The 57671-nt window shown below is 42.8% G+C and carries 57 protein-coding genes (2 of these 57 cut by a window edge); 30 read left to right on the top strand and 27 right to left on the bottom strand.

Translation table 11 applies throughout. The features are described 5' to 3' along the window. On the bottom strand, window positions 1-330 hold the 5' portion of the coding sequence (gene erpA, locus N7974_RS07440) for an iron-sulfur cluster insertion protein ErpA (protein ID WP_262965001.1). It extends 3 nt beyond the left edge of the window; the window shows 330 of its 333 coding nt (coding positions 1-330); its start codon is at window positions 328-330; its stop codon lies beyond the left edge, outside the window. A gap of 66 nt (window positions 331-396) precedes the next feature. Further along, window positions 397-1446, bottom strand: coding sequence for an N-acetyl-gamma-glutamyl-phosphate reductase (argC, locus tag N7974_RS07435; protein WP_262965000.1), 1050 nt, complete (start codon window positions 1444-1446; stop codon window positions 397-399). A gap of 80 nt (window positions 1447-1526) precedes the next feature. On the opposite strand from argC, the gene N7974_RS07430 reads away from it, so the two are divergent. Beyond that, a complete protein-coding gene (locus tag N7974_RS07430; protein ID WP_262964999.1) occupies window positions 1527-2510 on the top strand; it encodes an NAD(P)H-quinone oxidoreductase in 984 nt (327 codons plus the stop codon). A 4-nt stretch (window positions 2511-2514) separates the two neighbouring features. Further along, window positions 2515-3375: a sulfurtransferase gene (locus N7974_RS07425; protein WP_262964998.1), complete on the top strand. Its 861-nt coding sequence runs from the start codon at window positions 2515-2517 to the stop codon at window positions 3373-3375. Between the two features lie 217 nt (window positions 3376-3592). On the opposite strand, the gene N7974_RS07420 is transcribed toward N7974_RS07425, so the two are convergent. Both N7974_RS07420 and N7974_RS07415 read right to left on the bottom strand, forming a co-directional pair. Then, complete coding sequence (locus N7974_RS07420) at window positions 3593-3985, bottom strand: hypothetical protein (protein ID WP_243216891.1); 393 nt, start codon at window positions 3983-3985, stop codon at window positions 3593-3595. Between the two features lie 328 nt (window positions 3986-4313). After that, window positions 4314-4613 (bottom strand): glycine zipper 2TM domain-containing protein, encoded by a 300-nt coding sequence (locus tag N7974_RS07415; RefSeq protein WP_262964997.1) that lies wholly within the window; start codon window positions 4611-4613, stop codon window positions 4314-4316. A gap of 245 nt (window positions 4614-4858) precedes the next feature. On the opposite strand from N7974_RS07415, the gene rapA reads away from it, so the two are divergent. The 3 genes from rapA to N7974_RS07400 are packed head-to-tail and all read left to right on the top strand — an operon-like array spanning window position 4859 to window position 9005. Next, window positions 4859-7717 carry an RNA polymerase-associated protein RapA gene (gene rapA, locus N7974_RS07410; RefSeq protein ID WP_262964996.1) on the top strand — a complete coding sequence of 953 codons (2859 nt, stop codon included), beginning with the start codon at window positions 4859-4861 and terminating at the stop codon, window positions 7715-7717. A gap of 8 nt (window positions 7718-7725) precedes the next feature. Then, entirely contained in the window at window positions 7726-8553 is an 828-nt protein-coding gene (locus N7974_RS07405; protein ID WP_262964995.1) for a CvfB family protein, read from the top strand. After that, the gene (locus N7974_RS07400; protein WP_262964994.1) at window positions 8553-9005 is read left to right on the top strand and encodes a nucleoside deaminase; all 453 of its coding nucleotides are present in this window, start codon (window positions 8553-8555) and stop codon (window positions 9003-9005) included. Before N7974_RS07405 ends, N7974_RS07400 begins: the two co-directional genes overlap by 1 nt. Window positions 9006-9191: 186 nt before the next feature. Here the strand turns inward: N7974_RS07400 and dksA are convergent, their stop codons facing one another. Further along, window positions 9192-9626, bottom strand: a complete 435-nt coding sequence (dksA, locus tag N7974_RS07395) for an RNA polymerase-binding protein DksA (RefSeq protein ID WP_262964993.1) — start codon at window positions 9624-9626, stop codon at window positions 9192-9194. 111 nt (window positions 9627-9737) lie between these two features. Between dksA and N7974_RS07390 the strand changes: the two genes are divergently transcribed. The 3 genes from N7974_RS07390 to N7974_RS07380 all read left to right on the top strand — a co-directional run bounded on the left by N7974_RS07390 (window position 9738) and on the right by N7974_RS07380 (window position 11556). Next, window positions 9738-10904, top strand: coding sequence for an aminotransferase class I/II-fold pyridoxal phosphate-dependent enzyme (locus N7974_RS07390; RefSeq protein ID WP_262964992.1), 1167 nt, complete (start codon window positions 9738-9740; stop codon window positions 10902-10904). A gap of 2 nt (window positions 10905-10906) precedes the next feature. After that, window positions 10907-11230: a rhodanese-like domain-containing protein gene (locus tag N7974_RS07385; protein WP_262964991.1), complete on the top strand. Its 324-nt coding sequence runs from the start codon at window positions 10907-10909 to the stop codon at window positions 11228-11230. A gap of 89 nt (window positions 11231-11319) precedes the next feature. Continuing rightward, a complete protein-coding gene (locus N7974_RS07380; RefSeq protein WP_262964990.1) occupies window positions 11320-11556 on the top strand; it encodes a TIGR02647 family protein in 237 nt (78 codons plus the stop codon). Between the two features lie 68 nt (window positions 11557-11624). Here N7974_RS07380 and rpoH read toward each other — a convergent pair whose 3' ends face one another. The 6 genes from rpoH to N7974_RS07350 all read right to left on the bottom strand — a co-directional run bounded on the left by rpoH (window position 11625) and on the right by N7974_RS07350 (window position 17676). Then, window positions 11625-12482 (bottom strand): RNA polymerase sigma factor RpoH, encoded by an 858-nt coding sequence (gene rpoH / locus N7974_RS07375; RefSeq protein ID WP_262964989.1) that lies wholly within the window; start codon window positions 12480-12482, stop codon window positions 11625-11627. Window positions 12483-12561: 79 nt separating this feature from the next. Then, window positions 12562-13581, bottom strand: a complete 1020-nt coding sequence (gene ftsX, locus N7974_RS07370) for a permease-like cell division protein FtsX (RefSeq protein ID WP_262964988.1) — start codon at window positions 13579-13581, stop codon at window positions 12562-12564. Between the two features lie 3 nt (window positions 13582-13584). Beyond that, window positions 13585-14241 carry a cell division ATP-binding protein FtsE gene (ftsE, locus tag N7974_RS07365; RefSeq protein ID WP_262964987.1) on the bottom strand — a complete coding sequence of 219 codons (657 nt, stop codon included), beginning with the start codon at window positions 14239-14241 and terminating at the stop codon, window positions 13585-13587. 6 nt (window positions 14242-14247) lie between these two features. Next, window positions 14248-16194 (bottom strand): signal recognition particle-docking protein FtsY, encoded by a 1947-nt coding sequence (gene ftsY / locus N7974_RS07360; protein ID WP_262964986.1) that lies wholly within the window; start codon window positions 16192-16194, stop codon window positions 14248-14250. An 11-nt stretch (window positions 16195-16205) separates the two neighbouring features. Beyond that, window positions 16206-16943: a hypothetical protein gene (locus tag N7974_RS07355; RefSeq protein ID WP_262965005.1), complete on the bottom strand. Its 738-nt coding sequence runs from the start codon at window positions 16941-16943 to the stop codon at window positions 16206-16208. Next, window positions 16936-17676: an SURF1 family protein gene (locus tag N7974_RS07350; RefSeq protein WP_262964985.1), complete on the bottom strand. Its 741-nt coding sequence runs from the start codon at window positions 17674-17676 to the stop codon at window positions 16936-16938. The genes N7974_RS07355 and N7974_RS07350 overlap by 8 nt, the downstream gene beginning before the upstream one ends. Before the next feature lie 82 nt (window positions 17677-17758). Between N7974_RS07350 and N7974_RS07345 the strand changes: the two genes are divergently transcribed. Next, on the top strand, window positions 17759-18016 hold the full coding sequence (locus N7974_RS07345; RefSeq protein WP_262964984.1) for a twin transmembrane helix small protein: 258 nt from the start codon (window positions 17759-17761) through the stop codon (window positions 18014-18016). 75 nt (window positions 18017-18091) lie between these two features. Here N7974_RS07345 and N7974_RS07340 read toward each other — a convergent pair whose 3' ends face one another. The 5 genes from N7974_RS07340 to N7974_RS07320 form a co-directional block, all read right to left on the bottom strand. Beyond that, on the bottom strand, window positions 18092-18973 hold the full coding sequence (locus N7974_RS07340) for a cytochrome c oxidase subunit 3 (protein ID WP_262964983.1): 882 nt from the start codon (window positions 18971-18973) through the stop codon (window positions 18092-18094). Between the two features lie 12 nt (window positions 18974-18985). Continuing rightward, on the bottom strand, window positions 18986-19537 hold the full coding sequence (locus N7974_RS07335; protein ID WP_262964982.1) for a cytochrome c oxidase assembly protein: 552 nt from the start codon (window positions 19535-19537) through the stop codon (window positions 18986-18988). A gap of 147 nt (window positions 19538-19684) precedes the next feature. Beyond that, the gene (locus tag N7974_RS07330; protein WP_262964981.1) at window positions 19685-21325 is read right to left on the bottom strand and encodes a cytochrome c oxidase subunit I; all 1641 of its coding nucleotides are present in this window, start codon (window positions 21323-21325) and stop codon (window positions 19685-19687) included. 55 nt (window positions 21326-21380) lie between these two features. Next, the gene (coxB, locus tag N7974_RS07325) at window positions 21381-22505 is read right to left on the bottom strand and encodes a cytochrome c oxidase subunit II (RefSeq protein WP_262964980.1); all 1125 of its coding nucleotides are present in this window, start codon (window positions 22503-22505) and stop codon (window positions 21381-21383) included. A 467-nt stretch (window positions 22506-22972) separates the two neighbouring features. Further along, window positions 22973-24877 carry a hypothetical protein gene (locus tag N7974_RS07320; RefSeq protein WP_262964979.1) on the bottom strand — a complete coding sequence of 635 codons (1905 nt, stop codon included), beginning with the start codon at window positions 24875-24877 and terminating at the stop codon, window positions 22973-22975. A 303-nt stretch (window positions 24878-25180) separates the two neighbouring features. Here N7974_RS07320 and hslV point away from each other — a divergent pair, with 303 nt between their 5' ends. The 15 genes from hslV (at window position 25181) to N7974_RS07245 (ending at window position 38554) form a co-directional block, all read left to right on the top strand. Beyond that, window positions 25181-25732 carry an ATP-dependent protease subunit HslV gene (gene hslV, locus N7974_RS07315; protein WP_317451591.1) on the top strand — a complete coding sequence of 184 codons (552 nt, stop codon included), beginning with the start codon at window positions 25181-25183 and terminating at the stop codon, window positions 25730-25732. A 4-nt stretch (window positions 25733-25736) separates the two neighbouring features. Next, window positions 25737-27062, top strand: coding sequence for an ATP-dependent protease ATPase subunit HslU (gene hslU, locus N7974_RS07310; RefSeq protein WP_262964978.1), 1326 nt, complete (start codon window positions 25737-25739; stop codon window positions 27060-27062). A gap of 80 nt (window positions 27063-27142) precedes the next feature. Continuing rightward, window positions 27143-27532, top strand: a complete 390-nt coding sequence (locus tag N7974_RS07305) for a DUF971 domain-containing protein (protein ID WP_262964977.1) — start codon at window positions 27143-27145, stop codon at window positions 27530-27532. 8 nt (window positions 27533-27540) lie between these two features. After that, window positions 27541-28290, top strand: coding sequence for a bifunctional demethylmenaquinone methyltransferase/2-methoxy-6-polyprenyl-1,4-benzoquinol methylase UbiE (ubiE, locus tag N7974_RS07300; protein WP_262964976.1), 750 nt, complete (start codon window positions 27541-27543; stop codon window positions 28288-28290). Window position 28291: 1 nt separating this feature from the next. Further along, window positions 28292-28924, top strand: coding sequence for a ubiquinone biosynthesis accessory factor UbiJ (locus N7974_RS07295; protein WP_262964975.1), 633 nt, complete (start codon window positions 28292-28294; stop codon window positions 28922-28924). 71 nt (window positions 28925-28995) lie between these two features. Further along, window positions 28996-29247, top strand: a complete 252-nt coding sequence (locus N7974_RS07290; protein ID WP_243218606.1) for a CCDC90 family protein — start codon at window positions 28996-28998, stop codon at window positions 29245-29247. Between the two features lie 12 nt (window positions 29248-29259). Next, window positions 29260-30810, top strand: coding sequence for a ubiquinone biosynthesis regulatory protein kinase UbiB (gene ubiB, locus N7974_RS07285; RefSeq protein WP_262964974.1), 1551 nt, complete (start codon window positions 29260-29262; stop codon window positions 30808-30810). Window positions 30811-31250: 440 nt separating this feature from the next. Next, on the top strand, window positions 31251-31451 hold the full coding sequence (locus tag N7974_RS07280; protein WP_243218608.1) for a cold-shock protein: 201 nt from the start codon (window positions 31251-31253) through the stop codon (window positions 31449-31451). 358 nt (window positions 31452-31809) lie between these two features. Beyond that, window positions 31810-32286: a formate dehydrogenase subunit gamma gene (locus tag N7974_RS07275; RefSeq protein WP_262964973.1), complete on the top strand. Its 477-nt coding sequence runs from the start codon at window positions 31810-31812 to the stop codon at window positions 32284-32286. After that, window positions 32283-33836, top strand: coding sequence for a formate dehydrogenase beta subunit (locus tag N7974_RS07270; protein ID WP_262964972.1), 1554 nt, complete (start codon window positions 32283-32285; stop codon window positions 33834-33836). Before N7974_RS07275 ends, N7974_RS07270 begins: the two co-directional genes overlap by 4 nt. Before the next feature lie 21 nt (window positions 33837-33857). Beyond that, a complete protein-coding gene (gene fdhF, locus N7974_RS07265) occupies window positions 33858-36710 on the top strand; it encodes a formate dehydrogenase subunit alpha (protein ID WP_262964971.1) in 2853 nt (950 codons plus the stop codon). 78 nt (window positions 36711-36788) lie between these two features. Next, window positions 36789-37037, top strand: coding sequence for a hypothetical protein (locus N7974_RS07260; protein WP_262964970.1), 249 nt, complete (start codon window positions 36789-36791; stop codon window positions 37035-37037). 3 nt (window positions 37038-37040) lie between these two features. After that, window positions 37041-37877, top strand: a complete 837-nt coding sequence (gene fdhD, locus N7974_RS07255; protein WP_262964969.1) for a formate dehydrogenase accessory sulfurtransferase FdhD — start codon at window positions 37041-37043, stop codon at window positions 37875-37877. A gap of 6 nt (window positions 37878-37883) precedes the next feature. Then, a complete protein-coding gene (locus N7974_RS07250; protein ID WP_262964968.1) occupies window positions 37884-38099 on the top strand; it encodes a formate dehydrogenase subunit delta in 216 nt (71 codons plus the stop codon). A 236-nt stretch (window positions 38100-38335) separates the two neighbouring features. Beyond that, a complete protein-coding gene (locus N7974_RS07245; protein ID WP_262964967.1) occupies window positions 38336-38554 on the top strand; it encodes a hypothetical protein in 219 nt (72 codons plus the stop codon). A gap of 143 nt (window positions 38555-38697) precedes the next feature. Here the strand turns inward: N7974_RS07245 and N7974_RS07240 are convergent, their stop codons facing one another. Together N7974_RS07240 and N7974_RS07235 are read right to left on the bottom strand one after the other, a co-directional pair. Next, window positions 38698-39096, bottom strand: a complete 399-nt coding sequence (locus N7974_RS07240) for a rhodanese-like domain-containing protein (RefSeq protein WP_262964966.1) — start codon at window positions 39094-39096, stop codon at window positions 38698-38700. 31 nt (window positions 39097-39127) lie between these two features. Further along, window positions 39128-41620: a mechanosensitive ion channel domain-containing protein gene (locus N7974_RS07235; protein WP_262964965.1), complete on the bottom strand. Its 2493-nt coding sequence runs from the start codon at window positions 41618-41620 to the stop codon at window positions 39128-39130. Between the two features lie 553 nt (window positions 41621-42173). Between N7974_RS07235 and N7974_RS07230 the strand changes: the two genes are divergently transcribed. The 5 genes from N7974_RS07230 (at window position 42174) to N7974_RS07210 (ending at window position 48192) form a co-directional block, all read left to right on the top strand. Further along, window positions 42174-44405, top strand: coding sequence for a fused MFS/spermidine synthase (locus N7974_RS07230; protein ID WP_262964964.1), 2232 nt, complete (start codon window positions 42174-42176; stop codon window positions 44403-44405). 365 nt (window positions 44406-44770) lie between these two features. Further along, complete coding sequence (locus tag N7974_RS07225; protein ID WP_243218619.1) at window positions 44771-44977, top strand: cold-shock protein; 207 nt, start codon at window positions 44771-44773, stop codon at window positions 44975-44977. A 108-nt stretch (window positions 44978-45085) separates the two neighbouring features. Then, entirely contained in the window at window positions 45086-45352 is a 267-nt protein-coding gene (locus N7974_RS07220) for an RNA recognition motif domain-containing protein (RefSeq protein ID WP_243218620.1), read from the top strand. 693 nt (window positions 45353-46045) lie between these two features. After that, window positions 46046-47461, top strand: a complete 1416-nt coding sequence (locus N7974_RS07215) for an undecaprenyl-phosphate glucose phosphotransferase (protein ID WP_262964963.1) — start codon at window positions 46046-46048, stop codon at window positions 47459-47461. Between the two features lie 326 nt (window positions 47462-47787). Beyond that, the gene (locus N7974_RS07210) at window positions 47788-48192 is read left to right on the top strand and encodes a VanZ family protein (RefSeq protein WP_262964962.1); all 405 of its coding nucleotides are present in this window, start codon (window positions 47788-47790) and stop codon (window positions 48190-48192) included. A gap of 188 nt (window positions 48193-48380) precedes the next feature. On the opposite strand, the gene N7974_RS07205 is transcribed toward N7974_RS07210, so the two are convergent. Continuing rightward, window positions 48381-48581, bottom strand: coding sequence for a hypothetical protein (locus N7974_RS07205; protein WP_262964961.1), 201 nt, complete (start codon window positions 48579-48581; stop codon window positions 48381-48383). 890 nt (window positions 48582-49471) lie between these two features. On the opposite strand from N7974_RS07205, the gene N7974_RS07200 reads away from it, so the two are divergent. After that, window positions 49472-51610, top strand: coding sequence for a glycoside hydrolase family 55 protein (locus N7974_RS07200; RefSeq protein WP_262964960.1), 2139 nt, complete (start codon window positions 49472-49474; stop codon window positions 51608-51610). Window positions 51611-51819: 209 nt separating this feature from the next. Here N7974_RS07200 and N7974_RS07195 read toward each other — a convergent pair whose 3' ends face one another. The 8 genes from N7974_RS07195 to N7974_RS07160 form a co-directional block, all read right to left on the bottom strand. Next, on the bottom strand, window positions 51820-53052 hold the full coding sequence (locus N7974_RS07195) for a glycosyltransferase WbuB (protein WP_262964959.1): 1233 nt from the start codon (window positions 53050-53052) through the stop codon (window positions 51820-51822). Window positions 53053-53247: 195 nt separating this feature from the next. Continuing rightward, complete coding sequence (locus N7974_RS07190) at window positions 53248-53781, bottom strand: REP-associated tyrosine transposase (RefSeq protein WP_262964958.1); 534 nt, start codon at window positions 53779-53781, stop codon at window positions 53248-53250. A gap of 215 nt (window positions 53782-53996) precedes the next feature. Next, window positions 53997-54176 carry a hypothetical protein gene (locus tag N7974_RS07185; RefSeq protein WP_262964957.1) on the bottom strand — a complete coding sequence of 60 codons (180 nt, stop codon included), beginning with the start codon at window positions 54174-54176 and terminating at the stop codon, window positions 53997-53999. A 168-nt stretch (window positions 54177-54344) separates the two neighbouring features. Then, on the bottom strand, window positions 54345-54524 hold the full coding sequence (locus tag N7974_RS07180; protein WP_262964957.1) for a hypothetical protein: 180 nt from the start codon (window positions 54522-54524) through the stop codon (window positions 54345-54347). A 157-nt stretch (window positions 54525-54681) separates the two neighbouring features. Further along, window positions 54682-54861 (bottom strand): hypothetical protein, encoded by a 180-nt coding sequence (locus N7974_RS07175; RefSeq protein WP_262964957.1) that lies wholly within the window; start codon window positions 54859-54861, stop codon window positions 54682-54684. A gap of 170 nt (window positions 54862-55031) precedes the next feature. Then, entirely contained in the window at window positions 55032-55211 is a 180-nt protein-coding gene (locus N7974_RS07170) for a hypothetical protein (protein ID WP_262964957.1), read from the bottom strand. 159 nt (window positions 55212-55370) lie between these two features. Then, entirely contained in the window at window positions 55371-56537 is a 1167-nt protein-coding gene (locus tag N7974_RS07165) for a nucleotide sugar dehydrogenase (RefSeq protein WP_262964956.1), read from the bottom strand. A 291-nt stretch (window positions 56538-56828) separates the two neighbouring features. After that, a protein-coding gene (locus N7974_RS07160; protein WP_262964955.1) for a hypothetical protein crosses the window boundary here: on the bottom strand, window positions 56829-57671 show its 3' portion. The gene runs 18 nt beyond the window's last position; the window shows 843 of its 861 coding nt (coding positions 19-861); its start codon lies beyond the right edge, outside the window; it ends in the stop codon at window positions 56829-56831.

The raw sequence follows: 57671 nt of genomic DNA, 5'->3' as shown, positions 1-57671 counted from the left end.
AGCGGAAAAAGAAGAACCACAACCACAGGTAGTTGTTGCATTTGGATTACGAATAACAAATTGCGCGCCTGATATGTCTTCTTTATAGTCAACTTCAGCGCCCGCCAAATACTGAATACTCATTGAATCAATCAGCACAGTGACACCACCGTTTTCAACGCTGGTATCATCTTCATTGACCTCTTCATCAAAGGTGAAGCCATATTGAAAACCTGAACACCCACCGCCCGAAACATAAACCCGCAACTTCAGGTTATCATTACCTTCTTCGGCAATTAATTCGCTCACTTTAGAAGCAGCGCTATCAGTAAAAATAATTGGATTAGCCATAAAATAAAACACTCTCTACGTTAAACATAATTTAATTATGACTATACCCAGCGTTATAGTCAAGATTTATGGATACAGGGCAATTATCTTCAAACCAGCATCTTCTTTCAACCCAAAAATCAGGTTCATATTTTGAACGGCTTGCCCCGCCGCCCCCTTAACCAGGTTATCAATCACTGACAAAATCACAATGACTTGCTTGCCTTGGGGTTGATGAATTGAGATCTGACAGTTATTACTACCGCGAACATTGCGTGTATCCGGATGCGACCCCGGCGCTAATACATCAACAAACGCTTCATGACGATAGCGCTGCTCATACAAAGCTTGAATATCAGCCAAGGTAATATCGCCTTCTGCAGGAGTCACAAATTGTCCATATAACGTCGCATGAATTCCGCGTATCATCGGCAGCAAATGCGGCACAAAAGTCAAGCCTACCGGTTCTTTAGCGGCAAACGTAAGACCCTGTATAATTTCCGGCAAATGCCGATGCCCACTAACCGCATAGGCTTTAAAACTTTCGCCTGTTTCACTCATTAAAGTAGCCAACTCGGCTTTACGCCCGGCACCACTAGCACCGGATTTAACATCGGCAATTAAATGCTTGATATCTATCAAGCCGTTTTCAATCAAGGGTAAAAATCCCAGTTGTACCGCCGTAGGATAACAACCCGGACAAGCAATTAATTGTGCTTGTTTAATCGCCTCACGATTCACTTCAGGCAAACCATAAACAGCTTGGCTTATCAAATCAGGACAGGCGTGCTCCATGCCATACCAATGACTCCATTCTTGTGCATCTTTCAACCTAAAGTCCGCCGAAAGATCAATCACCTTAATACCTCGCACCAACAACTGCTCGGCCATTAGCATGGCAGTGCCATTGGGTGTCGCAAAAAATACCACGTCGCATTGAGACAAGGTTTCAATATCCGGCAAACTAAAAACGACATCAATAGTGCCCCGCAAACTCGGATATAAAGCATCCACCCTTAAGCCCGCATCTGCGCGTGAGGTCACTACTGCAACTTCAACCTCTGCATGCAAAGCTAAAATCCGCAATAATTCAACACCCGTATAACCCGTTCCGCCGACAATACCTGCACGAATCATTTTTTATCCTACTTACACATTGTTTATGAAAATCACTGAGGCATATAATAACCGCATCCAACTTTTTACAGTACTCACTTATGCGACTTCCCAACACCATGCAGGCCTTTAAAATAGATAATAGCAATTTAAAGCTGACCGAATGCCCTATTCCCGCACCGGCGAATCATCAAGTATTAATTAAAGTAGCCGCTGCTGGTGTTAATCGCCCTGATATTATGCAACGCAAAGGCTTATACCCTGCGCCGTTGGGTGCATCTGATATACCGGGATTAGAAATTGCAGGAACTATTGTAGCAACAGGCGCGATGGTTACCCATCTTAAAACAGGCGACACCGTTTGTGCTTTAGTGACCGGCGGTGGTTATGCCGAATATTGCCTGGCCACTGCATCACACTGTTTACCCATTCCCAAAGGCTTGTCTTTTATTCAGGCAGCGGCATTACCTGAAACTTTTTTTACCGTTTGGAGTAATGTATTTGATCGTGCCCAACTACTACCGCACGAAACATTGCTGGTACATGGAGGTAGCAGCGGTATTGGCACAACAGCCATACAACTTGCCAAGGCGTTCGATGCTAAAGTCATTATCACTGCAGGTTCTGACGCTAAATGTTACAGCTGCCTGGCACTTGGCGCAGATGCCGTCATTAATTACAAAGAACAGGATTTTGTTAAAGAAATCAACCAACTTACAGATACTAAGGGTGTCGATGTCATTTTGGATATGATAGGCGGTGATTATTTTCCACGTAACTTACAATGTATGGGATACGATGGCCGACTGGTACAAATCGCCATTCAAAACGGCGCGAAAACTGAAATCAACTTGCTATCCCTTATGCTAAAACGACTAACCATAACCGGATCAACATTAAGAGCCAGAGACGATGACTTTAAAGCCGACATCGCCCAAAAATTAGATCAAAAAGTATGGCCTTTATTGGCAACCGGACAAATTAAACCCGTTATTCACACCACCTTTGCATTCAAGGATGCAGGTAAAGCCCATGAACTGATGGAAACCAGCCAGCATATTGGCAAAATAATATTAGAGGTTTAACCAGATGGATTACACCACACTTGTTTCCGCAGCCACGTTATATCAACAACTTAATAACCCCAAATGGGTCGTTGTCGATTGTCGATTTTCTCTGGCCGATAATGATGCAGGTAGCCATGCTTATCGCCACGGGCATATACCCGATGCCCGCTATGCTCATTTAAACAATGACCTGTCATCAGCTATAACTGATTTTACAGGACGACATCCACTCCCCGACTTTACGCTGTTGGCAAAAAAACTGGGAGCATGGGGGGTTAACAATGACACCCAAGTAATCGTTTATGACGATGCCAGCGGTGCTTTTGCAGGACGCTTATGGTGGCTATTACGCTGTTTGGGGCATGATAAAGTCGCAGTATTGGATGGCGGAATTAAACACTGGCAAAAACAAAGTTTTTCAATAACCACTACATTGCCAACCATAAAACCCAATACTTTCCGGCCATATTTAAACACTAATTCTTGGCTAAAAGCCTCACAAGTCCAAAACAGTCTCGCACAAAAAACGATATGTCTGATTGATGCCAGGACACCCGAGCGTTATCGTGGCGAGCAAGAACCCATAGACCCCGTTGCAGGCCATATTCCTGGAGCATTAAACCGCGCCTTTCAATTAAATGTTGATAATAAGGGCTTGTTTTTACCGACCGACTCTTTACATAGCCAATTTAAAAAACTTATCGGTACAACAGAACCTGAACAAGTGGTTCATTATTGCGGCTCGGGCGTAACCGCCTGTCATAATTTACTGGCAATGGAACACGCCGGATTAAGTGGTTCCAAAATTTATGCAGGATCATGGAGTGAATGGATCAAAGACAAGAATCGGACGATTGTGACGGATAACGCAAAAAATAAATAGACCAAAAATCAGTTCGTAGCAACAAAAAAAGATCAGCCACCGTATAGGGAATTTCGCCTATCCGCTCACTGATCTTATTGGCCCAATCTTAAAAATTATCGGGTTAAAGCATCTCGTTATTCTCCAAGCTCAATACTGACTTATCCTTTTCGAGCTTTCAGGTAAGATCAAGATCTGCAAATAAAGGTTTTTTCCAAAAGCGACTGTGACTTGTCGCCTACCACCGTCCATTACCTATATATGATCCTGCAGCGGCACCGAGTCCGGCAGCGACAGGGTTGCCGTTACCCATTTCATAACCCAGAACACTACCTACGACACCTCCAGCCAAGCCTTGGTGAGATCGCTGATCGTAGCCGGAATATTGGGGTTGCTGGGGATAGTAAGGCTGAGGTTGCGGATAATAACGAACTTGAGGTTCGGCATAATAATAATTCACTTGAGGCTGCGGATAATAGTGGTCACGGTGGTGGCCATGATGCCCATGATGCCCTCTATCATGATGATCATAACCGTAGCCTCCCCGTCCATGATGATCATCAGCAGAAGAAATAGCTGAATAGGTTACTACAGCGACCGTTAACTGAATTAAAAAAAATAATTTTTTCATTAGATTCCTTTGGATAAGTAATTAATACTACTGATATATCAACAAAATTAAATCATTTAGTTATAAACTTTGGAGGCCATTATTACTGCCTAAATATGAATGAATGCTTAATGAAGATAACGGTTCGTTAATTTAACATAAGCTGTTGATAACATTTAGACGGCGGTAGTGATAGCAACACTGAATCGCTGAAACTAAAATGGGGTCCTTGATAATATCGCTCATTTTCATTCCTCCTAAAGGAATTTCACTATACCCGTATACTGAAAATAAGCAGTTACGCGAAATTATTTACACCCTCCATTTTACATTACTTTAGTTGATCGAATTATCGTCCTCCAGCCATTCCGTTACCAAGAAAAGAACCTGCCGCTGCGCCAAGTCCAGTAGCTACCGGACTTCCATTGCCCAGTTCGTAACCCAAAACACTACCGACGACACCACCAGCCAAGCCTTGATGAGATCGTGGATCTTGACGCTGTTGGTAATATCGTCTTTCTTCAGACTGGTATTGATGATGCTTATGCCTATGATGACCATGACCATGATCATCTGCAAAAGCGTAAGTTGAAAATGAGTACACAGCAACAACTGCAGTTAATTGAACTAAAATAAAAAGTTTTTTCATAAGGTTCTCTTTGAGTCAAGAAAGAATGAGTAATAAAATTAATTGATAACAAACATTAGCACCCTCAACCTTAACGACTACTTAACGAAATTTAAGTGCCGTTGAAAATAAACAACGCCACGAACACTCTTATAAATGCACTAAAAACCTGACAATTCACTTGTTTTTACCGCGATAAAACCCGAAACAATTCTTCTGTAACGCTTATAATAGCCATTTTTTGACGTGTAATGGCAGTTCAATCAATGGCAGATTTTATCCCCGGTCAACGCTGGATTAGTAATACCGAGTCAGAACTTGGTTTAGGTCTTATTCTTGAAGTAAGTTTCAAGCGCGTTACTGTGCTTTTTTTAGCCAGTGACGAACGCCGTACTTATGCAAGCGATAACGCGCCCTTAACCCGTGTCAGCTTTGCAATAGGCGACATCATTGAATCGATTGATGAAGAAAAGTTGACCATTAATCGCTTGATCGAGAAAGATGGTTTAATTACCTACGTAGGTAAAAATGCTTCCGGACAAGAAATTCGCTTGGAAGAAGTTGAACTGAATCATCACATCCAGTTCAACAAGCCTCAGGACCGATTGTTTACCGGTCAAATTGATCCCAGCTCATGGTTTCTGCTACGTTATGAAACCTGGTTAAGACTACAACAGCTTCAGCAGTCACCCGTAAAAGGCTTACTGGGTGGCCGAACGTCATTAATTCCACATCAGCTATATATTGCCCACGAGTCAGCCAATCGGTCTGCACCAAGAATAATGCTGGCAGATGAAGTAGGTCTGGGTAAAACCATCGAAGCCGGTTTAATTTTGCACCATCGCCTGATTAATGGCTTGACTCGTCGTGTATTAATTATCGTCCCGGAAAGCCTTCTGCATCAATGGTTGGTAGAAATGCTTCGGCGCTTCAATCTGCGCTTTAGTGTTTTTGATGAAGCTCGCTGCACCGAAGAAATGACTGATGACGATGGTCTGGATGAAGACGATAGTTTAGAAGATCATAATCCGTTCTTAACCGAACAATTAATTCTCTGTAGTCAGCGCTTTTTCTCTGATTATCCACGTCGGCAACAACAAGCTTTGCAGGCCGGATGGGATATGGTGATTGTTGATGAAGCACACCATCTCAAGTGGAGCGAGCAAGCCGTTAGTCCTGAATATCAGTTTGTTGAACAATTAAGCTTACAAACTCCCAGCCTTATTTTATTGACTGCGACCCCGGAACAGCTAGGCAAAGAAAGCCATTTTGCCCGACTTAGATTGCTGGACCCTGACCGCTTTTACAGTTTTTCTGCTTTCGTAGAAGAAGAACGTCAGTTTGAACCTGTTGCCAACGCGGCTAAATTATTACTGGCAGAACAAACACTCAATGAAAATAACCAAGAAAATCTAACGCGGTTACTTAAAGATGATAATGTCGGCGGATTACTGGAAAATCTGAATGACCCATCAAAATCAACGGCGGCAAGAGAGTCATTAATTAAGATATTACTTGATCATCATGGTACCGGACGAATTTTATTCAGAAACTCCAGACAAACCGTGCAAGGCTTTCCAGAGCGTGAACGCTATGGCTATCCTTTGGCAGGTAACAGTTCACAAACCGGAACTTGGGAACCAGCAGGTGACTTGCAACAAGACCCTCGCTTTATCTGGCTGGTTGATAAACTAATAACCTCAGTAAAAACCGAATCAAGCGCCTCTTTACGTGGCCAAAAAGCCTTATTAATCTGTAAACATGCACAAACGGCCATTGATCTGGAACAAACTTTAAAAGACCGCGCCGGCATCGCCTCAGCAGTCTTTCATGAAGGCATGACTATTATTGAACGTGACCGGGCAGCCGCTTATTTTGCTGATCCGGAGAGTTCTGCACGATTATTGATCTGCTCTGAAATTGGCAGCGAAGGCAGAAACTTTCAATTTGTGCATCACTTGATTTTGTGGGACTTACCAACCAACCCGGATTTATTACAGCAACGCATCGGCAGACTGGATCGTATCGGTCAAAAACATGTCATTCAGATACACATCCCCTACCTTGAAAACACTCAGCAACACAGCCTGTATCGTTGGTATGACGAAGGACTTGACGCCTTTCGCAGTAATAATTCAGCCGCTCAGGCAGTTGCCGATAAACTGCACGATGAGCTGGAAGACCTGCTACACAATAATAACCAGGTAGATATTGATGCCTTTATCGCCAAAAGCCAGGCCCTTAGTGCAGAAATTGAGGCACAATTACATAATGGTCGCGACCAACTACTGGAATTAAACTCCTGTCGCAAAGAATTATCCGATGAACTCATTGAACAGCTAAACAACTATGAACATGAAGGAGCACTTTGGCCTTACATGGAAAATGTTTTTGAATGCTTCGGTGTTGATACCGAGTTTCATTCGGCAGATTGTTTTATTATTCGTCCCAGCGACCATATGCGAGTTTCCCACTTCCCCAGTTTATCTGAAGACGGTACTACGGTTACCGGCAATCGCCAACTGGCACTGGCACGTGAAGAATTACAGTTTTTGACGTGGGAACACCCACTGGTAACCGCAGCAATTGATTTAGTACTGTCCAGTGAAACCGGTAATGCAAGCATCAGTGTCATAAAACACAGCGATTTAAAATCCGGTCAATTTTTACTGGAATGTTTGTTTATTGTTGAATGCAGCGCACCTGCCGAATTACAAATCGGCCGCTTTTTACCACCTACGCCTATTCGGGTATTGATTAATCAGCAACAACAAGATTTAACCGAAACCATAGAACATCGTAGCTTACTGGAAACCGGTAAAAAATTTGATAAACAACAAATTATCGCCTTTTTAAACAATCAGAAACTCCCCATTACCAAACTTTTAGTGGCTGCAGAATTAAAAGCCAAAGCCGACATGCAACAGTTGATTGATGAAGCGACTAATACCATGCTCGAGTCACTATCGGCCGAGATAAAACGCCTGGTTAGACTAAAAAAAGTCAATCCAACCATTAAAACCGAAGAAATTGAGCAGCTAAAAGACATGACGATGCTGGCCCATGAAAATATTCAGGCCGCACATTTACGCTTGGACGCTGTGCGTTTCATTATTACCAGTTGAGTATTACCATGTTAAATATCGGTAAAATTAATACCTTAAACGTTGTTAAAAAACAAGGCCATGACGTCTACCTTGATAACGGCACTTCTGCCAAAGTACTACTGGCCGACAAAAAACTACCCGAAAATTGTCAGATAGGTGACGCTCTGGATGTATTTGTCTATGTCGATTCAGAAGGCCATCTGGCTGCTACCACCAAAATGCCGTTGGCACAGGTGGACGATATTGCCTGGTTAAAAGTGGTATCGCTTAATTATGTCGGTGCTTTTCTGGATTGGGGCTTGCCCAAAGATTTACTGGTGCCTTTTAGTGAACAACACCACGAAATGGAAGTGGGGAAATCATACCTCGTTAAGGTATTTCTTGACGATAAAAACCGTATCGCCGCCACCACCAAAATTGATCGCTTTATTGCCGATGAATCAATCGATTTTGAAGTCGGTCAAAAAGTGTCATTGATTATCGCCGATAAAACCGATCTGGGTTTTAAAGCGATTGTTAATAATACCCACTGGGGCTTACTGTATCAAAATGAACTGTTTCAGCCACTCAAAAGAGGCCAGAAACTGGACGGTTATATTAAACAAATAAGAGAAGATGGAAAAATTGATCTAAATCTTAACCAACCCGGCTACGGCAAAGTAGTATCGCTAACCGATAACATATTAAATAAATTAAAGGAAAATAACGGCGCGTTGATGCTAAGCGACAAAAGCCCGCCTGAAGCTATTTATAGCGCCTTTGGCGTCAGTAAAAAAGTCTTTAAACAAGCCATTGGGGCGCTGTATAAAAAACAATTAATCAGCATCGATAAAAATGGCATTAAGCTCGTTTGATGAATTATGCAAACATGCTGACTGTGGCGCTTGCCGAAGCACAAGCCGGCTATGATGAAGGCGGTGTTCCGGTCGGTGCGGCGCTGTTCGATAGCCATGGCACTATACTCGGAAAAGGTCGAAATCGCCGGGTACAGGATAACGATCCGTCCATTCATGGAGAAACTGATGCCTTTCGTAAAGCCGGTCGCCAAACCAACTATCGCGACAAAATATTGGTAACTACCTTGGCACCTTGCTGGTATTGCTCGGGTTTAATCCGACAATTTAATATTGGTACTGTGGTGGTTGGTGAATCAGTTAACTTCGAGGGTCATCTGGATTGGCTTAAAGAAGCCGGGGTGAAGATCGTTGAAATGAACAACGCCGATTGTATCGCACTAATGCGGCGCTTTATTAAGCAATCACCGCAAATCTGGTTTGAAGATATTGGTGAATGTAATTGCGCTTAAAACGGTAGTCAAGAGAGACTGTTGGCAGATACCGGAACAAGTTAATCGTCAATATTGGTCGACTGCTAGCATAAACCCTGCTGTGAAAGGGCTTGTAGAGCGAACCAATAAGCAGAGAACCGGTCGGCAAAGTTGCAAACCGGCCTCTATAAGGTTGCCTATCAATCACTACAAGCTTCCAGAAGGCTAGCCCATCTGTTTTTCCCGAATTTCATCGAGTGTTTTACAATCAATACATAAACTGGCAGTAGGCCTGGCCTCAAGACGGCGTATGCCTATTTCTATGCCACATGACTCACAAAAACCATAATCCCCTGATTCAATTTCTTTAAGGGAATCATCAATTTTCTTAATAAGTCTACGCTCTCGGTCACGCGTTCTTAATTCGAGACTGAATTCTGATTCCTGCGTCGCCCGATCATTAGGATCAGGAAAATTAGCGGCATCATCCTGCATGTGGTGCACGGTACGATCTACTTCGTGCATTAATTCGGCTTTCCAATTCTTCAGAATGGTCGCAAAATGCTTTAATTGAGCTTCATTCATATATTCTTCGCCTTCAGCTTCTTGATAAGGCTTGAAACTAAACGGTGATGCAATCGGTTGAGTACTATCGGTCATCCATTAACTCCTATAGACAGGATAAATAAAAACTGCGCATTTTTAGCAGAATAATCACCAGTTAGCAAGGTTTATTGGTATCATTCCTACTTTTTTATGGGTTCCAGCATTATGCAGACACGACTGGCCGAACGAAATTCGGAGATTTCTTCGTTTTATGTCATGGAATTACTACGCCGTGCCAAGCAACTGGAATCGCAAGGCAAAGATATTATTCACATGGAAATCGGTGAACCGGATTTTCCAACACCACTAACTATTGTCGATGCCGGTATTAAACACATTCAAACCGGCGAGGTTAAATATACACCTGCTGCCGGATTGCCCGAGCTACGTAAAAAAATAGCAGCCTTTTACGTGCAGCGTTATGGGGTAACTATAGACGAACAACGCATTTTTGTAACCCCAGGGGCTTCTGGTGCATTTTTATTGGCTTTTGGGGTTAGTCTTAACCCGCAAGAAGAACTGTTAATGGCCGACCCTTGTTATCCGTGTAACAGCAACTTTGCCACGTTGTTTGGCAGTAAGACTAAAACCATCGCTGTTGATGCCGGCACCGGTTATCAATTAACTGCACAACTAATCAAAAAACATTGGACTCCCGCGACTAAAGGAGCATTGATTGCCTCTCCCTCCAATCCTACAGGAACACTTATAACGCCTGAAGAATTGCAGCAAGCTATTGCTACCGTTAATGACTTGAGTGGCTGCTTTTATTCGGATGAAATCTATCACGGGCTGGTTTACGATGCAACAGCCACTACAGCACTCGCGTTTAGCGACGATGTATTTGTCATCAACAGCTTTTCCAAATACTTTGGCATGACTGGCTGGCGTATCGGCTGGTTGATTGTGCCGAATGAGTTTATTGAAGCTACGGAGAAACTCGCTCAAAATATTTATATTTCTACATCCACACCAGCACAATATGCTGCATTAGCTGCTTTTGATAAAAATACTCTGGCTGAGCTTGAAAACAGACGCAGGGAATTTGCCGCCAGACGGGATTTTCTTTATGATAATCTGTTACGTTTAGGCTTTGAAATCCCCATTAAGCCTGCGGGTGCTTTTTATATTTACGCCAATGCCAAAAAGTTTACTGATGACAGTTATCAATTCGCACTGGATTTCTTGGAAGCTGAAGGGGTCGCCATAACACCCGGAAAAGATTTTGGTAGTAATGAAGCACATCACATGCTGCGCTTTTCATATACAACATCACTCGCTAAAATGACTATCGCCATCCAACGCCTGGATCGATTTATTAATAAAGGATAACCATGACTGTAAAACAACTATCGGCAACTGAACTCAAGAATAAAATTGATCAGGAAGAAAAACTATTTTTGCTGGATGTAAGAGAGCCCAATGAATTTCAATACGGCCATATTGCCAATAGCTTGTTGATCCCGCTTAATCAAATCCCGAACAGACTAAGTGAGCTGGATACCCAACTGGAGATTGTCGTCATTTGCCATCATGGCATGCGTAGCCAACAAGCGGCTAATTATCTTGCACAATCCGGCTTTAAAAACATTAGTAATTTAACGGGCGGAATTGATGCCTGGTCTTGTAATTGTGATAGCTCAGTGCGTCGTTATTGATAGTAATCAGTACTCCTGAAAAAAAATACTCCTTCGATAAAAATCGCTTTATGATATTATCTCCGATCCATAAATCATGAGGATTTCCCATGCCCTATACCCAAGACATTGTAGACGAAATAAACATTCTGGTTCGCTACAACCTGAGCACCACACAAGAAGGTATTAAAGTACATAAAACGGCGACACCAGAAACCATTGCTGCGACCAAACGCTTGTATGATAAGGGACTGGTTACACAAGAAGATGGCGGTTACCTGACTACCCTGGGCCATGAAGCTGCAGAACAGGCACAAACAGTATTAAACCTGCTTAATCCAGCTTAAAAACTTAGGCTAAAAAAAAGGCTTAACGATTAAATCGCCAAGCCTTTTTTAACCACTTAAATTAGCTGTCAAGCTTCCAGTACAACGGTCGCTCTTAGCTTCTTCATGGCATTTTGCTCTAACTGCCTGATTCTCTCAGCCGACACATTGTAGCGCTCGGCAAGCTCATGTAATGTCGCTTTTTTCTCTGCCAGCCAGCGACTTGACAGAATATCCAGACTTCGCTCATCCAATTCGGCCATCGCCTCTGCCAATAAATCCTGCCCATGCCCTTCCCAGTCGGCATTTTCAAGTAATACAGAAGGATCTGTGCCATGCTGTTGAAGATAGTTTGCAGGGTAGGCGTAACTGTCTTCGGAAGACTCGTCTACGGGCATGTCGAATGACATATCCTGACTCCCCAAGCGTTTTTCCATTTCATAAACGTCGCTAAGATCAACATTAAGATCTTCCGCAATAGCCATCGCTTCGTTATTGGATAACCAACCGATATCTTTTTTGGATTTACGCAGATTAAAAAACAGTTTTCGCTGGGCTTTGGTTGTAGCAACCTTGACGATGCCCCAATTTTTAATCACATACTCATGAATTTCAGCTTTAATCCAATGTACCGCAAAAGAAACCAGACGCACACCGACATCAGGGTCAAAACGCTTAACAGCCTTCATCAAGCCAATATTGCCTTCCTGAATAATATCAGGCATTGACAGACCATAACCACTATAACCTCTGGCAACATGAACGACAAAACGTAAGTTGGTCATAACCAATTCGCGTGCCGCCTCTAAATCTCCGTCATCCCTAAATCTTAGCGTCAATTCACGCTCCTGCTCAGAGGTTAATCTGGGCATTTGCCGAACCAGATTTAAATAGGCGTCAAATGTTCCAACTGATAAATTAACGGGTAAAGTCAATGCATTACTCATGGTATCTCCTGGGAAAAAACTCTACCCGAATTCTAGCACTCTCTGAATCAGAGTGCCAATAATTTTTACAGCACGTTTTTTACTCAGACTTGGTATGCTGAAGCTGATACATGAGTACTGCCCATGAGCCCAATACTCCCAGCGCCGAAGAAATACCTATCAACGCCAACGTTTGCGTGAAATCCAAAAACAACAAATGAAAGCTATCCCCATAAAGTCCGGAAAGCTTTTCAACCGAATCTCTTAGTACCAGCATCAGCGTAGTCACAACAAACCATGCCGATACCCCTGAAATAAAACCAATCCAAAAACCTGTATATAAAAACGGCCTTCGGATAAACCCGTTTGTCGCGCCGACCAATTTCGCAATCACTACCTCATCACGGCGGGTATGCAACTCCAGTCGTATGGTATTGCCAATAATAAACAACACCGCTCCACCCAACATCAGATTCAGCAATGTAGCAAACAGTCGCGCTACCGACATAATAGATTGCAGGCGCTCAATCCACTGCAAATCCATCTGGGCAAAATCGACTTCAGGCGATTGTTCAAAGCTTTTCAGTAAATCCTCCAACCCTTGCTTATCTTCCAGACTATTCTTGGGTAGCACCTGAATGACAATAGGTAACGGATTTTCTTCCAATGCATTAATAGCAGTACCAAAGCCACTATAAGTCTGAAATTCAGTCAACGCCTGTTTTCTGGAAATTATTTTAACGTCCTGAACATTCTCGTTCTGCCGAATGCTATCTGCCAACTTATTGGCATGCGCATCAGAAACATCATCCCTGAGAAACAAAGAGAGTTGGTTACTGGTTTCCAGATTACCCGTTAATTGCTGAAGATTGACTACCAAAATATAAAAACCGCTCGCCAGTGAAATGGCAATAGCCAGAACCGCTATAGTCATTATCGACGTAAAAGGTGAAGCGACCAGACGACCCAGACTGGAAAACAAGGCATGTGCATGAAGATCCCGATAAGCCTTTATTTTATCGACAAAATTCCCCCCTGCAGTCTTGGTTTGCCGAACGTCAGGCCTGACCGCCCTAACGGGAATATCTTTCCTGATACGGTTTTTATGATCTCGTTTCATAAATTAACTCGAAACCAATTGACCATGATCTATCTTTAAGACACGGTAATTTAGTTGTGTAATTAAAGAAATATCATGTGAAGCAATCAACACGGTAACACCGACCTGTTGAAACTGGGCAAACAAAAACATAATTTCTGCCGACAAATCCGGATCCAGATTGCCGGTTGGCTCATCGGCAATAATAATTGGCGGCTTGTTAACTACAGCCCTGGCAATACCTACCCGCTGCTGCTCACCACCGGATAAAGCCAGAGGATATTTTTTTTCTTTGCCCGTCAAACTTACCTTATCCAAAGCCGCCCTTACCCTGCGAACAACTTCATGATGCCCAAATCCGGCTATCACCAACGGTAAGGCCACGTTATCAAAAACCGTTCTATCATGAAGTAGCTTATAATCCTGGTAAATAAAGCCCATTTTTCTTCTTATATAAGGCAACTGATTTTCTTTTACCTGACCAAGATCTTGTCCATCCAATAATATCTGCCCTCGACTGCAGCGCTCCATCGTAGCAATTAATCGCAACAAAGTACTTTTCCCGGCTCCTGAATGACCGGTAAGAAAAGCTATTTCGCCACGCTTTAAATGGAAACTGACATTACGCAATACGTCACCGGTATCAGGGTAACGTTTACTGACATTGACAAACTTTATCATGACTTTTTAGTCTTTTGTAAACAAGGCGTCAACAAACAACTCTGCATCAAAATCCTGTAAATCATCAATACCTTCCCCTATACCTATAAAACGAATCGGAATGCCGGTATGTTTGGCTAATGCAAAAATAACACCACCTTTGGCCGTACCATCGAGCTTGGTTAACACCATCCCTGTTAAAGCCACTGTTTCATTAAACAGTTTTGCCTGAGACAAAGCATTTTGTCCGGTTCCGGCATCCAAGACCAGTAATACTTCATGAGGCGCCGCCTGATCGAGCTTACCCATAATTCTTTTTACTTTTTTCAACTCATCCATTAAATGCGATTTCGTGTGTAACCGACCAGCGGTATCTGCGATCAAAACATCGATACCTTTAGCTTTTGCAGATTGCAGGGCATCATAAATAACCGATGCCGAATCAGCTCCGGTATGCTGAGCTACCACCTGAATATTATTACGCTCACCCCAAACTTGCAACTGTTCAACCGCCGCCGCTCTAAAAGTATCTCCGGCAGCCAACATAACACTATGCCCTTGGGCCTGAAGGCGTTTGGCCAATTTACCGATAGTCGTTGTTTTACCGGCGCCATTAACACCCACCACCAGAATAACAAACGGCGTGTCTTGTATCGGTATTTGCAGAGGCAGACTACAGGGCTTGATTATATTCAGCAATTCCTGTTTTAAAGCCGCCGATAAAGCGACTCCATCTTGTAACTGATGGCGCTCAACACTTTGCGTCAAATGCCTGATTATATCGGATGTCGCATCAACACCGACATCAGCCATCAGTAAACTCGCTTCAATTTCTTCCAGAAAATCATCATTAATTTCTTTCTGGCCGATAGGCAAACTGGCCAATATTCCGCTCAGACCTGAACGCGTTCGCTTCAACTGTGAGGTAAGACGTAAATATAACGACTCAGGCGCCGGCTCTACATAAACGGCTTCCTCAAAAGCTTCTACAGGTAAGGCAACAGGAGCCGATTTAACAAATTTTTGTCGACGTTGTGTTTTTTTAGTAACAGGGATTTGTGTTTCAACCCACCCATATCGACTATAAAAACTGATAGCGATCAAAGGCAGCATCAATAATACCCCAACGGCATGATGCGCCAAAACTGCCCAAACAGGCATATCCAGCTTGAGACCTATAATTGCCAGGCCAATCTGTATAAATAATAATGCACCCAGCCATAAACCGGCTGTTCTTACCTGTTTTAACGAGTTTGTTAACGTTGCACTGAACATCAGCAAACTTAACAATAAAAAGCACAATAATGCACCAACTCTATGTAGCCAGTTGGCCGCTACCTGTGCATCGAAAGAAATAACACCGGTATAACCGGAAAACAAGCCGTTAAATAAATCCAGGGCATTGAAATAATCGGCTTTAGGCCACCATTGTCCACTGCATTGAGGGAAACCACTACAGGCCAACGCCGCATGATTGGCACTAACCCAAGTACCCAGAATAATCTCTAATAGCAAAACAACCATAGCAAAACGGGTAAAACCAACAAGCCCTCTACGCACCTGTCCTTTTACGTTGACTTTGCCGGCTATTAACGGATTAACCCGTAAATACAGCCAAAAAAGCAGCCAAACAGTTAGCATGCCTAGTAAGACGTTAGTGACTATTACCACAGGCATATCGACTATTGCTTTAGCCCAAAAACCAACTGCAGCCTGCAATCCGAGTAAAGCCAGCAGCATCAACGAAGTTGTTACTGCGGCAAACCTGCAATGATGTTGCTGCCATGAAAACATCCCCAGCAACAAAACCAATAAACCTGATGTAGCCGCCAAATAAACAGGAACACTTTTTAATACATCAACAAGACTTTGATTAAATAACGCAGGATCAGCACTTGAAAGCCGAAACCATGAATCTGAAACAATCATAATTAACGTTAAAAAAACGCCAAATAAAGTTAACTTTCTAAACATTTTATTTACCACTACCCAATTTGTGAAATTCTAAGTAGATGCATGAGATCATCTTTTACTTTATAGGTATTAAAACCCGGTTCATATTGCATCATTAAATTCCCCAAAGGATCTATCAACAACAACATCCCGTCAGGTAGGGTACCTTTTCTGATAGCCATAATTTTCCTGGCTAATTCCGCATTGGGTTTAACCCTGATCAGATCCGAATTAAGTGCAAATTCCCGATCTTCATTAGCAATTAATTTTTCTGTCAGCGCCGGGGTTATTTTATTTTCTTCACGAAGCAAGCTCAAAAAAAGCGCATTGTCTTCCTTGTTTTCTGTACGCCGCAGTCGCCATAAAAGCGTATCTTTTAACCACCATTCATTTGCAATTTCCGCAGTAGGCTCTTTAAAAAGCATCACCACCCGACGTGTACGTGGCAACTCCTTATTTAACATTAATCTTAATTGCTTGGTTTTAAGTAACGCATCAAGGCAAATTTCATTACAACCGGTATTTGGAATGACATTAACGATCAGCCAATGTCCGGCAAGCTCGCCCAAACTTTCAGTTGAAAATTTATCAAAGCCGGTAAAATCAGCTCGCTCAGTTGATATCGAAGGCGTGATCAACTGCCCGCTATTTGTTTTTCCTTTTACCAGCTCAGGATTTTCTTTCAGACCCCAAGCGATTAAAAAGGGGATAATGGTCATTCCAAAAATAACCAGAATTAATAATCGATTTTTCTTCTGTTGCTTAGTCATCATTTCTTTTAAAACTATATCCAATAAATAGTATTGTTAGCGTAAATGCCAGTGCAAACCATTGAACTGCATAGGCCGTATGTTGTTCCGGCAACATAATTGTTGTTGTTTGCCACTCCCGACCAAAGCCGTCGGGAAGATCCTTATCCAGCTCAATCTGGAAAGGAAATAAAGGATACCCCAGCTTCTTTGCCAAAACTTGACTATCGACCACCTGAAGAACGGAAGGCCAACCTTTCGTTGGTATTTCAGCCCCGGCTAATTTTATGCCAACAGCAGGAAAATGATTTATCCGTCCTCTTATCTGTGCTTGCTGACTCTTGAACGGTATATCAGGCAAAACCGATCTAATCTTATTTAATGGAACCCAACCCCTGTTAACCAAAACAGCCGTTGCCTCCCCTTCCAGAACAAACGGCGTCAACACAAAATAACCGGCTTTCCCGCCACTAATTTGATTATCGATCAGAAACTGATGCGCCTGATCATAATGCCCGACTGCTTGTACTTTTTTATACCTGAGCGCATCTACATCACCATCAATAGCAGATGATAACTGTATGACTTCAGCAGAAGTCTGCCCTTGTTCTTGGCGCTCAAGAAATACTTTTTTCTCTTCTGACCGCTCTAATTGCCACATTCCCAGCGCTATTAATAACGGCAATAAACAACAATAAGCCAGTGCAGTGCTTTTTTTAAAGGTGAATGAATAGTGTCCAATTTTAATAATCATGCTTTTTTTCTTTAACCTATTGGCACAGACACATTAATAAACGAGAATAGAAAAAATCTTACCATCACACATAAACACTACCATGATTATCAAAAGCGTCGTCATCATTGCCTTTATTCTGATAATTATCAGTCTCGGCTCTGCCTTGTTTCACCTGGTTAGCCATAAAAATCAAGAATCATCGGAAAAAACAGTTAAAGCACTGACTTTTCGCATTACTCTTTCAATTCTGTTATTTGTTTTTATTTTTATTGCCTTGGTAACCGGCACTTTTAAACCTCATGGACTGGGTATGCAAATGCATATGAAAAAGCCGGTTCAAACTGACGGCATTAAATAAATTGATAACAATCCCGACAAAAAAAAAGCGCTGCCTGTTGTTAGGCAGCGCTTTTTTTGAATGCTTACCGGTAAGTTACAGTAAATAAACAAACACAAATAAACCTAACCATACCACATCAACAAAATGCCAATACCAGGCAGCCGCTTCAAAAGCGAAGTGATTTTCTTTAGTGAAATGACCTTTCCAGCTACGAAACAGCACCACGCTTAAAATAATGGCACCCACGCAGACATGAAAGCCATGAAAACCTGTCAACATAAAAAATGTAGAACCATAAACACCTGAGCCTAAAGTCAAGCCCATTTCACTATAAGCTTCGTGATACTCAATCGCCTGTAGGGTAACGAACAAGAAACCCAAAGCAACAGTAATTATCAAGCCCTTGATTAATTGGCTGCGACCTTCTTCCGGTGTCCTTACAACACCTGGTTTTGGTGGCAATAGTCCGTGATGCGCCCACGTGCAACTAACACCGCTGGTCAATAGAATCAAGGTGTTCAAAAATGGCAAACCCCAAGCACCCATGGGCTCGAAATCACCGCCAACCTTACCGGGACCATTCGTTGGCCAGATCGCCTCAAAAGAAGGCCATAGCAGTTCTTTAGTTGCGCCCTCGCCCAACCAAGGCACGGATAAATTACGGGTGTACCATAAGGTACCAAAAAATACCCCAAAAAAGATTATTTCAGAAAAAATAAACCACAACATACCCATGCGGTAAGACACGCCCACCTGCTTGCTGTACATCCCGGTCTCACTTTCATGTGCTTGCAAGGCAAACCAACCCACCAACATCGCAACAAAGACCAGTAAACCAGCGATCATCATGCCGGGGCCTATTGAAGAACCATTTAAATAGTTTGCAAATCCAGCCAGCATAATCATCAAACCAATCGTACCAATGATTGGCCAGGTCGCTTTATGAGGAATGTAATAAGCGGTATTTGTAGACATAAACTTCACCTTTTATTTTTTTACTGATTTTTCAGTATTGTCGAAATATGTATATGACAGTGTAATGGTATTATATTCTTTAGGTATTTTTGGATTAATGGTAAAACGCATAGGCAAAGTTTTGGTTTCTTGCGGCTTAAAAATTTGCTCATCAAAACAAAAACACATAATTTTTTCAAAGTAGCCACTGATAACAGCAGGTGAAAAACTCGGAATAGCTCTTGCCAATAAATCTTTGTTGGTTTTATTGGTAGCATAAAAATTGACCGTATTATATTCACCCGGATGGACTTTTATCTGTTTTTTTTCTGCACGAAATTCCATAGGCGTAGACTCATTGAGCATGGTAATAAACTCTACGGTAATTTCTCTGCTCAAATCAACTTCATAAGCAACCTCAGGGACTTTTTTAATATCATCAGGTCTATCCCTCTCTATCCATTTCCATTCACACAACACATCGTAAATGGGCACCAGCGCATAACCAAAACCAAACATGGCCACCGCAATTATCAGCAAGGTTCGCGCTAACTTGGCGTTTTTCTTGCCGACACTTTCGCTCATTGAGAAACGGCTTGCGTCACCGCAAACATATAAAGAATAAAGGCAATAGCCATCAAGATGACTGCCGTTAAAATATTTTTATTTTTTATTGTCATATATTAATCGAGACATTGCCAACGTTGAGCCTGGCAATGTCTCTTTTATACCTTAATGTGAGTCCAAAACGTGTTCAGTCGGCACAATCGTAGGCGGTGTCGTCCAGGTATGATAAGGAACCGGAGATGGCAGGGTCCATTCCAAGCCATGCTTGGCGGCATCTTCCCAAACCTCGTCAGTTACTTTTTCGCCAGTACCACCCCTGACAGTATCAATAACGATATACAAAAACAGTAATTGACTGGCGCCAAAGATAAAACCACCAATACTTGAAATCATGTTCCAATCAGCAAATTGCACCGCATAATCAGGAATTCTGCGTGGCATACCTGCCAAACCTAAAAAATGTTGCGGAAAAAACAATATATTCACTGAAATAGCCGACAACCAAAAATGCAATTGCCCGATTTTTTCGTTATACATATGGCCGGTCCACTTAGGTAACCAGAAGTATCCGGCAGCCATTAACATAAAGATAGAGGCTGGCACCAAGGTGTAATGAAAATGCGCGACAATAAAATAAGTATCATGGTACTGGAAATCTGACGGCGCAATAGACATCATTAAACCGGTAAAGCCACCCATAGTAAACAACACGACAAAAGCAATCGAGAACAGCATGGGGGTTTCAAAGGTCATTGCCCCATCCCACATCGTCGCAGTCCAATTAAATACTTTAACACCGGTAGGTATGGCAATAATCATGGTGGCATACATAAAATACAACTCACCTGCCAAAGGCATACCGGCAGTGAACATATGATGTGCCCAAACAATAAAGGCCAGAAAAGCAATCGCACCAGTCGCCCAAACCATTGACGCATAACCAAATAAAGGCTTACGGGCAAATATCGGAATAATGGTAGAAGCAACACCAAAAGTTGGCAGAATCATGATATACACTTCCGGGTGTCCGAAGAACCAGAAAATATGTTCATAAAGTACCGGATCACCACCACCCGCCGCATTAAAAAAGCTGGTATGGAAAAACTTGTCGGTTAACAACATGGTCACTGCACCGGCAAATACGGGCATAACAGCAATCAACAAAAAACCGGTAATTAACCAGGTCCAGACAAACAACGGCATATCCATCATTCGCATGGAAGGTGCACGCATATTGGTAATCGTGGCAATAATGTTAATGGCACCCATGATGGAAGAAATACCCAACAAATGCACCGAGAACACGGCGAATGGCAAGGCTTTACCAACAGTAATCGGTTGCAATACCAACGGTGGATATAAAGTCCAACCACCGTTAGGCGCACCACCTTCCATAAACAAAGTGCTTGCCAGCAATAACACGCCGGCAACCAACAACCAAAAGCTCATGTTGTTCATGCGCGGCAAGGCCATATCGGCTGCACCAATCATTAACGGAATTTGCCAGTTGGCCAAACCTACGAAGGCAGGCATAACTGCACCAAACACCATAACCAAGGCATGCATGGTGGTCATTGAATTAAAAAAAGCAGGATCGACAAACTGCAAACCAGGCTCAAACAATTCAGCCCGAATAACCATTGCCATAGCTCCGCCAACAAAAAACATTGCCAGCGCAAACACCAGATACATGGTACCGATGTCTTTATGGTTAGTGGTAACAATCCATCTTAAAATGCCTTTGGCAGGACCGTGATCGTGATGATCATCGGCATGATGATCGTGTTCATCTACGACAGCAGACATACTTTATACCTCGAAAATAGTTAAAAAAGAGTCAGTCGACAAGCGCATCAACCGCTTATTCATCATCGTCATCAGGAAGCGCCGTTTGCTTGGGCTGCAATTCGTCACCGACGCTATTACCCAAATTGTTGCGGACATAAGTCATCACCTCGGCAAATTCCTTACCATTCAACTTGGAAAAAGACGGCATTTTGGCGGTACCTGCACGTAAGAAGCCATCTAAAGACTCCCATTTTCCTGTCGCTATGGCACTGCCTGTTAAAGCGGGAATTAAACCGGGAACACCGGCACCGTTAATCTGATGACAGCCGACACAATTTTTTAAATATACCGATTCACCATGCGCCATTAACTGCTCACGACTTTGGTCACTCAAATCCGGTTTTTGTTTTTGTTGATCCAGGGTTTTCTTTACCCAGGCATCATAGTCAGGTTGCTCCATGGCAATCACTACGATAGGCATAAAACCATGGTCTCTTCCGCACAACTCGGTACATTGACCACGATAAGTACCAGCCTTATCGACAGATGCCCATGCTTCGTTAATAAAACCCGGATTGGCATCTTTTTTCCAGCCCAAGTCAGGTACCCACCAGGAATGGATAACATCACCTGAAGTCAACACGAAACGTACTTTCTTGTTGACCGGAATCACTAAAGGTTTATCAACATTTAACAAATAATGAGGAACGGAACGCGGATCAGCACCAACTGTTCGATGTGTTATTTCGCTCGCTTCATCCAAATGACTTTCAAAATGAATATCATTATCCAGATATTTGTAATCCCAATACCACTGTCGACCAGTCACTTGAATCGTCATATCCGACTTCGCAACATTATCCAATTCCAACATGGTTTTTGTTGCCGGTATGGCCATACCAATCAAAATCAAGGTTGGAACAATTGTCCAGATGATTTCAACTGTGGTATTTTCATGAAATTGTGCCGCTTTATGTCCTTTTGATTTACGGTGATGGTAAATCGAGTAAAACATGGTACCAAATACACCGATACCTACGATTACACAGATCCATAGAATCAGCATATGCAGGTCATAAATGTCATTACTGACCTTTGTAACCCCTTTCGTTAAATTGAGCGTATAGTCCGCCTGCGCTGCTCCTAGCCCTAAAGCCATTAAGATCAGACCTGCGAATAGTTGCTTTGCTTTGTTCACGGAGCAGCCTCTTCGATAGTAGTTATAAACTCTTGTAAGTGTTATATAGTTTCGCAATTTCAAGTCAACAAAACAGTTTGCCTCGATCCATTTGCGTAATAATTATTACAAAAAACCTAGAAAGTCTAACCTATGAAGTCTATCTATACCAGCGGTCCTTTTTATGACTTTAAATTGACACAAAAAAAAAGCTTGTGAATCAAAGTAGTAACAAGCTTTTTTGATAATACAAAATTATTATCATCTATCCAAACCATCTGACTAAAAGACATCCAAATACTCATTAAGTTGTTAACTTTCTTTTTTAACCATACTCAACTTTACCCAAATAAAATGCTGTATTCATTATTTGTCAAACCGATACATATCCTCACTATCCACACAATTAAACCCCTCCTTTTTTATAGACACTCTTTCCCATGTACAACAACTTTGTAAAAAAGCAAGGCTTGCCCGTAAAGTCAATATCAGTGCAACTTGCTCAAAAAAGACGGATCAATCCGGCAACCACCTATCTCGGGGTGATCAAGTACCTCTTGCTCAAAATCCCTATACGCTGGCGATTGAAAAGCAATGCGGGTTATTTTTCCGGCAGAGAATTCAAACTCCATCGCCCCACCTTTAGCGCGTGGACTCCCGTCTTTGGTGGTAAATAACAGTACACCGATATTGGCAGTCGATTTACCCAACTGATCAGAAAGAATACGGGCACAACTCAACTCGTTAATAGCTAATCCGGAAAAAACCTGTGTCAGCTGACGTGCACTAACAATAACGCCCTCCCCCGGAATAACGATCGGTGCCGGTATAACTGTTGTGGGTATAGGCGAAATGACTGCTGGAGGAACTGCTGTGGTTGCCTCGGATGGAGAAAGCACGGAATCTATTGATGGCGGAGCCAATAATTTTTCCAAACCAAAATCACCCAAATGATTTTGTAACAGCACAGTACCACCACCACTCTTGTCACTCGCTAATAACGGAAATATCTGCTGTTCCATTTCGATCTTGTTGGGATTTTTTAGAACCGAAACAAGTTGTCTCTCAATCGATTTAAGAGGTATAAAAAACTGTTCTTTTTTCTGACTAAGCTCTTCAATCTGCTTCCAGTCGGAGGGTAGATTAACCGGCAAGCCCATGGCTTTCATTACTGAATAATCATCGGCAGTCAGACACGAGCCAAAATCTTTGCTACGATAACTTTCCATAACCTTAAGCGAAGTTTCGTCACTCACTATCTTTTTCAGTGAAATATTATAATTTTTCCAATCGCCATTATTGGTTAAAAAATAATAAATAAAAGCATTGCGATCAAACTTGTTAAAGCCTAAATCTTTCATCACCAGTTTTATTTTACGACAGTTATCCTCCATTTCCTGGTAGCTATTCCAGCTTGGTTTTAAATTGGGTTTTGCCGGATGTTTGGATTGCTCAATCAGTTGCAATAACTTGATTTCACCCGTACCTGATTTAATTGGCGAATAACCGATTTCTTCCAGTGACAGATCCCGCGCATCAGGAACACCGTCTGCCGCTGTTTTTAACAGCAAGGAAGGAATAATTTCCGGATAAATCTTTAACTCGCCTAACGGCTCGGCATCCGAACCGAAAAGATTAACACCCCCTTCTGCTACGGCATATACTTTGAATATATTTTCGGTAAGAGCGCCTGTTTTACCCGAAAAAGCAACAATGCGCGGTAATGAATGCGATTCCGAGCTGTGTTTTACAGAAGCGGGAACCGTTGTGGCTACCGGTGGATTATTTTTTGCCCATTGCCCGGCAAACTGCCCGACAATGGCAACGCCCATACCTACACCTGTCAATGCCAATAAACTGCTGGCATTTGTCACATCGCTTACTAAACCCGATACATTAACATCACTATTGGCGCTGGAATAAAAACTATAATCAACCTGCGTTTCTTTGCCTGAATCCAGGCGCATCCAAGGTGTCAGCGTTATTTTTTTGGCATCAAACTTAAAATTACACTTTCCTGATGTCGCTTCATATAAAAAGGCAGCCGCTTCATTATTAAATTTAAGACCTTCATTGCGTACCGTAAAAATAAGCGTGGAAGACAAGTCACCCTTTTCGTAAGAAGGCGTCATATTACTACAGCCTTTTTTTAAGACATTGTCACCTTTAAAATCAAACTCAGAAATAAGCCGTACATAGTAATCATCACCATCAATCACCTGAAAGCCGGGCAAAGGTTGCAATTGATGTACTCGGGTTGTTTGCACAGACTGGGGATCAGTAACTTGAGCCGATGGATAATCTATGGCAATTTGCCGGGTAGGTGCACATCCCGTCAACAGAACACTGGCAATCAAACTAAATTTCAAAGATGAAATATAACGAATCGACATACTTAAACCTTATACCGTTTGTTATACGGCGAATCAGACCAAAAAAACGAAAATGATAGGGCTTACACTACGCTTTTGTCATGCTTTATTTTTTCCCGGCATTTTTTAAAATGATCGTCATCCTGTAATAAATCGTAGCAAACCTCATAATAAACGGGCATGCCCTCTATCTGTTTAAGCAATCTGCCAACATAACAGAAACAAGACACCTTTGACGCCAAACCAAATGTATCTATATTTTTCTCACATTTTAAATGCATACCATGTAAAATTAAAATCATGTATTTTGCAATATAAAAGGATATTGAAGTGTTTAGAGGAACAACCATACTTTCTGTTCGCAGGAACGGCAAAGTTGTCATTGGCGGAGACGGCCAGGTCACTTTGGGTAATACCGTCATGAAAGGCAACGCCCGAAAAGTTAGGCGCTTGTATCATGATAAAGTTATTGCCGGTTTTGCCGGTGCAACGGCGGATGCTTTCACGTTATTTGAACACTTTGAAGGCAAACTGGAAAAACATCGCGGCAACCTGACGCGCGCCGCTGTTGAAATGGCCAAAGATTGGCGCACCGATCGTGCCTTGCGCAAACTGGAAGCCTTGCTAACCATTGCCGATGCCAAAACTTCATTAATTATCTCCGGTACCGGCGATGTTATCGAACCTGAATTTGATTTGATGGCGATAGGTTCGGGCGGTGCTTTTGCTCAGGCCGCTGCACGCGCATTACTGGAAAATACTAATTTGAGTGCTCGCGAAATTGTCGAAAGGTCTTTAAATATAGCGGCTGATATCTGTATTTATACCAACCACAATCTACGCATAGAAGAACTAGACGCAGAACCCAACGAGTAAACGCATGACACAGATGACTCCCAAAGAAATTGTAAGTGAACTGGACAAACACATTGTCGGCCAGGCCAGCGCCAAGCGATCTGTCGCTATCGCGTTAAGAAACCGCTGGCGGCGTCAACAGGTTGATCCTGCCTTACGCGATGAAATTACACCTAAAAATATTTTAATGATTGGACCAACCGGTGTTGGTAAAACAGAAATTGCCCGCCGTCTGGCACGTCTGGCAAATGCCCCTTTTATTAAAATAGAAGCGACCAAGTTTACTGAAGTTGGTTACGTTGGCCGGGATGTTGAATCCATCATCCGCGACCTCGTTGATACTGCCGTCAGTATGACTCGTATGGCAGAAATGGATAAGGTTAAAACCAAAGCCTTCGATGCTGCTGAAGATAAAATTCTGGACCTTCTTCTGCCCAGAGCCGATGCCGGCATGCTGTCTGATTCAGAAGAATCTACCCGCCAAAAAATGCGCAAAAAATTGCGTGAAGGTGATCTTGACAGCAAAGAAATAGAAATTGATGTCCATGTGGCACCTATGGGCGTAGAAATCATGGCGCCTCCGGGCATGGAAGAAATGACCAGCCAATTACAAGGCATGTTCCAAAACATGGGCTCCGGCAAAACCAGATCCCGTAAAATGCCCATTAAAAAAGCCTTGCAGTCTTTACAAGAAGAAGAAGCGGCCAAACTGGTTAATGAAGATGATATCAGGCTGCGTGCGGTAGAAGCAGTAGAGCAAAACGGTATCGTTTTTCTGGATGAAATAGACAAAATTTGCAAACGCTCCGAATTAGGCGGCGGCGGTGGTGAAGTCTCCCGCGAAGGTGTCCAGCGAGATTTATTACCGTTGGTTGAAGGTAGCACTGTCACCACAAAATATGGCGCCATCAAAACCGATCATATTTTATTTATCGCTTCGGGGGCCTTCCATATAGCCAAACCTTCGGATTTAATTCCCGAGTTACAAGGTCGTTTCCCTATCCGTGTAGAGCTAAGCGCATTGTCTGCCGAGGATTTTGTACGCATTCTTACCGAGCCTAACGCCTCGTTAACCGAACAGTATGGCGCTTTGCTGGCTACCGAAGGCGTATCCTTAACATTTGCTGTCGATGGTATTCAGCGCATTGCCGAACTGGGCTGGCAAGTCAATGAAGCGACTGAAAACATTGGTGCAAGGCGACTGCATACCATGCTGGAACGGCTACTGGAAGAAATCTCTTACAACGCCCCCGACTTGATAGAAAAGACCATTGTTATCGATGCCGCTTATGTTGACCAACATTTAACCGAGTTTGCTGAAGACGAAGATTTGAGTCGTTATATTTTGTAGAAAATATCGGGTTACAGCGCACAGCGACTGCTGTAATAGTAACCCGACCACATAACCTAAGTTATATTTTATAAAATTATATGCGCTTAACTGTAAAATCCAGCAATACCTGGCCTACTGAAATCAAACTGCATCAGGTTTCCAACATTCTTGAAGTCAGCTTTGATGACGGCAATGTGTACCAACTGCCGTGTGAATATCTGCGTGTTTATACACCTTCAGCAGAAGCCATAGGCCATGCACCCGGCCAGGAAGTTCTTCAAGTAGGCAAAGAAGACGTCACTATTAAAGAAATTAAACCAATTGGCAATTATGCTATTTCTCCACTATTTAGCGATGGCCATAACAGCGGCATTTACACTTGGGATTTACTGTATAAATTAGGCGCTGAATATCCAGCATTATGGGCTAATTATCTCAATAAGCTGGAAGCTGCCGGGTATAAGCATAAAACATCACTTAAAAACTAAACACGACAATGACAAACGATAACACCACCCATTTCGGCTTTAAACAAGTTGCCACCGATCAAAAAGTCAATCTCGTACGCGGCGTATTTGATTCGGTTGCAGGACAATATGACATCATGAATGACTTGATGTCGCTGGGTATTCACCGTATCTGGAAGCGTGTTGCCGTACAATTAAGCAACGTCCGTAAAGGCGAACAAGTACTGGATCTGGCAGGCGGAACGGGCGATTTGACCGTACTGTTCGAACAACGTGTGGGCAAGGACGGTCAGGTTATTTTAGCTGATATTAATTCCGAAATGCTGCGTACCGGTCGCGATCGGTTGATAGACAAAGGCCTGACCGGCAACGTCCGCTATGCGCAAGTCAATGCCGAATGTCTGCCCTTTGAAGATAATACCTTTGATTGTGTTTGTATCGCTTTTGGTCTGCGTAACGTCACCGACAAAGATGCCGCATTGCGTTCCATGTACCGGGTATTAAAACCCGGTGGTCGTGTGATCGTACTCGAGTTTTCACATCCTACGGACAAAATCACTGAAAAAGTTTACGATTTTTATTCCTTTAAGCTGTTACCTAAAATTGGCAAATTTGTTGCCAAAGATGAAGACAGTTATCGCTATCTGGCTGAATCCATTCGTATGCACCCCAAACAGGATGAGTTGAAAAAAATGATGGAAAATGCCGGTCTGGAACGTTGTGAATATTTCAATATGTCACAAGGTATTGTTGCCGTTCACAGAGGTTATAAAATCTAGCATGACCATCAAACCTTTGTTGATGAGCGTACTGGAAGCCGCACTTAACCAGTTTCTTGCGCTGGATCAGAACAGGGCTGTTTTTTTAACGCCTCTGGACGGTAAAATCATTGCGCTGACCATTCAACCGTTTAATGAAACCATTTACCTCTGCCCCAACACCGACGCCATTCAACTACTCGATTACAGCCCCGACCAGCCTGATACTCAACTGACCGGTTCTGTTTTTGCCTTTGGTTTAATGGGGCTTAGTTCAAAACCCATGCGGTCAATTTTCTCCGGTGAAGTAAAAATTGAAGGCGACATGCAGACCGGTCGAAAATTTCAGGAACTGTTTGCCAAACTGGATATTAATCTGGAACAACAACTGGCCCGTTACACCGGTGACAGCATAGCGCACAATATCAGTCAATTTTTTCGGGCTGGGCAAAGCTGGAGTAAAGATTCCCTTGAAACCTTTAGGCTTAACGTCTCCGAATTTCTTCAGGAAGAAACCCGAGATTTACCGGCAGGACCGGAAGTCGATATTTTTTACGAGCAAATTGATGAATTACGCACCGACTTTGATCGCTTGCAAAGCCGGATTGAACGACTTAAAAGTGCTTTAGCTACAAAACACAAAGCTCAAGACTAAAATGCGTTCTACCTTCACCTATTGGCTTTGTTATACTGTAAAACATATCCAAAATTTACCGGACAGGCATTATGGCGACAATATCTTTTGATACATTAAAATTTGTTGAAAAACTCAAAGCAGGCGGCATCCCTGACGATCAGGCCAGAGCTATATCTGAGGCCTTCCGTGATGCTTCCGGCGAGGCTGACCTGGTTTCAAAAAAAGATTTGCAAATCGAACTTGCCCCCATTAGAGCAGATATCAATCTAATAAAATGGATGTTGGGTATTCTATTGGGCGGCGTAATGACGTTAATTCTTAAAGCTTTTTTTCCACTATAATTTTGTAAATACGTGATCCGACCTAAATTAGTATTACGCTTGATCCATATCAATTGGGTTCTCGTCGTTCATGGCCTGGACGAAATCGTTTTAAAAACCCATTTATTTCGTCCCATTCGTTATCTGGCTTTTATTACTCCCAGCTATTGGCTTAAACCCAAAGCGGACTCACGTGGCGTCAGAATCAGACGTGCCCTGGAAGATCTCGGACCTATCTATGTCAAATTCGGCCAGGCTTTATCGACTCGCAAAGATCTGCTACCTGATGACATTTCAGATGAACTGGTAAAACTGCAAGACCGGGTTCCACCCTTCGCCAATGAGATTGCCCGCAGTATTATTGAAATAGAACTGGGCATGTCAATTACCGAGGCTTTTGCCGAGTTTGACCCTACACCATTGGCTTCGGCTTCAGTAGCGCAGGTTCATACGGCTGTATTACATACCGGTGAAAAAGTCATTGTAAAAGTGTTACGTCCGGATATTGAAGATCGTATTCGTTCCGACATAGGCTTGCTTTATGAACTGGCTCGTTTTGCGGAACGCTTTTGGTCTGATGCCAAAAGATTGCGGGCAATAGATGTTGTTGCTGAATTTGAAAGATCCACACTGGATGAACTGGATCTGGTCAGGGAAGCGGCCAATGCAGCCAAATTACGTCGTAATTTTGAAAACTCGGAATTGATTTATATACCCGAAGTCTACTGGTCCCTGACACGAAAAAAAGTCATGGTCATGGAAAGAATTTATGGCATACCTGTCGGTGAAATAGAGCAACTTAAAGCCGCTGGCGCAGACTTTAAAGCATTGGCTGAACGTGGTGTAGAAATATTTTTTACCCAAGTATTCAGGGATAACTTTTTTCATGCCGATATGCATCCCGGCAATATTTTTGTCGATGTTCCCGATAAATACATAGCCGTTGATTTTGGTATTGTTGGCTCCTTGTCTTTATCTGATCAACGTTATCTGGCAGAAAATTTTCTGGCTTTTTTTAACCGTGATTATCGAAAAGTAGCGGAAATGCATGTTGAATCCGGCTGGGTACCCAGCACAACCCGCATTGAAGAATTTGAATCTGCGATTCGTAGCGTTTGCGAGCCCATCTTTGAAAAGCCGCTAAAAGATATTTCTTTTGGTCAATTATTATTGCGTTTATTCCAGACTGCACGACGTTTTGATATGCACGTTCAACCGCAACTGGTGTTACTGCAAAAAACGCTGCTTAATATTGAAGGCTTGGGCCGGCAGCTTTATCCCGAACTGGACTTATGGCAAACCGCCAAACCTTTTCTTGAAAAATGGTTCCATGAGCGCTTGGGTCCAAAAGCCAAAATAAACAAAATAATCAAACAGTTTCCTGCCTTTGCCGAGCAATTTCCGGAAATCCCTTCTTTGCTTTACAAGGCATTGGACAATGCGGCCAACTCACAGCAACACGCTGAAGCGCAGCAACGAGAACTGACTTTACTACGCCAGCAAATGGATAATAATCATAAAAGCACCGTATGGGCCATGATTATTAGTTCCATAATTATTAGTGCCGCCGTATTATTTCAATAAACGATAGTAGCAACTCGAAACAAATACCCTACCAATCGTTACCTGACTTTGGAGCGTCACAGCAAACTCGTACGGATACCATCCCTTCAAGGGATGGTATCCGTTAGCGTCGACATTGCACTCCGCACGGTCAAATTTTTGGCTTTCTTGGCGCACGGAGTATATCTATCCAAGAATCTACATCACATCAGCCAATAAATGTTGATAGCTGAGAAATCAGCAGTGTTTATTTGTTAGCTATTCACACACTAAAATTATTGACATTCTATAGCCTCCACTATAGAATTCGCCCAGCTTGAAAATTGACTTACCGTTATGCTTATCTCTACGACGTTTTTCCTGTATGGCTCGTCCTGTTTATCATAAGTAATTCTTAAATTTCTCAGCGCCACCAGCCTTACAAAAGGCTTCAATTACATACTTTATATTAGGATTACACAATGGCCACTGGTACAGTTAAATGGTTTAACGCTGAAAAAGGTTTCGGTTTTATTCAACAAGAAAACGGCGCTGACGTTTTTGTTCATTTCCGTAACATTAACAGCTCAGGCTTTAAATCTCTTGATGAAGGCCAAAAAGTACAGTTTACTGTTACACAAGGCCAAAAAGGCCCGCAAGCAGAAGAAGTAACCATCATCTAATTGCAGAATAAACTGTAGCCTGTTTATCGACAAGCTACAGTTTGCGTTACCCTACCCCTCGCTATAAAACCCAATCTACCCTTTCGGTTTTCAAAAAACCTGCCGTAACCTCGCCAAATTAACGACCTGTAAAGCTTTCGCCTCACTGCTCTTATTTACACCGGTTCAAAGCAGCATTCGTTAGACCCACTCTGTCACAACCATCCAATTCTTTGCCCCACCTGATAAAGCTTACATATTGTGTCTATTTATGTCTTTTTACACATAAATTTTCTTGTGCTATGCTAACAGTACATTTTAAGGCAGCACGAAGGATGCAGGTTGCTTTAATGAATAAAATCGCCATTAAGAGTTGACCATGACTGAATCGAGCAATATGCAAGCGACCGTACAAGAAATAACGACTGCACTCAAAGATAAACCCGGAGCACTTTTACCTATTTTACATGCCATTCAAGATAAAATCGGTTATGTTCCTGCGGAAAGCGTGCCGGCTATTGCCAAAGCTTTAAATCTTTCGCGTGCTGAAGTACATGGTGTCATCAGCTTTTATCATTATTTCCGCGAAAGCAAACCAGGCAACCATACTATTTATCTTTGCCGTGCCGAATCCTGTCAGGCAATGGGCGGAAAAAAATTAGAACAGCATGTCAAAGACCGCTTGGGTATTGATTTTCATGAAACCACTGCAGATGGCGAATTCTCGCTGGAGCCAGTCTATTGCCTGGGCAACTGTGCCTGCTCACCAGCCATGCAAATCGGCACCGAAATTTATGGACGGGTGTCGGCAGACAGCTTTGACACGACCATCAATGAAACCAAGGAACTTGCATGAGCATCACCATTTATGTCCCCTGCGATTCCAGCGCAATTTCTCTGGGAGCTGATAGGGTAGCCATCGCTATCGCCAAGGAAGCCGAAAAACGCAACATTACCATTCAGTTAATCCGCAACAGCTCAAGAGGCATGTTCTGGCTGGAACCACTGGTTGAAGTGGCCACCGCAGAAGGTCGTGTGGCTTATGGCCCGGTTCAGGTTGGCGATGTAACCAGCCTGTTTGATGCTGATTTTGTACAGGGCGGCGCCCACCCACTGTTCTTGGGTTTAACCGAAGAACTGGATTACCTGAAAAAACAACAACGCTTAACTTTTGCTCGGTGCGGCATAACCGATCCTGTCAATCTGGATGACTATATTGCTCACGAGGGTTATCGCGGTTTAAGCAATGCCTTAAAAATGTCACAGGCCGATATTGTTAAAGCGGTCACTGACTCCGGTTTGCGGGGACGCGGCGGCGCGGCTTTCCCTACGGGCATTAAATGGAATACCGTACTAGGTACGCCATCAGAACAAAAATATATTATCTGTAATGCCGACGAAGGCGATTCCGGTACCTTTTCTGACCGCATGACGATGGAAGGCGATCCGTTTGTATTAATTGAAGGCATGACCATCGCGGGTATTGCCGTTGGTGCCAATCAAGGCTATATCTACTTGCGGGTAGAATATCCTCATGCCCATAAAGCCCTGAATACCGCTATTGAAAAAGCTTATCAAGCCGGTTACCTGGGCGATAATATTCAAGGTAGCGGTAAAACATTTAATCTTGAAGTTCGCTTGGGTGCTGGCGCTTATATTTGCGGCGAAGAAACTTCTTTAATGGAAAGCCTGGAAGGCAAACGTGGCCTGGTGCGTTTTAAACCACCACTGCCTGCCATTAGCGGTTTGTTTGGCAAACCTACTGTCGTTAATAACGTTATTTCCTTGGCCTCCGTACCCATAATACTGGATAAGGGCGGCGATTATTACCGTGATTTCGGTATGGGTCGCTCACGCGGTACCCTGCCGCTTCAACTTGCCGGTAATATTAAACACGCCGGCTTGGTTGAACTGGCTTTTGGTATGACGTTACGTGAACTCTTATATGATTTTGGTGGCGGCACAGCATCAGGACGCCCCATTAAAGCCGTTCAGGTTGGTGGCCCTTTAGGTGCCTATTTACCCGAATCACAATTTGATACTCCATTGGATTACGAAGCTTTTGCCGCAAACTGGACAGTATTGGGTCATGGCGGCGTTGTTGTTTTTGATGACACGGCCAACATGGCTGAAATGGCGCGTTACAACATGGAATTTTGTGCAATTGAATCCTGCGGTAAATGCACACCCTGCCGCATAGGTTCAACCCGGGGTTATGAAGTTTTAGATGACATTATTGCCGGCCGGGAGCTAAGCAAAAATGTACCTTTATTACGCGATCTTTGTAACACCTTACTTAACGGTTCGCTTTGTGCATTAGGCGGCATGACTCCCTATCCTGTTTTGAGTGCTTTAAATAATTTCCCGGAAGACTTTGGGATAGATGAAAAAGCCGGCGCAGCCTGATAACGACACGAGGAATGATTCATGAGCATTAATAAACAACAAGATTTTGGTACCCCCGCCAGCGCGGCAACCCAATTGGTTACCCTGGAAATTGACGGTTTTAAGGTAACGGCACCCGTTGGCACGTCCATCATGCGTGCAGCAGCAAGTATCGGCATTGATATTCCTAAATTATGCGCAACCGACAGTATTGAACCCTTTGGTTCTTGTCGGCTTTGCGTAGTCCAGATTGAAGGTGGCCGTGGCATGCCGGCATCTTGTACCACACCGGTTGCAGAAGGCTTAAAAGTTGTTACCCAAAACAAAAGTCTGGCTGATGTCCGTCGTGGCGTTATGGAATTGTACATTTCCGATCATCCACTGGACTGCCTGACCTGTTCAGCCAATGGCGATTGCGAACTGCAAGATATGGCCGGTGCGGTGGGTTTGCGCGAAGTGCGTTACAACCCCATTGAAACCCATCTTGATGCGGTTAAAGATGAAAGCAACCCTTACTTCAGCTTTGACCCCAGCAAATGTATTGTCTGCTCTCGTTGCGTCAGAGCGTGCGAAGAAACCCAAGGTACCTTTGCTTTAACCATTGATGGTCGCGGTTTTGATTCCAAAGTATCGCCCAGTCAGAACGAAGCCTTCATGGACTCCGAATGTGTCTCTTGTGGCGCTTGTGTACAAGCCTGTCCAACGGCGACCTTAATGGAAAAATCGGTTATTGACCACGGCCAACCGGAACACGCCATTATCACCACCTGTGCTTATTGTGGCGTTGGCTGTTCATTCAGGGCAGAAATGAAAGGCGAGCAAGTTATTCGCATGGTGCCCAATAAAGACGGTCAGGCCAATCATGGTCACTCCTGTGTTAAAGGACGCTTTGCCTTTGGTTATGCCACGCATAAAGACCGCATGACCAAACCCATGATTCGCGCCAGTATTAAAGATGCCTGGCAAGAAGTCAGTTGGGAAGTAGCCATTAATCATGCCGCCTCAGAATTAAAACGTATTCAGGCAAAGTATGGTAAAGATGCAATCGGCGGAATTACTTCTTCACGTTGTACCAACGAAGAAGTGTATATCATGCAAAAACTCATTCGTGCGGGTTTTGGCAATAATAATGTCGATACTTGTGCGCGGGTTTGCCATTCACCTACCGGTTATGGCTTGAAACAAACCTTTGGTGAATCATCCGGTACGCAAGATTTTGACTCCGTGATGAAAGCGGATGTCATTATGGTTATTGGTGCCAATCCCACCGACGGCCACCCGGTGTTTGGTTCACAAATGAAAAAACGCCTGCGTCAGGGCGCAAAATTGATCGTCATTGATCCGCGTGAAATTGATCTGGTTAGAAATTCACCGCATGTACAAGCCAATCACCATTTAAAACTGCGTCCCGGTACCAATGTTGCCTTGATTAATGCCATCGGCCACGTCATCATCACCGAAAAATTAATGGACGAAGCCTTTGTCAAAGAGCGTTGCGATATTGCCTCCTTTGCAAAATGGGAAACTTTTATCGCCCAGGAGCATAACTCCCCGGAAGCCACAGAATCTGTGACCGGCGTTCCAGCTACTGAACTCAGAGCAGCAGCAAGGCTTTATGCTACCGGCAACAATGGCGCCATTTATTACGGCCTGGGTGTTACTGAACACAGCCAAGGCTCTACCATGGTTATCGGTATTGCCAACATCGCCATGGCAACCGGTAATTTAGGTCGTGACGGCGTTGGTGTTAACCCGCTGCGTGGACAAAACAACGTACAGGGTTCTTGCGATATGGGTTCATTTCCGCATGAATTCCCGGGCTATCGCCATGTGTCTGATCCTGCTACCCACAAACTGTTTGAAGCCGCATGGCAAGCTGAATTAAGCGATGAACCGGGGCTTCGTATCCCCAACATGTTTGATGCCGCCATGGATAAAAACTTTATGGGACTGTACTGCGAAGGCGAAGATATTGCCCAGTCTGATCCTGACATTCAACATGTTCATGCCGCCCTACGTTCTATGGAATGCGTCATTGTGCAGGATATTTTCCTTAATGAAACCGCAAAATTTGCCCATGTCTTCTTGCCCGGTTCATCATTTTTAGAAAAATCAGGCACTTTTACCAACGCAGAACGACGTATTTCACCGGTGCGTAAAGTCATGACGCCATTGGCAGGCTATCAGGATTGGGAAGTTACCCAACTGCTGTCAAATGCCATGGGTTACCCGATGAACTACAGCCATCCCTCAGAAATTATGGATGAAATTGCCAGCCTGACCCCGACTTTTGCCGGCGTCAGTTATGACAAAATTGACGAACTGGGCAGCATACAATGGCCCTGCTATGATGAAGACTCGGTCGGTACCCCAATCATGCATGAAGACAGCTTTATGCGTGATAACGGCAAAGGCTTGTTTATGCTGACCGAATACGTCCCTACCATAGAACGTAGCAGTCGCAAATTTCCGTTACTGTTAACCACCGGACGCATCCTGTCGCAATACAATGTCGGCGCCCAAACACGTCGTACAGAAAATAACGCCTGGCATGCAGAAGACCGTCTTGAAATTCATCCACATGATGCAGAAGATCGTGGCGTAAAAATGGATGACTGGGTCGGTATTAAAAGCCGTGCCGGTGAAACCGTATTGCGTGCGACCATTACCGAACGTGTTCAACCTGGCGTCGTTTATACCACCTTCCATTTTCCGGAATCCGGTGCCAATGTCATCACTACCGATAACTCTGACTGGGCAACCAATTGCCCGGAATATAAAGTGACCGCCGTGCAAATCAGTAAAGTTAATCAACCGTCTGAATGGCAAGAAAAGTACCGTGCCTTTTCAGAAACCCAGTTGGATTTGCTTGAGCAAGGCACCAGCAACAGCTAACCATCCGTCAATCCGATACCTCTCTCGGGGGCAACCCGTGAGAGAGGCATTAAAACAAATTTAATAGCTAATGAAACCATGAGTTATGGCAGATACAAACGTATTCTCCTGTTAAAAAGGGTTGAAGTCACTTCTGCACGCCTGCAGAAAGTACCCAATCAGGGAGTGCGAAAAGTAGAAGCACGTCTGGAACAGCGATCAAGAATAATGCAGGAGCGGCGTAGCGCTGTGCAAAGAAATATAAAACCAACTGTTATTACTCCCCTTCGTCTTAACTACGACGGGGCGATTGCTTGTGTGCGTGGCGATGCCATGGAAAAAAATTAACTGATGGACTCGTTACTATTGGACTTGGGCTGGCCCAGTTATCAGCAAAGATCCGTTGACCGCTGGCAAAACGGACTTCATGAACAAAAACAAGACTATATTGCCGAAGAAGTGCCTATTTCCCTGATTTATAACGGCATGCCGCATGTGGTCATGCTGGCAACTCCGACTAATCTGGAAGAGTTTGCCTTGGGCTTTAGCATCACTGAAGGTATTATTAAAAATCCGCAAGAATTACTGTCAGCGCGGATTTATAATCGTTCCAACGGTATTGAAGTACAATTAAAAATTCCTGACAACCGCTTTCAAGGCATGGCTGATAAAGGCCGAAATTTAACCGGCCGTACCGGTTGTGGCCTGTGTGGAGCCAGTACTTTAAAACAAGCCATCCGCCAACCCAATCAGGTTAATGGTGAATTATCCCTGTCAGGTGCCCAGTTGCGCTCTGCGTTAACCGACATTAAACAACACCAAACCTTAAACCGCTTAACCGGAGCCGTGCATGCCGCAGCCTGGGTTATTCCCGGCCAAGGTATTGTCGATCTCAGGGAAGATGTAGGGCGGCATAATGCACTGGATAAATTGATCGGTTTATTACTACGTACCGGTAAAGATTTATCTGCCGGCTTTGTCATTGTGACCAGTCGGGCCAGTTATGAAATGGTACAAAAAACCGCTTGGGTAGGCATTACCATGCTTGCGGCTATTTCTGCACCTACCGGTCTGGCCATAAGACTGGCCGATGAAACAGGACTTACTTTAATCGGTTTTGCCCGTGATGATCAACATGTTGTCTATACTCATCCACAGCGCTTAACTCACAGCAACCCTCTTATTTGATTAACCATGAAAATTGAAACACTTGTCAAAATGGCCAATGACATTGGTAATTTTTTTAACGCAGAAAGTAATAAAGACATCGCGGCTGAAGGCGTATCAAAACACATTTTACGGTCATGGCATCCCAAAATGCGTCGTGAAATCATAGCTTATTGTAAAGAAGATGGCTCGGCGTTAAGCGAACTGGCCAGAACCGCCATCAACAAACTTGATCAAGCTTAATTTTTATTCACCACGAAGAAATGAAACTTTATTCACCACGAAGACACGAAGAGCACGAAGCTTTCTTTCTTCAAGTCTTCGTGCTGAATAACTTTTAAGATTTAATGAAACGTGACAAAATTTACTGCATTGATCGGCATTGGAATTTATTCAGCATAAAGATACAATCTTTTTCTTCGTGTCCTTCGTGTCTTCGTGGTGAATAGTTTTTAAAATTTACGATTAAGGATTAACTCATGAAAACGACCGATGCTTACCGGCAAAGACTATTAACTGAACTTATTGAACAAAGCGCCCAAATTGATGCGTTGGTAATAAAATCGCGGCAAGTAGCCGTTGGCTTTAATAAAGAACTTGATGCCTTACGCGCCCGACAAAAAATAACCACCGGCAAACTCCACGAACTCGAAAATGCTGACAACACGGTGTGGGAAAACATTGGTGACGGCGGTTAATTCTCCTGACGTAGGGCGTGCCGTGCACGCCAGATAAATCAAGACCAAGTTACTATCAGCCCAAGGCAATGAAACGCATCACTCAAGCATCAATGATGCGCATCACTTCGTTCAGCACATCCTATAATATAAACATCATCCGCTTACTCAACACCAAAACCCGCTGTTTTCCAGGCATTGGTGCCGCCCTCAAGATTGATCACGTTATGGTAACCTAATTTATAAAGGGACTTTGCCGCCGCATCACCCATAGGACCGCCTTGGCAATACAGATAGATAGCGGTATTTTTATCTCTTGGAAATTTATCCTGAAATTTTTCAATTTCATTATAAGGCACAAAAAGATCTGTACCTTTGATGTGCTGTTGTTCGGGCGTGTGAACATCAACCAGAAATACATCCTCATTTTGCAAGATTTGCATTAACTCTGTCGCCGGTATTATTTTCACGTAGTCAGGCTCTTGAGACGAACAGCCGGTAACGATAAAAATAACGGCCGCTAGATGCAACAGCGTTGTCTTAACTTTAATTTTAGAACTCATAAAATAGCCTATTGATAAATTTTTCAAGCACTTAACCATGGCCCATACTCCATGGCAGATTAGTCGGTGTAGCCTGATCAGCATTTGCAACATTTTTAATATAAAGCGATTGAGTCGGGTGAGCAAATTCAATCCCCGCTTCTTCAAAGCGTTTAAATATCTCCAAATTGATTGCTTGTTGAATATCCATGTAAATATTGTAATCCGGGCTCAACACATAATAAACGATTTCAAAAAGAAGCGCGAAATCCGTATATGACGAAAAATGGGCACGGTCGAAACGGATATTTTCCTGAGCTTCAATAATTTCCCTGAACATGACCGAAATTTCCGGCAGTTTTTCTGCTGAGGTCTGATAAACCACGCCAATGTTAAAGATCACTCGCCGCTCTTGCATACGCTTGTAGTTACGGATTCGGGTATTAAGCAGATCGCCATTGGCGCAGATAATTTGCTCCCCTGTGAGACTCCTAATGCGCGTGGTTTTAATGCCAATATGTTCAATACTTCCCATAAAATCATCAAAGATTATAAAGTCACCGATGACGAAGGGTTTATCGAGAACAATAGACAAAGAAGAAAACACATCCTTCAGTATTTGCTGCATCGACAGTGCCACAGCGACACCACCAATCCCCAGCCCGGCGACCAGTGCCGTTACATCTATACCTAAATTTTGCAGGATCAGCAACAAGGCAATCGACCATAGAATGACTTGACTGGTAAAGTTAAAAATCGTCAAAGCCCCCATACTGGCACCGTCGCGCTTGGTACGCCGCGACAGCACCCGAAATACCCAGGAGCGAACGAAACTGCTTGCCCATACGGTAGCCTGAACCACAAAAGCCACTTTCGTCAGCTTGGCAATGTTGGTCGTCGTTTCGAGGGAAAAAGTCAAGAACTGCGAGGCAACGTAAACAGCCAGCATTAAAAAGAAAAAAATGTTTGCATGTTTAATGCTGGCTAAAAAACCGTTAATCAGGGAAGCATCGCTCGATTCCCCTATATATTTCAGCCTCTTTATCAAAATCCAACGTAAAAAGAACAATAGCGCAAAAGTGGTCAGCGCAGAAACTAACGCATAAGACCAATCCAGCATACTATTGGCGTTAATTTTATAATCAACTGCCAACTTAAACCAATCACTCCATGATCGTTGCGAAGTTCTGGCACTTATTTCATCAACGAGCTTGGTTTGCAGGCGACGGCTGTTTTCAAGTTCCGTATGCAAATCCTGAAAATGCTCAAGAATGCTGTTCATCTGTTCACGTTGCTGCGTCAGTCCGTGTAGCTCATCGGGCGCAACCTTCTGTTCATTATCCATTTTGTTGGACAACGTAATCTGCCGGCTGCGCCAATCGGCCAGCCATAAGTTAAGAGCCGCCTCTTCATTATCGATTTGCTTTAACTGCTGACCGGCTTTATTTCGCCATTTTGTCAAGGTAACTTGTTCTACCGACTGATTAAAAATATCGTAACGCTGTTGCCAAACCTCTTTCCAGGTGACAAGCAGTTCAATACGACGAGTTGCGGTATCAACTTTGGTCTTTAACGCTTTTAATTTAAGGCGCAATGCTTCAGTATCAACTTCAATACTATTTTTATCGTCGGGATCTGCGCTATCAAGCTTTTTTCTGGACTGATCCAGGCTGTTTTTCACCGTCAATTGCTGTTCTTTTGTGCGAACCAAATCCCGATTTAAAACAAAGTCATCTTTATTAATACGCTGCAACTGATTCTGTAATTCATCCTGGCTAAATACGGCGTGCGTTTGCAGAAATTCAACCTGAAGTTTCAATAATTCAACATGGGTTTGGAGAACAGTTTTAACCTGTTTTTGAGCACTCAGCTCAAATTGATGAAGCGCTTTTAATTGCTCAGCCAACGTTACATCCCGATGGGCGATTTCAAGATTAATATCTGCCAGTAACGAGAAACTGTCAGATTCGGGAGTAGTATTTTCTTCAAGCTGCTTTAGCTTGTCCTTTTTTTGCTCCACCACGGATATCGCCTGCTGCACTATCCTATCAACCACACTGATTTTAGAGTCAAAGCCTTCTTCCCTGCGTAACTCCTGATTTAGCTCTTCATAGTACTGATCCAGTTCCATAAAAGAAAAATGCTGCTCAGCTAAAGGCGGTATTTTAAGGCTGGTAATTTCTTCCCTCAACTGCTGGTTTTTAATGTCGAGTGCCTGCAACTGCTCCAGCTTTACAAGTTGTTGATCATAGGCAGTATCGGTCTGACTAATAATTTCTTGTTCAATATTAAGCAACCCGGCCTCTTCAGCTTGTTCCTGGGAGGTGGCAAGCAACAGTCGACCGACAATAGCGGCCGCCTGTTCTTTAAGTGCTTGCTGTCCGTTTTTGATATCGGCAATTAATTGCTGATTGTCGGGTTTCGCTGAAATCTGAATCAGTGGGGTGGATGGTGCTTGCGATGGCGCTGCGGTTACTTCGCCGATCAGCCCAAAAAGTATAAAAGCAAAGCTATAAACTAAAAAAAATCTACCTTGTCCGGCCATAGACACACTCCTGTTTTATCTTTAAAAAATCCTGGCGCCTCTTTTGACCTGCTTATCTAACCGATAAGCGCTTTCAAAATTAACGTAATAACTTCATGCTAACACCAAAAACATTGGCTAAGCTTTTATGACCGCCTCCGGTAATGCTCGATGGTTACAAACCCTATAGGATGTGCTGAATGCCATGAAGCGCATCACTTCGTTCAGCACATCCTATAGTCGAATTTTATTTATAATACGTTAGTCAAGATAGATAAAATGCGCATGGCACACCCTCACTGCCATTAAGTTAAGCGTTGAAATACCTTTTATATGGAGTACAAACCTAGGTTTGTACTCCAGCAGTCACTATATGATGAGGAGTCAAAAAACATGTTTTTTGACTCCTTATTTCTTAACTTAATGGCAGTGATGGTACACCCTACCCAAAGGTAAATCATGACAAAACCCTGTGAGTTTTATAAAAATTCACATTCAATTTCCCCCTTGGCGCAGCAAATGCTTTATTATTAGCGCATTAAAATAACAGGCCCAAACGGCGACACTAAAAATAATGAACAACCCTTCAGAAACAACCAACGACCGCCGCTTATCCCTGATAATTTTATTTGCCGGCACCTTGTTTACCAGTGCGTCGCTGATGTTTGTTCTGCAACCCTTGTTCGGGAAACTGTTATTACCGTTACTGGGCGGCTCTCCCGCAGTTTGGAATACCTGCATGGTGTTTTACCAGACCATTTTATTTCTTGGTTATCTGTATGCGCACACCATTTCCACGAGCTTTGGTCAACACCGCCAAATCCAGATACATGCCGCCGTTATTCTGGTCAGCTTTCTGGCGCTGCCGTTAGCCTTACCCGAAAACACCATACCACCAACTGACAGCAATCCAACTTTTTGGCTGCTGTGGACATTATTTCTGGCTATCGGCCTGCCTTTCTTTGTGGTATCAACCACCGCACCACTGGTGCAAAAATGGTTTGCCAATATCGGCCACCATACCAGTCATGATCCTTATTACCTGTATGCCGCCAGCAATACTGGCAGCCTGATTGCCTTGTTAAGCTATCCCTTTTTGCTTGAACCGAACATCGGCCTGGCCAATCAAAAAAATTACTGGAGTATCGGCTATCTGTTTCTTAGCCTGCTTATAGCCGGCTGTGCTTTTGTCTTATGGAAAAGCCGACAAAATACCAATATTGTTGAAGATAGCGAACCCCAAGAAGAGCTCGGCATTTACCGGAAACTTCACTGGTTGGCGCTGGCGCTGGTGCCTTCCAGCTTGTTGTTGGGACTAACCAATTTTATCAGCACCGATATTGCCTCGGTGCCGTTACTGTGGATTATTCCGTTAACCCTGTATTTACTGTCTTTTGTGATTGTTTTTTCCAAATGGAATGACCGGATTCATCCCATTATGGTCAAGCTACAACCCATTGTATTATTGCCGTTTATCGCTTACGCCTTTATCAATCCCGCCGACCTGCCTTATTGGGCTTATCTTGGCCTGCACCTGCTGGCTTTTTTCTTTGCGGTGATGGTTTGCCATGGCGAACTGGCCAAAAACCGGCCACATACCCGCTATTTAACAACCTTTTACCTGATCATGTCCTTTGCCGGCATGTTGGGTGGTATGTTTAATACTTTTGTTGCGCCGTTTATTTTTAACGGTATTTATGAATATCCCATCATGATTGTCGCAGCATTATTATTGCGTCCCGGAGCCAGTATCACCTTAAAAAAAGGTCTGCTCCTACAAATAATTCCCCCTGCCCTGTTAATCATTACCGGCCTGATCATTTATACCAATGTTAAGAATTTACTACTGTATTTTGACGCCATTGTTATCAGTCTGATTGTCTTAACAGTTTTTACTTATTTTCTCAGAGCCCTGCCGGTTGCCTTTGCTTTATTAACCGGTGCCATTATATTTCTTGCCCTTGGTGTACATGGCTTGTCATCGCACACGATTTATCAGGAACGCTCGTTTTTTGGCGTGCTGGCCGTACGTGAAAGTTACTTGATTGATGAACAAAACCGGTATGAGAAATATCATGAGCTCTTTCATGGCACCACCAAACATGGCGCGCAGCGTCTGGCTGAAAACCTGGCCAACATACCGCTAACTTATTACAGCCGCCCGGGGCCTATGGGACAACTGTTTAAAACTTATGACAACAGCAATAGCCACTGGAATATTGGCATAGTCGGGCTGGGTGCGGGCGCTTTAGCCTGCTATGCAAAACCAGGGCAAAACTGGACTTTGTACGAAATTGATCCTTTGGTTATCGACATTGCCAAAAATACCAACTATTTTAGTTACCTTGAGCGTTGCTCTTATAACACCACCATGAGTCTGGGTGATGCCCGTCTGTCCCTGGAAAAAGAGCCTGATCAAAAATTTGATTTATTGGTCATGGATGCTTTTAGCTCGGATTCTGTTCCCACCCATTTACTCACCCGGGAAGCGCTGGCGCTGTATTTTAAAAAGCTAAAGCCCAATGGCATACTGGCTTTTCATATCACCAATCGCCATCTATCGTTAAAGAAAGTCTTATCGATTCATGCCGAGGATTTGCATTTTTCGGCGCTGATACAAGAATTTACGCCACAACACGATTTACCACTGGTGGTTGCCACCGACTGGGTAGTTATGGCAAAAACCCCAGAAACACTGACCCCACTTAGCCAAAGCCGTTTGGGTCATTGGCAAAAAATGCCCTTATATTTTGACATGAAACCCTGGACAGATGATTTCACCAATATTGTCAGCATCTGGAAATAAAACACATAGGGCATATAGACTTTCAGATAAATAATTTCGATGCTAACGGATACCATCCCTTCAAGGGATGTTATCCGTACGGGCTCAAAATTTAATTTCTGAAAGACTATAGGGGCGAAGCTGTGTGTTCGTCCAATTCACCCCTATCATTACCTTACTTAAAGTTTAAATGGCAAAATTAAAGATTAGCCACTATAATAAACGGGTTAGTGGACAGTACTACGCGCCTTATGCGGGACTTCTATTTAATAAATTTTGCATATCAATCAGCACTTTTCAGAAATTCCTTACGTTATTTTCCTTTCGTGTCTGATTTGATTTGCAATAAAATATTTACATTCATTTATTGATATTGAGGAAGTTACATGGCAACGGGTACTGTTAAATGGTTTAACGAGTCTAAAGGTTTTGGTTTTATTTCTCCTAGCGACGGCAGCGCAGATGTATTTGTACATTTTTCTGCAATCGCCAGCGACGGTGGTTATCGCACACTGGCTGAAGGCCAAGCGGTAAAATACGAAGTAGAATCAGGCGCCAAAGGCCCACAAGCTTCAAACGTATCAGCAGCGTAAGCTGAGATTACGTATCGACACACAACCTCGCCTAAACCAGGCGGGGCTGTGGCATAGCCGGTTTATCCGGTCAATATCAACTCACCCCCTGAATTTAGGATATGTCTTTTGAAACGACTTTTTGTAGGAAACTTACCTAGCGAGGCCACTGAGGCCACTGTTGAAGCTTTATTTTCAGAATACGGCAAAGTTCGCTCCATCCAACTTGTTTCCGATATTTTTAGCGGAAAATGTAGAGGATTCGGATTTGTTGGAATGGAAGGCCACGAAGCCAGAGCCGCTATAGCAGCACTTGACGGCAACTTATATTGTGGAAAACCGTTAAAAGTTAAATTTGAAGAACCCGCTACCGGTAAAAATGGCCGACGCCATTAACCACACCACCCACTCCAGCCAGACACTAAGCCTTAAGTCAATCAATTAATACCCAATTGACTTGCCTTGCCTCTACCAACAAGCAGAAACTACTGCACAAGGGCATCGTTACTAATTTTAAATAAACCATAACGCATGGTGTAGACAGGGTTATCACGCCACGGATGATAGCTTGCTGATCGGGCAATAACATATCCGACCACCATTGATTACCCGCTGTGTCACCTTTCAAAGTAACACTACCCAGGTTGGATGCAAGGTTTGGCTATAATATCTTAAGCAGAGTTATCCGGGCGACCCACTGGTCGCCCTTCCTGTGTCTGCCATTATTAATAACCGCATTAAACAACAAGTTTATTAACCGGCCCCGCCTGACAATACTTAAACAAGCCAATCATTAAACAAAAACTTAATACACATTTCTTGGTGATTAGAAAAATTTAAACTATCGTTAGTATAAAAATAATTTAGATATACAAGCGCACTTTTTTTTAGTTTAATATCATTAACTACAAAGCCTTTAAAACCAAGTATCAAAAGGGCTAAATTAATATATTCAAGCATTTTTTTAACCGAACCGTAATACATAAGCTTCATAATAAACGGCCAACCGTGCCTGCAATATTCCTGTACTATTAACGACACTGGTTAGTTAAGTAAACAGGCATCACTCACCGCTTATAGACAAACCCAATGGCCCATCGTAATCCCGGATTTATTCGACCACATCACTCAAAAATCCAGGTTCTTAGCCGCACCCTTGATCTTGCCCTGATTGTCGCCGCACTCTATGTAACATTACTCATCTACGACATTCCTCTGGACCGCGAATACCTGCTACCTTGCCTTATAGGCACTGCATTATTCGGCATTTTGGCTGAAAATAACGAACTTTATCAAGGTTGGCGTGGCGCACCCATGTTTGATGAATCCATCAGCATACTATTATCATGGCTGGGTGCTTTTACCTTATTAGTCAGCGGCACTTATCTTTATAATCCTCAATATAATTATTCATTACAAGTTATAGAATTATGGCTGCCGCTTGCCCCTACCGGCATCATCATGGCCCACACCCTGCAACGCAGTTGCTTATCCTTGTTAAGAAAACAGGGTTTTAATACCAGAACATACGCCATACTGGGTGCCAATCCACTAGGGCTAAGACTTAAAACTGCCTTATCGGACATGCCTTGGCTGGGTTACAATTGTATCGGCTTTTTTGATGATCGATTAAAAACCGAAGAAAGACGCTTGAGTCACCAAAAAATTGGCGATATAACCGGTGACTTTGAAGAATTGCTTAACCTGTCAAAAACCGGTCAAATAGACCATATTTATATCACCCTGCCCTTATGTGCTGAAAAACGCATCAGCCATTTTGTGGCACTGCTGGCTGACAGTACCGTCTCAGTTAACATCGTACCGGACTTTTTTACCTTTAACCTGATCCAGTCAAAATGGAGCAACGTCCAGGGCATACCCGTTGTCAGCGTCTTTGACACCCCGTTTAACAACGCTAACGGCCTTACCAAACGTCTTGAAGACTTGGCCCTATGCCTGTTTATATTACCGGTTATTGCCATTCCCATGCTGATCATTGCCATTACCATCAAACTAACCTCACCAGGTCCGGTTATCTTTAAACAGAAACGCTATGGTGCCAAAGGCGAACAAATAGAAGTCTGGAAATTTCGCTCAATGAATGTCTGTGACAATGGCGACAAAATAAAACAAGCTACTCAAAATGATAGTCGCATCACCCCATTCGGTGCATTCTTGCGTAAATCATCCCTGGATGAATTACCGCAATTTTTCAACGTCGTACAAGGCACCATGTCTGTCGTTGGCCCTCGTCCCCATGCCGTAGCCCATAACGAATATTATCGCAAGCAAATACAAGGCTACATGCTGCGCCACAAAGTTAAACCCGGCATTACCGGTCAAGCCCAAGTTAACGGCTGCCGGGGAGAAACCGACACCCTGGACAAAATGGAAGCCAGAATTAATTACGACCTGGAATATATAAAAAATTGGTCACTGTGGCTGGATTTAAAAATAGTATTTTTAACCATCTTTAAAGGTTTTACTGACAAACAGGCCTATTAGCCATTACTATATCTATAAGATTAAAAACTCACCACGAAGACACGAAGTACACGAAGTACACGAAGTACACGAAATTTTCAATACATTGAATAAAACCGATTATTTTTTTTCGTGTACCTTGAAGCGGGACCGGGCTTGCAACCCCGTCCATCACGTTTACCTTAGTCACGCAGGTCGGGTTAGCGACAGCGCTTGTGCCCCAGAGGGTATAGCCCGACAAATCGAAATGGTAAATAATATTTTTAGCCCGTTTTTTGCTAAATTTTTTACAGCCTCTAAAACCAACGCAACTATTATCTGCATAACATTAATTGCCATCATTAAAAATGAGCAAATCAAACATTAATCGCAAAACAACCTTATTTCTCAGCCTGCTCATCATCGGTTTAATGGCCAGCCTGTTAATCGAATCATCAGGGCCACCCTTAGCCATAATGGGACAAATACAGCATCTGGACAAGCTCGCACACTTTTTAGCCTTTAGCGGCTTAGGTTTGCTGGTTTGTGCACTAGCTTTTACACTTAACCCTGTATCAGCGATCCCCCTGCTCTCCATACCGTTATTAGCTGTTGGCTTATTCGGCATCATCGAAGAAAGCTTCCAAATGCTGATTCCCGGTCGTCAATTTGATTTATTAGACTTATTGGCAGATATCTGCGGCGCATTATTTGCCATTACTATAGCCAACCTCGTTATCCACTTGATACGCACCAATAAATTGGTATCCTGACGCCCAAGCTCCAGCTCTCATCGTTATACACACTGAAGAGTGATGGTGTTTGCAAACCCTGATCGGCATCGAAATAAAAAGAAGCGGGTCAGGATTTGTAATGCCGTCCCTCACGTTTAAAAACCATTAAAACCTTCAAACGTTTCGATCAGGGTTGCAAACTCTGGCCGGCATTACCCGTACCACCATCAGCAGCAAAGTCTTAAAGCCTGCACCACACCCAAAGATTGCAGCGCATACTGAAAATACAGAACATCAATGTTTAGCGTCGCCAAATCCTGAGGATAAATAATTAATAACTTGACATATAGAGACAAGATAGTAACAATAATGTCTAACATATAAGCTTTGTCGCAATACATACTAAGTAATAAAGATAAAGTGGCCATAACGTGTAATCTCCCAATAATTGATTACAAATCATATATACAGATTTTCAGATAAATAATTTCGATGTTAACGGATAACATCCCTTGAAGGGATGTTATCCGTAGGAGCTTGTAGCGATGTGTATTGGAAATTTAATTCCTGAAAGACTATAGTTAAATCAATAGCTTATGAAAAGCTATCAGTATTTAACAAAGATTACCCTCTGATAAAAAATGACCGCTCACAGGTATAAAATAATTATTAATCAGTAAACAAAGACTGATTAATATTCATCAAGAATTAAATAATACTCGGCAAAACAGGCCCGATAGTGGGCAATCATAATAACTTTCAGATCTAAAGAATAAAATGCCCTATTGGTAAAATTACAGATCTTGCCATAACCACCAAGCTCTCTAATGAGCTGGAAATCTTTTCATTTTACAGACCCGATTAATAAAAGTATCAACCAGAATTACTATTTTTCTGACATCAAAATTCCAGCTTGAATGCCAGAGGCAGGAAAATCCTTAGCTTTGCTTTTTTCGTGGTTTACATGGACAAAAGCTATTGCTCTTGTTATGGATGCCAAAAGCATTAATCATATTCCTTGCACTATTATTGACCCAATAAGATATTCAGGATGCCGTCAATTATAGGGACATAACCCCGAACAAAAAAACCAAAGCCTTATTAATAAAAGCATTTCAGCACTCCAGTGAAACCTTTTTAAATGACATGATACAGACTTACTTCACAGATTTTTCCTGTGCCATTGCGCTTATGCAGCAAGCCAACCATGCCGTAACTACTTAAAAAAAGTACTGGCAACACCGAAGTAAATAATAAGATTATTGGTGATTTTGCAACTGTCGTTAGTTAACGTTTTATAAAAAATGGACAATTAACCATGAATCACAATCAATTAATCCTTTTAACACTTGCCTTGCTTGCTGTTGCAACCAACAGTCCGGTTACAGCGGCACCACTGCCATGCGAAGTTAAGCTGGCAAAAGCGGCAATCCCCAAAAATGTCTATTTTCTTCCAGAAAGTAAGGCTGCCCAGCTACAAACAACACTCACTAATAAAGTTAGTGTTCGCTTAAAGCCAGGGGGGGATTACCGTAAATTATTATCCATAAAATTAACCTCCAATCAAGCACTATATGGTTTGGCGGGTACAAAACTGCCACTAGTGATTATCCCTGCCGGTACCAGCAACGCCTTATTAAGTGGTGTCAGTCCGGTAAACATCAGCTTTCAAGGCTCTACCAAACCTATCAAGAATAACTGCTTTAACCGAATCAGCAATTCAAAAATTATCGCCAATAATGTCCTGTTGGAAAATAATCTGTTTACTGACTTAAGCAATGTTGCTATTGCCAGTGATACCTCTCAAACCGGCTATTTAAAAAACAATCGTTTCATACGCACCATGGTGCATGCCCAGTATCCGTCAATAAACATTGCCGGAAATATTAACAAACAATCGCAAGGCAATGTATTTATCTGGACCAACATATTAACACCGCATGGCGACGGTATTATTATCAATAACCAAAAAAATATTCGCTTTATTGGTATTGATGCAGAATCATGGAACTGGAACCAAGTAGCCTTATATCCCGGCATGATGAACATAGCCAATACGGATTTCTTATCGGTATTTATGGCCAATGGCGGCGATAATTACCATAAAACCGGCCAGTATTTTAATCTTGATACCAGCAACATCGTCTTGCAAGGCATGGCAATCAGTGCCACTCAAAACCCTGGTATTATTTTAGGCAATGCCGTTGAAAACATGGTCACTATTGCGATTCGAAGTATTGGACTTGACCAATTTAATATGTCAACACAAATAATCGATATCGATAAAGATTATAAAAAATTAATTACTATCAACGCACAAACCATCGAACCGGAAAACATCACCGATGCGGCAAAAAATACCCTTGCTGATTTACTGCAAATCGATAAGGACAATTATAATACTTGGCAGAAACCGGTATTTAGTGCAATTCCTGATCCTGCCGGCGAAAATTGGCAAACCAATATTACATCAAAACCGGATTCTACTGACGCCATCCAGGCGTTAATTGACAACAATGGCATTGCCGAACTTAATGCCGGTATTTATTACATCAGTAAACCCCTACTGCTTAACGCGGGACAAGGCATTATCGGTGCCGGCGCTGACAAAACGGTCATTATTGCCAAATCACCGACTATTGATCTAATCGCCGGAGCCAATCATTTGGATGTCAAAACTACAACCACCACTTTTGTACTGGCCGACTTAACCCTACAAGGAGGATTTAACGGCATTAATCACAGCGCAGAAGGTTCTGGTAAAGGTGCAGATTATGTTATGACTACACTTTCCCATGTCACCATTCGCAATATGGCCAATGCCGGTATCTTGATTGATAACATTTATGCCTGGGATAATAATTTTATTGATCATAGCAATTTTTACCGCTGTAAAACCGGTATCCAGCAAAGACCTGATCCGGCTTATATCGGTGGCGATCAATTAGGTATGACTTTTCTCGATAAAAATGTTTTTTACCAAACCCAGTTTATTGAAAATGATATAGCCATTGACATGCAGGCAAAACGCGCCAACAACCTTAATGCCTTTATTAATAGCCAGTTTAAAAATAATCAACAAAACCTGATCATTAAAAACTCCAACTCGACCTTTTTCGCCAACAGCGTTTTTGAAACAGCATCCACACAACCGCTGCTGGTTGGCAATAACCTGACCGGCTTTGTCAACAGCAGCTTTACCAATAATCAACCTGATAGTCCGCTGTTTAATGGCGGCGTTTATTGTAATGCTTGCAGTTTTAACAACAGCACGGCAAATACCGAAGTGATTGTTGCGCCAACCAGTAAAAACAGCTATTTTGTTAACAGTACCTTAAGTAATCCAACCCCCCAAACCATGGATACCGGCGTTGTTGTTAACAGTAATTTTACCAATGATGCCACTACCCCCGTTATCAACAGCTTGTTTATTAATAAAATTGCCAAGCCTTTTTAACCTGTAGTTTTTCAGAAATTAAATTTTCATTATTTATTGCTTTAAGCACACACAGATACGACCCCTTAAAGGGATGGTATCTGTGCGTATAAAAATTGTTTCACAAAAAAACTCTATGATCATTCTGGCAAGGGAGCAAGAAAAAACCTTCGTGACTTTCGTGCTTTTCGTGGACAACCAGTGGCTTTGCCTGCTGGATAAAGAAACCCTTACCGTGCCAGTTCGCTGACCAACCGGTTTAAAATCTGGTCTTTTTTAAGATTATCCAATGAAAACTGGTAAGCCACTTTGTTATAAACCCCGGGAGCTTTTGCCGGTATGGTTAACAGCAACTCTTTTAAAGTCGCTGCCAAAACATCGGCATTTTCCGGCTCTATACATCGGGCAATACCCGGATATTCCTCGCATAGCAAGCCTAACTCGGTGTGAGCTTCGGCAGTAATAACACAATCACCACCCACCGCAAGAATAGTAGTCAGCTTGGAAGGTAATACAGCATCAGCTGCGCCCTTTTTTTGCACGACTAAATGAACAGTAGCCAAAGCCATCAGTGCCGGTAAATCTTCATAAGGTTGCAGTGGATAAAATCTCAAATTAGCCAGTTGTAACTGTTCTGCCTGCTGCATAAGATCTTCCAGGGCTGCGCCGGTACCGATCATCAAAAATAATAAGTCCGGTTCTTGTTCAAGCAACTTGGCAGCCTGCAAGACAATTTCAAGCCCCTGTTTTTTACCCATATTGCCGGAATAAAGCACTACGCGGGTAGTTTTAGCAATGCCCCAACGCTCACGAAAAAGCCCGGCATCAGCATCGGGGGTAAGAAAATCAGTATCTACCCAGTTAGGAAAATAAAACACTTTGTCAGGTTGACTGGTTTTATCTTTGGCTTTTTGCAGCATGCTGTAAGAAATGGTCGAAATCTTGTCAAAGCCCGACATCAACCAGCGCTCAATCTGACCGGCCATTTTGGCCATCATGCCGGCTTTACCCAAACCCAAACCCAGCATGGCATCCAGCTCAAAATCCTGAATATGCAACAGACTTTTACTGCCACGCAGTTTACAAAATAGTAAGGTCCCCGGGACACAGAAAAAAGTAGGCTGAATGCACATGACAACATCCGGTTTCCATGACCATTGCCTGAATAAAACCGGCAGACTGGACAGCCCAAAACTACATAAATGCAGCAGACGGTTTAAGGTTTTAGGTCTTTTAGGTACAAACAACGGGCACCTAAATACCGTGACATTATTGCGTTGTTCAGTGTGGTAGAGCAAACGGCTATAAGCCTTATCAACCTGCCATTGCGGGTAATAGGGTGGAGCACAGACAACACGCACATCATGGCCATTTGCCGCCAGCCATTCGCACATCTCGCCGGAATATTTCCCGATACCGGTTAGTTCCGGCGCATAGTTAAGGCCGTAAAGCAAAATTTTCATAATGTTCCGCTGGTTCCCAAGCTCCAGCTTGGATATTTGTAGTTCGTGAAGCTGGAGCTTCACAGGCTAGGTTCTCAAGCTGGAGCTTGGGAACGAGGTAATGAGATTATCCATAGGATGGGCTGGCGCAGGATGCCCATCATAAATCAATCGATGGGCATCGTTGCCTCAGCCCATCCTATATTTTTAAATCAATTATTCACCCGGTTTTAACATCAAATTCGTTTCCACATCCCCCCACGTTGAAGGATAAATGCCAAGTTTCACATAATAGTGAAAACTTGAATAACGCCAATCAACTACCCGCTTTGTTAAACCATGTTTAACGGGATTCCTATGAATATAATCCATATGTTGATTAAAATCATTCTCGTCGATTATTAAATGCGCCCAAAATCGACGTTGCCATATACTTCGCTCATTTTTGCGTTGCCGACTTGCTGAAGTAAATTCACCTTTTTCCATGGCACGCGAAAAATGTGCTTTGATCAAGCTCCAACGTATTGAATAATCAGAGTCTCCAACAGGAAGCGTCCAAATACAATGCAAATGATCCGGCATAATAACAATCGCATTGATGATAAAAGGATGTTTTTGTTTAACATACCGAAAAGCCTGTCGCAATTGCTCGATTTTATCGATTAATAATTTATTATTGTTACGAGTGGCCAGATTAACGGTAAAAAACCAAGTCGCACCAGGGGTATAAATACGGCGATAGTTTGTCATATTATTAAATTATCCATAGGATGGATTGAGGCAACGATGCCCATCATAAATTAAACATATTTGATTTATCATAGGATGGGCTGACGACAGGATGCCCATCATCAATCCATCATCAATCCAATCAACCAATTGATGGGCATCGTTGCCTCAGCCCATCCTATATTTGCACGAGGAGATAAGGCAACAAAAAAAATGCTTAATACCCCCTCCTGCTTTTAATCTTTCCCAAATAAATCACGGCTATATACTTTGTCAATAACATCGTGGATGTCATCGGTAATGCGATTAGCGACAATCACATCCGCTTCTTGTTTAAAAAGCGCCAGGTCATTAACAACTCTTGAGTTGAAAAATTGCTGCTCCTTAAGAGCCGGCTCATAAATAATCACTTCCATGAATTAAACATATTCGATTTATCATAGGATGGGCTGACGACAGGATGCCCATCATCAATCCATCATCCATCCAATCAACCAATTGATGGGCATCGTTGCCTCAGCCCATCCTATATTTGCACGAGGAGATAAGGCAACAAAAAAAATGCTTAATACCCCCTCCTGCTTTTAATCTTTCCCAAATAAATCACGGCTATACACCTTGTCAATAACATCGTGGATATCATCGGTAATGCGATTAGCGACAATCACATCCGCTTCTTGTTTAAAAAGCGCCAGGTCATTAACAACTCTTGAATTGAAGAATTGCTGCTCCTTAAGAGCCGGCTCATAAATAATCACTTCCATGAATTAAACATATTCGATTTATCATAGGATGGGCTGACGACAGGATGCCCATCATCAATCCAATCAACCAATTGATGGGCATCGTTGCCTCAGCCCATCCTATATTTGCACGAGGAGATAAGGCAACAAAAAAAATGCTTAATACCCCCCCAAGCTTTTAATCTTTCCCAAATAAATCACGGCTATACACTTTGTCAATAACATCGTGGATATCATCGGTAATGCGGTTAGCGACAATCACATCCGCTTCTTGTTTAAAAAGCGCCAGGTCATTAACAACTCTTGAATTGAAGAATTGCTGCTCCTTAAGAGCCGGCTCATAAATGATTACTTCCATGAATTAAACATATTCGATTTATCATAGGATGGGCTAACGACAGGATGCCCATCATCAACCCACAATCAACCCACAATCAACCAATTGATGGGCATCGTTGCCTCAGCCCATCCTATATTTGCACGAGGAGATAAGGCAACAAAAAAAATGCTTAATACCCCCCCAAGCTTTTAATCTTTCCCAAACAAATCACGGCTATACACCTTGTCAATAACATCGTGGATGTCATCGGTAATGCGGTTAGCGACAATCACATCCGCTTCTTGTTTAAAAAGCGCCAGGTCATTAACAACTCTTGAATTAAAAAATTGCTGCTCCTTAAGAGCCGGCTCATAAATAATCACTTCCATGAATTAAACATATTCGATTTATCATAGGATGGGCTGACGACAGGATGCCCATCATCAACCCATAATCAACCAATTGATGGGCATCGTTGCCTCAGCCCATCCTATATTTGCACGAGGAGATAAGGCAACAAGAAAAATGCTTAATACCCCCTCCTGCTTTTAATCTTTCCCAAATAAATCACGGCTATACACCTTGTCAATAACATCGTGGATGTCATCGGTAATGCGATTAGCGACAATCACATCTGCTTCTTGTTTAAAAAGCGCCAGGTCATTAACAACTCTTGAATTAAAAAATTGCTGCTCCTTAAGAGCCGGCTCATAAATAATCACTTCAATGCCCTTTGCCTTGATTCGTTTCATAATCCCCTGAATGCTTGAGGCACGAAAATTGTCAGAGCCGGCTTTCATAATCAGGCGGTAGATTCCTACCACCTTGGGGTTATATTTGATAATACTCGTTGCGACAAAGTCTTTTCTGGTTGTGTTGGAATCGACAATGGCATTAATAAGGTTTTGCGGTACATCATTATAATTAGCCAACAATTGCTTGGTGTCTTTAGGCAAACAATAACCACCATAGCCAAACGATGGATTGTTATAGTGATCACCAATCCTAGGATCAAGACTAACACCCTGGATAATATGCTTGGTATTCAGGCCATGGGTCGCGGCATAAGTATCAAGCTCATTAAAATAAGCCACACGCATAGCCAAATAAGTATTGGCAAACAACTTGATAGCTTCTGCTTCCGTTGAGTTGGTAAATAATATATCTATATTTTGTTTTACAGCACCTTGCTGTAATAATTTTGCAAACGTTTGCGCCCGTTCAGAAATTTCGCCGATGATAATACGTGAGGGGTGCAAGTTGTCATAAAGCGCTCGACCTTCACGCAGAAATTCAGGTGAAAAAATCAAGTTATCACAATTTAATTGTGCTTTTAACTTATCAGTGTAACCGACAGGAACAGTCGATTTTATAATCATCACCGCAGTCGGGTTGATAGCCGTTACATCCTTAATAACCGCTTCAATTGATTGGGTATTAAAGTAGTTTGTTTCAGGATCATAATCCGTTGGTGTGGCGATAATGACATAATCAGCGCCCGTATAAGCCTCAAATTTATCCAGCGTAGCTTTAAGGTTAAGTGGCTTGTTGGTTAAATAATCTTCAAGCTCGACATCTTCAATGGGTGATTTTTTTTGGTTAAGTAGCGCAACTTTTTCAGCAATAATATCAATGGCGACTACTTCGTTATGTTGTGCCAGCAAAATGGCATTAGACAGCCCTACGTAACCGGTACCTGCAATAGCAATTTTCATAATGATTTATGGATTAAGTTTTGTTTATAAATATTGGTATCGACAAAGGTGCGAAACCAAAAGGTCTGGAAACAGGCAAATAGAAGCCAATAAAACTCTCTATTTCCCAAGCAGGAGCTTGGGAAATAGAGATTGTCGATTTGATCTTATTCATGCTTTAACCGGTTAACTTAACCAGTCGTGCGATTTTTCCTCTTTCGGCTTGGAGCCGGCAAGAAACCTCTTTGCTTCCAGGCATTTAAGATCAATCAGGTAGCGATACCACAAGCCCTGCAAAAGGATACGACCCCGTTATTGCTTCAAAGCATCGGCAATTATTTCAGCCAATACATGATTCCCTTCGGCAGAAGGATGTATTCCATCCCGATAATAATTAGCTGACCATCTTTTGTCATCGGCAACCAACACATAACGCCCCCCCATAGCACTTAACTTGGCAAGGTATGGTGCAAAATGCGAATGTCTTAATTCGGCATTCAGCGATTCTGGTTTATCGGGGTATATAATATATAACGGTTTAAGTTTTGTAGACTTTAAAAATTCAGCTAATTCAAGCCAAACATCTCCAGCAGGTACCTGTAAATCATCAGGCACCACTGCACATGGATAAAATGAATAAACATACTTATTAAACAAATACCAAAGCGCTAGAGTTGGCTTATTGCGGGGGTGTGTTAACTCACATTTCCAAGAAGATGCATCACCAAAATCCCCAGAATTAAAGACAAATACAATGGCATCCATTTGCTTAAGCACATCAGGGTTAGCGCGTAAATAAGCCAACTCATTACGTAAAGCCCAACTACCTGCTGAGATTGGCCAAATTGAATACGAAGTTACCTTTTGCAATTTTGGCCCAAGCCGATCTGCTTGGGTAAGGGGATTGCCGCCCAAAACAATGCTGTCACCTACTAGCAAAACATCAGGTTCAGCATTGGTCACAAAAATGCTGGCACCCATATGTTTTTCATTAAATTGCCACTCATGGCTATTTAAAAAACGACCGTTTTGATTGGCTGTAGGTATATAGCCAATGACCGGGTTAGCATCATATAAAGGGAAATCAACTACCCCGATATAGCGAGCTAATAGCTCCCCACCCACAAAAATAAGTGTGGCTAATAATAGTATTAC

Origin of the sequence: Methylobacter psychrophilus, from assembly GCF_025583945.1 — a bacterium.
Taxonomy (GTDB): Bacteria; Pseudomonadota; Gammaproteobacteria; order Methylococcales; family Methylomonadaceae; genus Methylobacter_C; species Methylobacter_C psychrophilus.
Note: the sequence above shows the minus strand (reverse complement) of the source record. Positions and strands in the feature narration are given on the sequence as shown.

Coding starts and splice junctions, on each gene's coding strand:
- argC (WP_262965000.1), bottom strand. CDS start 1,446: ATGATTCGTGCAGGTATTGTCGGCGGAACGGGTTATACGGGTGTTGAA.
- N7974_RS07430 (WP_262964999.1), top strand. CDS start 1,527: ATGCGACTTCCCAACACCATGCAGGCCTTTAAAATAGATAATAGCAAT.
- N7974_RS07425 (WP_262964998.1), top strand. CDS start 2,515: ATGGATTACACCACACTTGTTTCCGCAGCCACGTTATATCAACAACTT.
- N7974_RS07420 (WP_243216891.1), bottom strand. CDS start 3,985: ATGAAAAAATTATTTTTTTTAATTCAGTTAACGGTCGCTGTAGTAACC.
- N7974_RS07415 (WP_262964997.1), bottom strand. CDS start 4,613: ATGAAAAAACTTTTTATTTTAGTTCAATTAACTGCAGTTGTTGCTGTG.
- rapA (WP_262964996.1), top strand. CDS start 4,859: ATGGCAGATTTTATCCCCGGTCAACGCTGGATTAGTAATACCGAGTCA.
- N7974_RS07405 (WP_262964995.1), top strand. CDS start 7,726: ATGTTAAATATCGGTAAAATTAATACCTTAAACGTTGTTAAAAAACAA.
- N7974_RS07400 (WP_262964994.1), top strand. CDS start 8,553: ATGAATTATGCAAACATGCTGACTGTGGCGCTTGCCGAAGCACAAGCC.
- dksA (WP_262964993.1), bottom strand. CDS start 9,626: ATGACCGATAGTACTCAACCGATTGCATCACCGTTTAGTTTCAAGCCT.
- N7974_RS07390 (WP_262964992.1), top strand. CDS start 9,738: ATGCAGACACGACTGGCCGAACGAAATTCGGAGATTTCTTCGTTTTAT.
- N7974_RS07385 (WP_262964991.1), top strand. CDS start 10,907: ATGACTGTAAAACAACTATCGGCAACTGAACTCAAGAATAAAATTGAT.
- N7974_RS07380 (WP_262964990.1), top strand. CDS start 11,320: ATGCCCTATACCCAAGACATTGTAGACGAAATAAACATTCTGGTTCGC.
- rpoH (WP_262964989.1), bottom strand. CDS start 12,482: ATGAGTAATGCATTGACTTTACCCGTTAATTTATCAGTTGGAACATTT.
- ftsX (WP_262964988.1), bottom strand. CDS start 13,581: ATGAAACGAGATCATAAAAACCGTATCAGGAAAGATATTCCCGTTAGG.
- ftsE (WP_262964987.1), bottom strand. CDS start 14,241: ATGATAAAGTTTGTCAATGTCAGTAAACGTTACCCTGATACCGGTGAC.
- ftsY (WP_262964986.1), bottom strand. CDS start 16,194: ATGTTTAGAAAGTTAACTTTATTTGGCGTTTTTTTAACGTTAATTATG.
- N7974_RS07355 (WP_262965005.1), bottom strand. CDS start 16,943: ATGACTAAGCAACAGAAGAAAAATCGATTATTAATTCTGGTTATTTTT.
- N7974_RS07350 (WP_262964985.1), bottom strand. CDS start 17,676: ATGATTATTAAAATTGGACACTATTCATTCACCTTTAAAAAAAGCACT.
- N7974_RS07345 (WP_262964984.1), top strand. CDS start 17,759: ATGATTATCAAAAGCGTCGTCATCATTGCCTTTATTCTGATAATTATC.
- N7974_RS07340 (WP_262964983.1), bottom strand. CDS start 18,973: ATGTCTACAAATACCGCTTATTACATTCCTCATAAAGCGACCTGGCCA.
- N7974_RS07335 (WP_262964982.1), bottom strand. CDS start 19,537: ATGAGCGAAAGTGTCGGCAAGAAAAACGCCAAGTTAGCGCGAACCTTG.
- N7974_RS07330 (WP_262964981.1), bottom strand. CDS start 21,325: ATGTCTGCTGTCGTAGATGAACACGATCATCATGCCGATGATCATCAC.
- N7974_RS07320 (WP_262964979.1), bottom strand. CDS start 24,877: ATGTCGATTCGTTATATTTCATCTTTGAAATTTAGTTTGATTGCCAGT.
- hslU (WP_262964978.1), top strand. CDS start 25,737: ATGACACAGATGACTCCCAAAGAAATTGTAAGTGAACTGGACAAACAC.
- N7974_RS07305 (WP_262964977.1), top strand. CDS start 27,143: ATGCGCTTAACTGTAAAATCCAGCAATACCTGGCCTACTGAAATCAAA.
- ubiE (WP_262964976.1), top strand. CDS start 27,541: ATGACAAACGATAACACCACCCATTTCGGCTTTAAACAAGTTGCCACC.
- N7974_RS07295 (WP_262964975.1), top strand. CDS start 28,292: ATGACCATCAAACCTTTGTTGATGAGCGTACTGGAAGCCGCACTTAAC.
- N7974_RS07290 (WP_243218606.1), top strand. CDS start 28,996: ATGGCGACAATATCTTTTGATACATTAAAATTTGTTGAAAAACTCAAA.
- N7974_RS07280 (WP_243218608.1), top strand. CDS start 31,251: ATGGCCACTGGTACAGTTAAATGGTTTAACGCTGAAAAAGGTTTCGGT.
- N7974_RS07275 (WP_262964973.1), top strand. CDS start 31,810: ATGACTGAATCGAGCAATATGCAAGCGACCGTACAAGAAATAACGACT.
- N7974_RS07270 (WP_262964972.1), top strand. CDS start 32,283: ATGAGCATCACCATTTATGTCCCCTGCGATTCCAGCGCAATTTCTCTG.
- fdhF (WP_262964971.1), top strand. CDS start 33,858: ATGAGCATTAATAAACAACAAGATTTTGGTACCCCCGCCAGCGCGGCA.
- N7974_RS07260 (WP_262964970.1), top strand. CDS start 36,789: ATGAGTTATGGCAGATACAAACGTATTCTCCTGTTAAAAAGGGTTGAA.
- fdhD (WP_262964969.1), top strand. CDS start 37,041: ATGGACTCGTTACTATTGGACTTGGGCTGGCCCAGTTATCAGCAAAGA.
- N7974_RS07250 (WP_262964968.1), top strand. CDS start 37,884: ATGAAAATTGAAACACTTGTCAAAATGGCCAATGACATTGGTAATTTT.
- N7974_RS07245 (WP_262964967.1), top strand. CDS start 38,336: ATGAAAACGACCGATGCTTACCGGCAAAGACTATTAACTGAACTTATT.
- N7974_RS07240 (WP_262964966.1), bottom strand. CDS start 39,096: ATGAGTTCTAAAATTAAAGTTAAGACAACGCTGTTGCATCTAGCGGCC.
- N7974_RS07235 (WP_262964965.1), bottom strand. CDS start 41,620: ATGGCCGGACAAGGTAGATTTTTTTTAGTTTATAGCTTTGCTTTTATA.
- N7974_RS07230 (WP_262964964.1), top strand. CDS start 42,174: ATGAACAACCCTTCAGAAACAACCAACGACCGCCGCTTATCCCTGATA.
- N7974_RS07225 (WP_243218619.1), top strand. CDS start 44,771: ATGGCAACGGGTACTGTTAAATGGTTTAACGAGTCTAAAGGTTTTGGT.
- N7974_RS07215 (WP_262964963.1), top strand. CDS start 46,046: ATGGCCCATCGTAATCCCGGATTTATTCGACCACATCACTCAAAAATC.
- N7974_RS07210 (WP_262964962.1), top strand. CDS start 47,788: ATGAGCAAATCAAACATTAATCGCAAAACAACCTTATTTCTCAGCCTG.
- N7974_RS07205 (WP_262964961.1), bottom strand. CDS start 48,581: ATGGCCACTTTATCTTTATTACTTAGTATGTATTGCGACAAAGCTTAT.
- N7974_RS07200 (WP_262964960.1), top strand. CDS start 49,472: ATGAATCACAATCAATTAATCCTTTTAACACTTGCCTTGCTTGCTGTT.
- N7974_RS07195 (WP_262964959.1), bottom strand. CDS start 53,052: ATGAAAATTTTGCTTTACGGCCTTAACTATGCGCCGGAACTAACCGGT.
- N7974_RS07190 (WP_262964958.1), bottom strand. CDS start 53,781: ATGACAAACTATCGCCGTATTTATACCCCTGGTGCGACTTGGTTTTTT.
- N7974_RS07185 (WP_262964957.1), bottom strand. CDS start 54,176: ATGGAAGTGATTATTTATGAGCCGGCTCTTAAGGAGCAGCAATTTTTC.
- N7974_RS07180 (WP_262964957.1), bottom strand. CDS start 54,524: ATGGAAGTGATTATTTATGAGCCGGCTCTTAAGGAGCAGCAATTCTTC.
- N7974_RS07175 (WP_262964957.1), bottom strand. CDS start 54,861: ATGGAAGTAATCATTTATGAGCCGGCTCTTAAGGAGCAGCAATTCTTC.
- N7974_RS07170 (WP_262964957.1), bottom strand. CDS start 55,211: ATGGAAGTGATTATTTATGAGCCGGCTCTTAAGGAGCAGCAATTTTTT.
- N7974_RS07165 (WP_262964956.1), bottom strand. CDS start 56,537: ATGAAAATTGCTATTGCAGGTACCGGTTACGTAGGGCTGTCTAATGCC.